The sequence below is a fragment of the Brevibacillus sp. FSL K6-2834 genome (assembly GCF_038592925.1).
Classification (GTDB): domain Bacteria; phylum Bacillota; class Bacilli; order Brevibacillales; family Brevibacillaceae; genus Brevibacillus; species Brevibacillus borstelensis.
Window position 1 is genome coordinate 530,172 of the sequence record NZ_CP151945.1, and the last position, 56,324, is coordinate 586,495.

The 56,324-nt window shown below is 52.5% G+C and carries 55 protein-coding genes and 1 riboswitch (1 of these 56 only partly in view); of the genes, 36 read left to right on the forward strand and 19 right to left on the reverse strand.

What is annotated here, in order from left to right; genetic code table 11:
• The 5 genes from NST96_RS02805 to NST96_RS02825 all read left to right on the forward strand — a co-directional run.
• A protein-coding gene (locus tag NST96_RS02805; protein ID WP_003389899.1) for a response regulator transcription factor crosses the window boundary here: on the forward strand, positions 1 to 265 show its 3' end. It extends 392 nt beyond the left edge of the window; the window shows 265 of its 657 coding nt (coding positions 393–657); its start codon lies beyond the left edge, outside the window; the stop codon is at positions 263 to 265.
• Positions 266 to 886: 621 nt separating this feature from the next.
• Positions 887 to 1,360: a hypothetical protein gene (locus tag NST96_RS02810; RefSeq protein WP_251237901.1), complete on the forward strand. Its 474-nt coding sequence runs from the start codon at positions 887 to 889 to the stop codon at positions 1,358 to 1,360.
• A 288-nt stretch (positions 1,361 to 1,648) separates the two neighbouring features.
• Positions 1,649 to 1,810, forward strand: a complete 162-nt coding sequence (locus NST96_RS02815) for a hypothetical protein (RefSeq protein ID WP_031932603.1) — start codon at positions 1,649 to 1,651, stop codon at positions 1,808 to 1,810.
• A 33-nt stretch (positions 1,811 to 1,843) separates the two neighbouring features.
• Positions 1,844 to 2,311: a cytochrome c oxidase subunit II gene (locus tag NST96_RS02820; protein WP_003389897.1), complete on the forward strand. Its 468-nt coding sequence runs from the start codon at positions 1,844 to 1,846 to the stop codon at positions 2,309 to 2,311.
• Between the two features lie 15 nt (positions 2,312 to 2,326).
• Entirely contained in the window at positions 2,327 to 3,985 is a 1,659-nt protein-coding gene (locus NST96_RS02825; RefSeq protein WP_342405536.1) for a b(o/a)3-type cytochrome-c oxidase subunit 1, read from the forward strand.
• Between the two features lie 280 nt (positions 3,986 to 4,265).
• Here NST96_RS02825 and NST96_RS02830 read toward each other — a convergent pair whose 3' ends face one another.
• Positions 4,266 to 5,012 (reverse strand): glucose 1-dehydrogenase, encoded by a 747-nt coding sequence (locus NST96_RS02830; RefSeq protein ID WP_122958074.1) that lies wholly within the window; start codon positions 5,010 to 5,012, stop codon positions 4,266 to 4,268.
• A gap of 190 nt (positions 5,013 to 5,202) precedes the next feature.
• On the opposite strand from NST96_RS02830, the gene NST96_RS02835 reads away from it, so the two are divergent.
• The gene (locus NST96_RS02835; RefSeq protein ID WP_024983324.1) at positions 5,203 to 5,835 is read left to right on the forward strand and encodes a nitroreductase family protein; all 633 of its coding nucleotides are present in this window, start codon (positions 5,203 to 5,205) and stop codon (positions 5,833 to 5,835) included.
• A gap of 81 nt (positions 5,836 to 5,916) precedes the next feature.
• Here the strand turns inward: NST96_RS02835 and NST96_RS02840 are convergent, their stop codons facing one another.
• From NST96_RS02840 to NST96_RS02850, 3 genes are read right to left on the reverse strand one after another with little or no spacing between them, the layout of a single operon-like run.
• Complete coding sequence (locus NST96_RS02840; RefSeq protein ID WP_024983325.1) at positions 5,917 to 7,332, reverse strand: HAMP domain-containing sensor histidine kinase; 1,416 nt, start codon at positions 7,330 to 7,332, stop codon at positions 5,917 to 5,919.
• Positions 7,319 to 8,029, reverse strand: coding sequence for a response regulator transcription factor (locus NST96_RS02845; protein ID WP_003389892.1), 711 nt, complete (start codon positions 8,027 to 8,029; stop codon positions 7,319 to 7,321). The genes NST96_RS02840 and NST96_RS02845 overlap by 14 nt, the downstream gene beginning before the upstream one ends.
• Before the next feature lie 35 nt (positions 8,030 to 8,064).
• Positions 8,065 to 9,432: a hypothetical protein gene (locus NST96_RS02850; protein ID WP_031932602.1), complete on the reverse strand. Its 1,368-nt coding sequence runs from the start codon at positions 9,430 to 9,432 to the stop codon at positions 8,065 to 8,067.
• A 327-nt stretch (positions 9,433 to 9,759) separates the two neighbouring features.
• On the opposite strand from NST96_RS02850, the gene NST96_RS02855 reads away from it, so the two are divergent.
• From NST96_RS02855 to rpmG, 3 genes are all read left to right on the forward strand, one after another.
• A complete protein-coding gene (locus NST96_RS02855) occupies positions 9,760 to 10,719 on the forward strand; it encodes a hypothetical protein (protein WP_024983327.1) in 960 nt (319 codons plus the stop codon).
• A gap of 285 nt (positions 10,720 to 11,004) precedes the next feature.
• Positions 11,005 to 12,213: a GTP-binding protein gene (locus NST96_RS02860; protein WP_172920759.1), complete on the forward strand. Its 1,209-nt coding sequence runs from the start codon at positions 11,005 to 11,007 to the stop codon at positions 12,211 to 12,213.
• A gap of 59 nt (positions 12,214 to 12,272) precedes the next feature.
• Positions 12,273 to 12,422 (forward strand): 50S ribosomal protein L33, encoded by a 150-nt coding sequence (gene rpmG / locus NST96_RS02865; RefSeq protein WP_024983329.1) that lies wholly within the window; start codon positions 12,273 to 12,275, stop codon positions 12,420 to 12,422.
• Positions 12,423 to 12,524: 102 nt separating this feature from the next.
• On the opposite strand, the gene NST96_RS02870 is transcribed toward rpmG, so the two are convergent.
• From NST96_RS02870 to NST96_RS02880, 3 genes are all read right to left on the reverse strand, one after another.
• Positions 12,525 to 13,691 (reverse strand): cation:proton antiporter, encoded by a 1,167-nt coding sequence (locus NST96_RS02870; RefSeq protein WP_003389886.1) that lies wholly within the window; start codon positions 13,689 to 13,691, stop codon positions 12,525 to 12,527.
• A gap of 287 nt (positions 13,692 to 13,978) precedes the next feature.
• Positions 13,979 to 14,107 (reverse strand): hypothetical protein, encoded by a 129-nt coding sequence (locus NST96_RS02875; protein WP_003389885.1) that lies wholly within the window; start codon positions 14,105 to 14,107, stop codon positions 13,979 to 13,981.
• A gap of 36 nt (positions 14,108 to 14,143) precedes the next feature.
• The gene (locus NST96_RS02880; RefSeq protein WP_003389884.1) at positions 14,144 to 14,425 is read right to left on the reverse strand and encodes a hypothetical protein; all 282 of its coding nucleotides are present in this window, start codon (positions 14,423 to 14,425) and stop codon (positions 14,144 to 14,146) included.
• Between the two features lie 224 nt (positions 14,426 to 14,649).
• Between NST96_RS02880 and NST96_RS02885 the strand changes: the two genes are divergently transcribed.
• From NST96_RS02885 to NST96_RS02900, 4 genes are read left to right on the forward strand one after another with little or no spacing between them, the layout of a single operon-like run.
• Complete coding sequence (locus NST96_RS02885; RefSeq protein ID WP_039070435.1) at positions 14,650 to 15,249, forward strand: helix-turn-helix domain-containing protein; 600 nt, start codon at positions 14,650 to 14,652, stop codon at positions 15,247 to 15,249.
• Entirely contained in the window at positions 15,246 to 15,500 is a 255-nt protein-coding gene (locus tag NST96_RS02890) for a hypothetical protein (RefSeq protein ID WP_243014792.1), read from the forward strand. Before NST96_RS02885 ends, NST96_RS02890 begins: the two co-directional genes overlap by 4 nt.
• A 48-nt stretch (positions 15,501 to 15,548) precedes the next feature.
• Positions 15,549 to 16,130 (forward strand): ATP-dependent Clp endopeptidase proteolytic subunit ClpP, encoded by a 582-nt coding sequence (gene clpP / locus NST96_RS02895; RefSeq protein ID WP_003389881.1) that lies wholly within the window; start codon positions 15,549 to 15,551, stop codon positions 16,128 to 16,130.
• A 19-nt stretch (positions 16,131 to 16,149) separates the two neighbouring features.
• On the forward strand, positions 16,150 to 17,172 hold the full coding sequence (locus NST96_RS02900; protein WP_243014791.1) for an NAD-dependent epimerase/dehydratase family protein: 1,023 nt from the start codon (positions 16,150 to 16,152) through the stop codon (positions 17,170 to 17,172).
• 140 nt (positions 17,173 to 17,312) lie between these two features.
• Here NST96_RS02900 and NST96_RS02905 read toward each other — a convergent pair whose 3' ends face one another.
• Positions 17,313 to 20,465 (reverse strand): S8 family serine peptidase, encoded by a 3,153-nt coding sequence (locus NST96_RS02905; protein ID WP_322630252.1) that lies wholly within the window; start codon positions 20,463 to 20,465, stop codon positions 17,313 to 17,315.
• Positions 20,466 to 20,656: 191 nt separating this feature from the next.
• Positions 20,657 to 22,309 (reverse strand): DUF6583 family protein, encoded by a 1,653-nt coding sequence (locus tag NST96_RS02910; protein WP_003389877.1) that lies wholly within the window; start codon positions 22,307 to 22,309, stop codon positions 20,657 to 20,659.
• Between the two features lie 494 nt (positions 22,310 to 22,803).
• On the opposite strand from NST96_RS02910, the gene NST96_RS02915 reads away from it, so the two are divergent.
• The 8 genes from NST96_RS02915 to NST96_RS02950 all read left to right on the forward strand — a co-directional run bounded on the left by NST96_RS02915 (position 22,804) and on the right by NST96_RS02950 (position 31,600).
• Positions 22,804 to 23,703, forward strand: a complete 900-nt coding sequence (locus NST96_RS02915) for a LysR family transcriptional regulator (protein WP_024983336.1) — start codon at positions 22,804 to 22,806, stop codon at positions 23,701 to 23,703.
• A 135-nt stretch (positions 23,704 to 23,838) separates the two neighbouring features.
• Positions 23,839 to 24,915 carry a DUF418 domain-containing protein gene (locus NST96_RS02920; RefSeq protein WP_003389873.1) on the forward strand — a complete coding sequence of 359 codons (1,077 nt, stop codon included), beginning with the start codon at positions 23,839 to 23,841 and terminating at the stop codon, positions 24,913 to 24,915.
• Between the two features lie 101 nt (positions 24,916 to 25,016).
• A complete protein-coding gene (locus tag NST96_RS02925) occupies positions 25,017 to 26,117 on the forward strand; it encodes a citrate synthase/methylcitrate synthase (protein WP_024983337.1) in 1,101 nt (366 codons plus the stop codon).
• 208 nt (positions 26,118 to 26,325) lie between these two features.
• Positions 26,326 to 26,988 carry a hypothetical protein gene (locus NST96_RS02930; protein WP_251255483.1) on the forward strand — a complete coding sequence of 221 codons (663 nt, stop codon included), beginning with the start codon at positions 26,326 to 26,328 and terminating at the stop codon, positions 26,986 to 26,988.
• A gap of 234 nt (positions 26,989 to 27,222) precedes the next feature.
• Positions 27,223 to 28,245 carry an NADH:flavin oxidoreductase/NADH oxidase gene (locus NST96_RS02935; RefSeq protein ID WP_003389870.1) on the forward strand — a complete coding sequence of 341 codons (1,023 nt, stop codon included), beginning with the start codon at positions 27,223 to 27,225 and terminating at the stop codon, positions 28,243 to 28,245.
• 502 nt (positions 28,246 to 28,747) lie between these two features.
• Positions 28,748 to 30,265: an IS1182 family transposase gene (locus NST96_RS02940; RefSeq protein WP_342405537.1), complete on the forward strand. Its 1,518-nt coding sequence runs from the start codon at positions 28,748 to 28,750 to the stop codon at positions 30,263 to 30,265.
• A gap of 609 nt (positions 30,266 to 30,874) precedes the next feature.
• A complete protein-coding gene (locus NST96_RS02945) occupies positions 30,875 to 31,246 on the forward strand; it encodes a DUF2325 domain-containing protein (protein WP_340700953.1) in 372 nt (123 codons plus the stop codon).
• Positions 31,247 to 31,387: 141 nt separating this feature from the next.
• A complete protein-coding gene (locus NST96_RS02950; RefSeq protein ID WP_024983341.1) occupies positions 31,388 to 31,600 on the forward strand; it encodes a YezD family protein in 213 nt (70 codons plus the stop codon).
• A 264-nt stretch (positions 31,601 to 31,864) separates the two neighbouring features.
• On the opposite strand, the gene NST96_RS02955 is transcribed toward NST96_RS02950, so the two are convergent.
• Complete coding sequence (locus NST96_RS02955) at positions 31,865 to 32,350, reverse strand: hypothetical protein (protein ID WP_122958070.1); 486 nt, start codon at positions 32,348 to 32,350, stop codon at positions 31,865 to 31,867.
• A gap of 76 nt (positions 32,351 to 32,426) precedes the next feature.
• On the opposite strand from NST96_RS02955, the gene NST96_RS02960 reads away from it, so the two are divergent.
• From NST96_RS02960 to NST96_RS02975, 4 genes are all read left to right on the forward strand, one after another.
• Positions 32,427 to 32,852, forward strand: a complete 426-nt coding sequence (locus NST96_RS02960; protein WP_141334161.1) for a hypothetical protein — start codon at positions 32,427 to 32,429, stop codon at positions 32,850 to 32,852.
• Positions 32,853 to 33,056: 204 nt separating this feature from the next.
• Positions 33,057 to 33,599 carry a TetR/AcrR family transcriptional regulator gene (locus tag NST96_RS02965; RefSeq protein WP_003389862.1) on the forward strand — a complete coding sequence of 181 codons (543 nt, stop codon included), beginning with the start codon at positions 33,057 to 33,059 and terminating at the stop codon, positions 33,597 to 33,599.
• 50 nt (positions 33,600 to 33,649) lie between these two features.
• Positions 33,650 to 33,964: an SMR family transporter gene (locus NST96_RS02970; protein ID WP_003389861.1), complete on the forward strand. Its 315-nt coding sequence runs from the start codon at positions 33,650 to 33,652 to the stop codon at positions 33,962 to 33,964.
• A 17-nt stretch (positions 33,965 to 33,981) separates the two neighbouring features.
• Complete coding sequence (locus NST96_RS02975) at positions 33,982 to 34,332, forward strand: multidrug efflux SMR transporter (protein WP_003389860.1); 351 nt, start codon at positions 33,982 to 33,984, stop codon at positions 34,330 to 34,332.
• A gap of 144 nt (positions 34,333 to 34,476) precedes the next feature.
• Here the strand turns inward: NST96_RS02975 and NST96_RS02980 are convergent, their stop codons facing one another.
• The 5 genes from NST96_RS02980 to NST96_RS03000 form a co-directional block, all read right to left on the reverse strand.
• Positions 34,477 to 35,802, reverse strand: a complete 1,326-nt coding sequence (locus NST96_RS02980; RefSeq protein ID WP_039070403.1) for a DUF4129 domain-containing protein — start codon at positions 35,800 to 35,802, stop codon at positions 34,477 to 34,479.
• Positions 35,799 to 36,992, reverse strand: a complete 1,194-nt coding sequence (locus NST96_RS02985) for a DUF58 domain-containing protein (protein ID WP_003389858.1) — start codon at positions 36,990 to 36,992, stop codon at positions 35,799 to 35,801. The genes NST96_RS02980 and NST96_RS02985 overlap by 4 nt, the downstream gene beginning before the upstream one ends.
• 3 nt (positions 36,993 to 36,995) lie before the next feature.
• A complete protein-coding gene (locus NST96_RS02990; protein ID WP_003389857.1) occupies positions 36,996 to 37,934 on the reverse strand; it encodes a MoxR family ATPase in 939 nt (312 codons plus the stop codon).
• 112 nt (positions 37,935 to 38,046) lie between these two features.
• Positions 38,047 to 39,276, reverse strand: coding sequence for an MFS transporter (locus tag NST96_RS02995; RefSeq protein ID WP_003389856.1), 1,230 nt, complete (start codon positions 39,274 to 39,276; stop codon positions 38,047 to 38,049).
• A complete protein-coding gene (locus NST96_RS03000) occupies positions 39,273 to 40,325 on the reverse strand; it encodes a metalloregulator ArsR/SmtB family transcription factor (protein ID WP_342405538.1) in 1,053 nt (350 codons plus the stop codon). Before NST96_RS03000 ends, NST96_RS02995 begins: the two co-directional genes overlap by 4 nt.
• A 257-nt stretch (positions 40,326 to 40,582) precedes the next feature.
• On the opposite strand from NST96_RS03000, the gene NST96_RS03005 reads away from it, so the two are divergent.
• From NST96_RS03005 to NST96_RS03045, 9 genes are all read left to right on the forward strand, one after another.
• Positions 40,583 to 42,142 (forward strand): sensor histidine kinase, encoded by a 1,560-nt coding sequence (locus NST96_RS03005; protein WP_039070406.1) that lies wholly within the window; start codon positions 40,583 to 40,585, stop codon positions 42,140 to 42,142.
• Positions 42,135 to 42,758 carry a response regulator transcription factor gene (locus tag NST96_RS03010; RefSeq protein ID WP_024983347.1) on the forward strand — a complete coding sequence of 208 codons (624 nt, stop codon included), beginning with the start codon at positions 42,135 to 42,137 and terminating at the stop codon, positions 42,756 to 42,758. Before NST96_RS03005 ends, NST96_RS03010 begins: the two co-directional genes overlap by 8 nt.
• Before the next feature lie 45 nt (positions 42,759 to 42,803).
• Positions 42,804 to 43,958: an HD domain-containing phosphohydrolase gene (locus tag NST96_RS03015; RefSeq protein WP_342405539.1), complete on the forward strand. Its 1,155-nt coding sequence runs from the start codon at positions 42,804 to 42,806 to the stop codon at positions 43,956 to 43,958.
• A gap of 468 nt (positions 43,959 to 44,426) precedes the next feature.
• On the forward strand, positions 44,427 to 44,972 hold the full coding sequence (locus tag NST96_RS03020) for a signal peptidase I (RefSeq protein WP_003389850.1): 546 nt from the start codon (positions 44,427 to 44,429) through the stop codon (positions 44,970 to 44,972).
• Entirely contained in the window at positions 44,969 to 46,240 is a 1,272-nt protein-coding gene (locus tag NST96_RS03025; protein ID WP_342405540.1) for a TasA family protein, read from the forward strand. Before NST96_RS03020 ends, NST96_RS03025 begins: the two co-directional genes overlap by 4 nt.
• Complete coding sequence (locus NST96_RS03030; protein ID WP_039070411.1) at positions 46,233 to 46,883, forward strand: hypothetical protein; 651 nt, start codon at positions 46,233 to 46,235, stop codon at positions 46,881 to 46,883. Before NST96_RS03025 ends, NST96_RS03030 begins: the two co-directional genes overlap by 8 nt.
• Positions 46,884 to 46,895: 12 nt before the next feature.
• Complete coding sequence (locus tag NST96_RS03035; protein WP_342405541.1) at positions 46,896 to 47,957, forward strand: hypothetical protein; 1,062 nt, start codon at positions 46,896 to 46,898, stop codon at positions 47,955 to 47,957.
• A gap of 312 nt (positions 47,958 to 48,269) precedes the next feature.
• On the forward strand, positions 48,270 to 48,809 hold the full coding sequence (locus tag NST96_RS03040) for a signal peptidase I (protein WP_003389846.1): 540 nt from the start codon (positions 48,270 to 48,272) through the stop codon (positions 48,807 to 48,809).
• Positions 48,810 to 48,909: 100 nt separating this feature from the next.
• The gene (locus NST96_RS03045) at positions 48,910 to 49,518 is read left to right on the forward strand and encodes a TasA family protein (protein WP_003389845.1); all 609 of its coding nucleotides are present in this window, start codon (positions 48,910 to 48,912) and stop codon (positions 49,516 to 49,518) included.
• A 62-nt stretch (positions 49,519 to 49,580) separates the two neighbouring features.
• Here NST96_RS03045 and NST96_RS03050 read toward each other — a convergent pair whose 3' ends face one another.
• Together NST96_RS03050 and NST96_RS03055 are read right to left on the reverse strand one after the other, a co-directional pair.
• The gene (locus NST96_RS03050) at positions 49,581 to 50,780 is read right to left on the reverse strand and encodes an MFS transporter (protein ID WP_024983352.1); all 1,200 of its coding nucleotides are present in this window, start codon (positions 50,778 to 50,780) and stop codon (positions 49,581 to 49,583) included.
• A gap of 69 nt (positions 50,781 to 50,849) precedes the next feature.
• Positions 50,850 to 51,335: a MarR family transcriptional regulator gene (locus NST96_RS03055; RefSeq protein ID WP_227277770.1), complete on the reverse strand. Its 486-nt coding sequence runs from the start codon at positions 51,333 to 51,335 to the stop codon at positions 50,850 to 50,852.
• Positions 51,336 to 51,561: 226 nt separating this feature from the next.
• On the opposite strand from NST96_RS03055, the gene NST96_RS03060 reads away from it, so the two are divergent.
• Positions 51,562 to 52,068, forward strand: a complete 507-nt coding sequence (locus tag NST96_RS03060; protein WP_003389842.1) for a GNAT family N-acetyltransferase — start codon at positions 51,562 to 51,564, stop codon at positions 52,066 to 52,068.
• Positions 52,069 to 52,201: 133 nt separating this feature from the next.
• Here the strand turns inward: NST96_RS03060 and NST96_RS03065 are convergent, their stop codons facing one another.
• The gene (locus NST96_RS03065) at positions 52,202 to 53,503 is read right to left on the reverse strand and encodes a homocysteine synthase (RefSeq protein WP_342405542.1); all 1,302 of its coding nucleotides are present in this window, start codon (positions 53,501 to 53,503) and stop codon (positions 52,202 to 52,204) included.
• Positions 53,504 to 53,584: 81 nt separating this feature from the next.
• Positions 53,585 to 53,689, reverse strand: a riboswitch (SAM riboswitch).
• 875 nt (positions 53,690 to 54,564) lie between these two features.
• Between NST96_RS03065 and NST96_RS03070 the strand changes: the two genes are divergently transcribed.
• Positions 54,565 to 55,530: a hypothetical protein gene (locus NST96_RS03070; protein ID WP_024983355.1), complete on the forward strand. Its 966-nt coding sequence runs from the start codon at positions 54,565 to 54,567 to the stop codon at positions 55,528 to 55,530.
• A gap of 27 nt (positions 55,531 to 55,557) precedes the next feature.
• On the opposite strand, the gene NST96_RS03075 is transcribed toward NST96_RS03070, so the two are convergent.
• Positions 55,558 to 56,109 (reverse strand): hypothetical protein, encoded by a 552-nt coding sequence (locus NST96_RS03075; protein WP_024983801.1) that lies wholly within the window; start codon positions 56,107 to 56,109, stop codon positions 55,558 to 55,560.
• Between the last annotated feature and the right edge of the window lie 215 nt (positions 56,110 to 56,324).

Sequence of the window (56,324 nt, forward strand, 5' to 3'; positions counted from 1 at the left end):
GACCAAATCGCTGATCGAGGAATTTTTGCAAATGGTGAAAAACGGCGAGGAGCAGGCAAAATACGAGATTTTGACGGAGCGGGAAAAGGAAGTCCTGATCCTGATCGCCAAGGGCTTCAGCAACAAGGAAATTGCCGAGCAATTGACGGTTTCTGTCAAGACCGTGGAATCTCACAAGGCTCATATTATGGAGAAGCTTCATTTGCGCACCCGGCCCGATCTGGTCCGGTATGCGATCAAAAAGGGATGGCTTGATTTTGAATAAAGTCGGGCCAGCGACCAACAACGGAAGCAAGCAACCGAAGGGACAGGATCCCAGGAGTCGAAGCTTGACAGAGGAGACAGGGTGTAGAAAAAGCACGCTGGTATAGACAGCCAAAAGGTAACTTCTGAATGGTACCAGAAGTTACCTTTTTTATTGACTATTGAAAACGTCAAGAGGTATAGAGAATGGTAGTTGAAAAAAGTTATGATCATCGACAAAAATAGACAACATTCTCATTTTAATATATTTATAATAATATTATAAAAAAAGGGAGGGGTGGAATTATTAGGAGGATCCTTTTGATTATCGTTCTTGGGCTTCTTGTTTTCAGTTTTTTTGATCTTGACATCAGCTTAGGCATAAGCAGGAAGGTCTCCGTTGGAATTACAGTCGCGTTGGTTTTTTGGCTTACTTACCTTGAATATAGGATTGGAGGAATTAAAAATGAGAAAAAATAAATTAGTTCATTCGTTCTTGTCCGTTGCAGTAACGACTGCTTTCCTTTTTACCGGATATTCCTAAGTATTAGTCCCAAGTGTTCATGCTGAACAACAAAAAAATGATTATGATTTAGAATTGCTCCTAGAAATTGCTAAATCCAATTTAGAAGAGCAGACTACGGTGCAAAACGGTGTAATTGTAAACGGCTTTAAAAACCATAAAGAAGCAGGTGTAAGCAAAGAAGCTTTTGAAAAATTTGAAGAGATTTTGAGTTTCGCAAATAACGAGATTAGAAAAGGAAATATTGCTATCGGAAAAAACATTTTAGATATAAAAGCGGATATAATAACAACGAATTCTGATTCAGCTTGCAAGAATAAAAATTCCTCTGCAAAAGTTCAACCAGCAGCCATTTTTGATGAATACTATGTAAGTGCAAGCAAAGCTTCTAAAATTGGTAAAGCGTTAGCTGCGGGTGCTGGAGCTGCTGCATTAGCATCTGAATTCGGTCTCCCGTTGGTTGTAGCAGCTGTATTAACTGCATTGTATGGAGCAAATGAATTATGCAATTGGAATAATGGTGGGTATACGATTTACTACAGAACGATTCCTGTTGGACCTGTTCCGGTAGTAGGGTATTGTGTTCCAGATTAATCACTCGGTTCAAGAAAATTAAAGAAGCATACTGATCAGTAGCAAACCCAATGATGGGCATGTCAGATGCCAGGCTGGAAGTTGGCGCCGGGATTTCAACCGGCGCCAGCTTTTTTGTTGCAACTTCGCCATTGTTGTACAAAATGTGTCAGGAATCGGGGAATATCGGGAGGTTCCCGGAGCATTTTAGGGGTTTTCCCTGAATTACACCGCAACTGGCCGGGGGGTAGAATGAAGGCGTAAAAAGGAATAACGCCGGTCACGGTTTCAGGAAAGGAGGAGCGAGCCGTGGAGACGAGAACAGATACGCAGCGTCAGATGGACAAGGCGAAGAAGCCGCAGCCTGAGTCGCAAAACCTGAAAGGGACATTTATCGCTGTATTGCTGGTAGGCGCAATCATACTCCTAAGCTGGTTTGGTGTGTTCGGACTATTCCTGGGTCGTGCATAGAAGAGCGAGTTCAAAGAGAAAGGAGAGGAAACGATGCATCTGCACCGTTATGAAAAAATCTGGCTGTCCCTGGGAGCAGGGGGCCTCGCGTTATTCATCGTGCTGCTGTGTGTGAATGCCTTCGCGATGGGAATGGCTCCTCCGAGCAACATGGAAATGATCGATCCGGCCAAAGTGACAGAAACGCCTCCGTTCGACAACCCTGGCCTGAAAAAGCTGAGTGACAACGAGTACGATGCGTACATGACGGCGTTTGCTTTCGGCTTTGCGCCCAATAAAATGGAAGTTCCGGTCGGTTCCAAGGTGAATTTTCACGTCACCAGTCCGGATGTCGTCCACGGATTTCAAATACCGGGAACCAACGTCAACTTCATGGTAATGCCGGGCCATATCAACTCTGCATCCTACACCTTTGACAAACCGGGAGAATACCTGATCTTGTGCAACGAATACTGCGGCGCCGGCCACCAGGTGATGGCGACCACCATTATTGTAAAATAGAGGCAGGTGAATAACATGAATCATACAACAATCGGGCAGGCGCAAGTCGACCGTCCTACGGCTCGTCTCAGTCTGGCTTTCGTTTGGGTCGCCTATGCGGCGTTTGGATTGGCTGCACTGGCCGGGATGCTCCAAGGGATGGTCCGGGGCGGACTGATCGAACTGCCCAGCTGGACGAATTACTATCAGATTTTGACCGCGCACGGAGTGTTAATGGCACTTATTTTTACGACGTATTTCATCATCGGATTCCTCTTGTCCGGGGTAGCCAAAACGACGGGAGGCTCTCTGCACGGAACTGCCCGCGGGCTCGGCTGGACAGGATGGGTGCTGATGACGGTCGGGACGGCAATGGCTGTCGTGACGATTGTTACGAACGACGCTTCCGTTCTCTACACCTTTTACGCGCCGCTGAAGGCGTCGCCGTACTTCTACATCGGCGCTGCGCTCCTGGTTGTCGGGAGCTGGTTTGGCGGGTTTGCGATTTTTAGCAGCTACCGCAAATGGAGACGGGAAAACAGAGGCAAGCTGTCTCCGCTGTTCGTCTACATGTCGGTCACGACTTTTGTTCTGTGGTTGATCGCAACCGTTCCGGTTGCTGTCGAAGTTCTGTTCCAGCTTATTCCCTGGTCTTTGGGCTGGACACCGAGCATTAACGTCATGCTCAGCCGTACCTTGTTCTGGTTCTTCGGCCATCCGCTGGTGTACTTCTGGCTGATGCCTGCGTATATCGCCTGGTACGTCTGCGTTCCGCGCGTCATCGGCGGCCATGTATTCAGCGATTCGCTCGCTCGGCTTGCTTTTATCTCGCTGCTTCTGTTCTCCATGCCGGTCGGATTCCACCATCAGCTGATGGAGCCGGGTATTTCCGCAGGCTGGAAAATGATACACGTCATTTTGACGCTGATCGTTGTCGTACCGTCGCTGATGACTGCCTTCTCCATGTTCGCCACCTTTGAAACAACGGGGCGGAAAAAGGGAGGAGTGGGACTGTTCGGCTGGTTTAAAAAGCTGCCGTGGTCCGATGTCCGTTTCTTCGCGCCATTCGTCGGCATGCTCTTCTTCATCCCGGCAGGTGCCGGCGGGATCATCAACGCCAGCAACCAGATGAACGCGGTCGTACACAATACGATCTTTGTCACCGGCCATTTCCACATTACAGTAGGTGCCGCTGTCGCTCTGACCTTCTTCGGTGTCAGCTACTGGCTTATCCCTGTGCTGACCGGGCGGACATTGACCCGTACAGCCAACCGCATGGGGATGGTGCAAACCGTATTCTGGTCGGTGGGAATGTTCCTGATGTCGTTTGCGATGCACTATTTGGGCCTGCAAGGAACGCCTCGCCGGACGGATTATACCACCTACATGGATCATCCGCTGGCGCTCGGCTGGATGGATTACCAACGCGTCATGGCGTTTGGCGGCGGGCTGCTGTTCGTAGCGGCTGTACTGCTGATCCTGATCCTGGGCTACCTGACCTTCTATGCCCCGAAAGGAAAGACCGAATACCCGATCGCGGAAACAGAGGCGGAGCAGCATACGCCCCGGATTCTGGAACGCTGGCCGGTATGGGTGGGCGTACTGCTCTTCCTGATCGTGATGGCATACGGCATTCCGATCGCCGATCAGCTGACCCACAATCCGCCTGGTTCGCCACCAATTCGCACCTGGTAAACGTTGGGACAAATGTAAAAAGCAAAGGCAGAAGCAAATGCAGAAGCAAATGCAGAAGCAAAAGCAGAAGCAAATGCAGAAGCAAAAGCAGAAGCAAATGCAGAAGCAAAAGCAGAAGCCACAACAAAAGCCACTCGGTTTTACGCCGAGTGGCTTTTCAATTTGAGTGAAGAAATTTTTGTCCATAGAATTTGTACATAGAAAGAAAAACCGCCTTCCTGCATATGAAGAAAGGCGGCTCAACGAAATAATCGAAAGCGAAGTTCGTTAGAGAGCGAAGTCAAGGCAGATAAATCATTTTCCGAGTCATGCCCCCGTCGAGGACGAGCTCGGTACCGGTGACAAAGTCGTTCTCGTCGTCGGTCAAAAACAGGCAGGCCCGGGCGACGTCTTCCGGACGTCCTACGCGGCCGGCGGGATGCTGCTCATGATCCTCCGGACGGAGCGCTTCTTCGTCGCCCGTTTCGATCCAGCCAGGGGAGATGGCGTTGACGCGAATACGGTCCGGACCGAGGGAAAGCGCCAGAGCGTGAGTCAGAGCAAGAATGCCGCCTTTGGAAGCGGCGTATGCCTCGGAGTGGGGCTCGGACATGTGGGCGCGCGTGGAGGAGAGGTTGACGATCGCGCCTCCGCCGGTTCTCCGCATCAACAGTGCGGCTTCCCGCGAGCAGAGAAAGACACTGCGGAGATTGGTATTGATCACTTGGTCCCATTCCTCTACGGACAGCTCATACGGAGACTTCCATGTGGATACCCCGGCGTTGTTAATCAGGATGTCCAAATGGCCCCAGCGCTCCGCGACTTCCTCCATCAGCCGAATAATATCGGCAGGAGAGCTAACATCCACTTGCTGAAAAAAGACGTTTCCTCCGGCATGGCTGATTTTTGCCGCAGCCCGTTCCCCCAATTCCCGGTTTTTTTCGGCAATGCAGACTCTTGCACCCCGGGCGGCATACATGGCGGCGACAGCATAGCCGATACCTTGTCCTGCACCGGTAACGACGACAACTTTTTCGGAAAACGGCATAACGGAACCCTCCTAATGAAGTAGATATAGCGGTGCATGAAATAGCAAGGATAGCTGAAAACTGAAAGCGAAGCGTACCTTCATACATACAACTGCAAGATATACAAAAATAGGCTGGAAATGCAGTATGTAACTATAGTAAAGTAAGTATTGACTTTGCTACTTGATGAAATAAAGGAGGATGTATATCATGCAAACAGACATGAAACTCACTGCTGAGCAAGCTATGGAAGCGCGTCACAGCGTCCGAAAGTACGATCCCAATGAAGCGATTCCGAGAGGAGTACTGAATGAAATCCTGCGGTTAGCAGCTACAGCTCCATCCTCCTGGAATCTGCAGCACTGGCGCTTTCTGGTAGTAACGGATCAGGCTCACAAGGAACGCCTGCTGCCGATCGCCCACGGTCAGGAACAAGTGGTGAAAGCTCATGCAGCGATTGTGATTTTGGCTGATCTGGAGGCCGACAAGTCGGCTCGCCCCGTTTACGATGGAGCTTTGGCTCAAGGCTACGTAAGCGAGCAGGTGCGCGACACGATGATCAGCCAAATCGAGAACGCATACCGAGACAACCCGCAGCTCGCCCGCGATGAAGCGATCCGCAACTCTTCCCTGGCAGCCATGCAGCTGATGCTGGCCGCCAAGGCAAAAGGCTACGACACTTGCCCGATGTGTGGATTCGACAGAGAGAAGCTGATCCAGGCTTTCAATATTCCTAGCCGCTACTTGCCTTCGATGATCATTACTTTGGGCAAGGCGAGCGCTCCTGCCCATCCTACGCAGCGATTCGGACTGGATGAATTGGTGATTGAAAACAGCTTTTAATACGGATGAAAGAAGGAAAACGCTCGCGTGGTCGGGCGTTTTTTGTTGGCTGAATTTGTTTGTTGGTTGGCCAAATATCGGCTATACGCTTTTCTCCTCAGGGGTGAGGCTTTGTGCCAGCGGCAGCTCGACCGTTACCGTCGTTCCTTTGCCCAAGGTGCTCGACACGGAAAATTGGCCGCCGTGCAGGTGAACGATGTCTTTGCAAATGGCAAGACCGAGACCGCTGCCTGATCGCTTGGATTGTCCCTTGAAAAACCTTTCCGTTATATGGGGCAAATCTTTCGGGGCGATGCCTTCCCCTGTGTCGCTGACCAGCACTTTTACATGCGTCTCATCCGTCTGACATGAAATCTGGATAGAGCCTCCGCGTAAAGTGAATTTGAAAGCATTGTCCAGCAGGTTTACGAAGATCTGCTTCATCCGATTGGGGTCCACCTGCACGGGAACAGGAGAGGGCGGGATATGGACGAAAAAGTCAATGCCCTCGTCCTGTGCCCGAAGGCCGAATTGAATCCGCACATCCTCTACAATATCGCGCAGATCGAGGCGCTCCGTCGATAATTTCAGTTCACCGGACTGAAACTTCGAGAAATCGAGCAGCTCTTCTACCAGACCAATCAACCGGTCCGTCTCCTTGGAGATGACCTGCAGCCCCAGCATCGTCTCTTCCTTGTCCTCCAGCCCTCCGGAAATCAACGTCTCGCCCCAGCCTTTGATCGAGGTAAGCGGCGTCCGCAGTTCATGGGAAACCGATGAGATAAAGTTGTTTTTCATCTGTTCATTCTTGCTTATCTCCGCTGCCATGTAGTTAAACGCCTCGGCTAAAGTACCGACTTCGTCATTAAATTGCTTTTTTGCCCGCGCGGAGAAATTTCCGGTCGCCATCTGTGTAGCCGCCCGGGTCAGCTCCTGAATCGGGCCGACGATGCGCTTGGCGATGATCAGGCTCAACGTGAAGGCGAATAACACCACGATCACCCCGACTCCCGCACCGTACATCGCAATCCGGTATACGGCAGCGTACAGCGGCTCGGCTGAAATCGAGTAGCGCAGGACACCTACCTGCTCTCCCATGTAGACAAGCGGATTGGATACCGCGACGACTCTCTCCCGCGTGTACGGAGACTTGCCGACATACAACCCCATGCCGGTTTGCAAGGCATTGAGCACATCTGGCGTTTCGATGACCTCTGCCGTCTGAAAGCCGTAAGAGTTGAGAATGACTTTTCCAGTCAGATCAAGGACTTCCACTTTGGCGGTTTCTTCTTTTGAGACGTTTTCCAATATATAGCGGGCTTTGTCTCTCAAGTGGTAGCTGTCCGCGTACTTGTTGATAAAGTTGGTGAAGGTCGTCGATCTCGTCACCAGAGTCTCTGTGGCCGTGCCGAAATAGTAGGTATGCACAGCCCAGTAGAACAGCCCCTCAAGGACGAGGACGATCAACAGCAGGATCAGGCCAAAATGAATGACGAGCCGCGCTCTAATTCCCCTCATCAGCGGTTTCCTTTCGCCATAAATAACCATAGCCCCAGACCGTCTCGACGTATGCGGGATGGGCCGGATCGTCTTCGATTTTTTGCCGGATTCGACGGATGTTCACGTCCACTACCTTTAGATCGCCGATATAGAACTGTCCCCACACTTCGGTCAAAATGTCGTCGCGGCTAATTGCTTTGTTGGCGTTCTCTGCAAGCAGCTTGATGATGGCAAATTCTTTCGGCGTCAAATCGATTTCCTGTTTGTGCTTGATCAGCTTCCGCTCGTCGAGAAGCAGTTGGAAAGGAGGAATGTCGATAATGCGGGAATCTTCCTCCTGCACCTCGAGCGCAGTAAGCCTGCGGTGCAGGGCTTTTACCCGGGCGAGCAGCTCTGCTGGGCTGAATGGTTTGACGACGTAGTCATCTGCGCCAAACTCCAGCCCCATCACTTTGTCCAGCTCCTGGCTCTTCGCCGTCAGCATAATGATTCCCATGCGGGGAAACTTGCGGCGGAGCTGTCCGCACACTTCAAATCCGTCGATTCCCGGCAGCATGACGTCCAGGATGGCGATCTCGATATTCGGTTGGCTGTCCGCAATGGTCAACGCCTCTTCGCCAGAGGCGGCCTCGATGACGTCGCATCCCTCGCGCTTGAGATTGATGCGGACAAAATCGCGGATTGATTTTTCATCTTCTAACAGCAGTACTTTCATGTTCTCGTCTCCTTAGAAAACCGAACCGGCCGAGCTTAGAGCTGCATTTTCAACGGTCGGAACAACTGTCTGATTTCGTCCGAGGTCAGCAGCATGGCGTTGTATTCGCGCAAAGCGGCACTGCTCAGATTGTCAGGCTTTTGCGGCTGGATCGCCACGAGCACTTGCTTGCCCTGTTCTGACAATACCAGATACGGCGTCTGCTTGCCCTCAGAGGATTTTTCCATTTTCGCCCACTCCTGCTGAGGGATCGATTGGAAGGTGAGGAGGGTCGCTTTCTGCTCGCCGTTCTGACCGTAGTAGACCATGTGGGCCACGGTCGAATTGGAATCGGGATTTCGCTCAACCGTAAACTTGTCCTTCCATTTATCCGGGATGCGAAAATCGATGCCAAGCCTGGTGCTTTGGAAATGATCCTCCATATGCTTTAGGCCGCTTTTGCCATCCCACTGATAGTAGGAAGAGATCCAGGGGATTTCCGCCATGGCCATTTCGTCCGTGCCTGGCGGCTGTGTATGAATTCCTATTTCTATAATCCCGTCATCGTTAATATCTTCACTATATAGGCTGTATGGTTTAAAAGTCAGTTCCATTTCTTCCCGGGTGCCAGCCAATGGACGGAGCAATTGGCCATTTTCCAGGATCAACAGCTCGGTCATAGCGGAATGGGCTCCGAGGCCGGCTTCGATGAAAATGCCATTTTTTGTCGGGGACGCCTTGCCGATGACTGCCTGCTCGTAGCCGTTTACATTGCCGTCCAGTTGGATCTCCGTCCATTTGGACAGTTTCCCGTCCGTTGGGCCGTACACCTCTGCTTTGGATACCAGATTGTTGTTGTCGTGAACGACGAGGGCCAGCTCTTGCTCCTGATTTCCGGCAAGATCTCCTACCGCCATGACCGAATAAGGCTGCTTCAGCAGTTCCACGGGCTGATTTTCTTTTAGGGAATAGACGGAAAGCTCCTTGTTCAGGCCGTCTCCGCCGCCCCATCCGATCAGCATCTCGGGAATTCCGTCGCCGGTCATGTCAACGTAATCGACATAGTCCAATTCCCGGCCGATCCCGGTGAAAGAGGCAGTCTTTTTCCAGTTTCCGCCACTCTGTGACAAGACCAGGACGCCGATCTCGTAGTCGGTTTTTTCCGTCTTGTAAAAGGCGATCACCTCAGGCGAGCCGTTGCCTGTCAAGTCGTGAAGGGCGACAGCACTAGACTCTGCCGGGTTCAACGGCACGGTCAGCTGTGAGCCGGGGGGGAGAAACTGCATGACCGCCTGATTGATCGACTGCTGGTTGACGTCGGCCGCAGGCGCACGCATCAGTTCGTTGGGAGTATCGGTAAAGCCGCAGCCGCCGCCGGTCAGCGCGACAGACAAGACAGCCAAATACAGCCAGATTTTTTTCATCTGTCTTTTCGTTCCTTTCTGTTGGTGCTCAAATAGACGCATGATTTCATTCCCACTCTATTGTAGCTTGCCCGAGAGGTGAATTTGTTGCAAACCGGTAAAAAAAACAGACCCGCTTAAAAAAAGAATGGGCATGGAGAAACCTGCCTGCAACAATTTAGAAGGTTATACCGTTTATGATTACAGAGAAATGAAACCCATCCATTGCGAAATATGGCGGATAAGTGGATGGGACATACATGAAAAGAGGCATGACTCTGGACCTGTGCTAATGATAACAGGAGAAAAAGAGCAGGAAAGCCTGGGTACTAAGGGAGGAAGAAAGAAATGAAAGCATGGCAACGAGCGTTATGTACAGTTGTTTTGGGGGGAGCAGTCACATTGACCTCTACGTGGACGGGAGCACCCGTTCAGGCACAAGCAAGTCAGCAGACAGCAGTTCAGATCGTACGGATTGCGCCGGAGGAGTCGATCTTGTTCACGATCCAGTTCATTGACGGATTCCGCGCCAAAGTCGTGGACAACAAGACGAGAGCGACGACCTATATCGATATCAAGGAAAACAAAGACGAGTACCTGCGCAGAGGGATTTATAACAAGCAGGGGAAAGTGACGCAGCCGACTAACGGATTTTCCGACAAGCTGGCTGAGCTGGTTCCCTATGTGACCGAGAACGGGTCGATTCAATACGTGGGGCGTCAAAGAATGTGGGGACTGCACGGAAACGACCAGATCGCTCACGCTACAAGCATTTGGAAGCTGGAAAACCAGAAGCCGAAGCTTGTCGGCCTGACTGTAAGCCCGGGGGAATCAGACAACTTTCCGTCTCCTGATGTGTTCCTCAATACGGGAATCTCTCTGGATAAAGACATCACATTTGTACTCGACACCAAGTATGCCGATGTGAACGGTGACGGCATCAAAGACCATGTCATGCTGGTCGGACACAAAGAGGGAGCTGCGTTTGGCCTGCCGGTCGATGATCTGCGCATCGTCGTTCGCGAAGGAAGAAGGGGCCAGCATTTCTTTGCTTCCGTAGGCAAGCTGGATGCCGGATACCTGCCGAAGCTGAACATCGGCTATATCAACTCGGACAAAGTAAAAGACATCCTTGTGACCATTCCGACCAAAAATGGCCGCGTATACAGCGCCCTGACGTGGAAGTATACCAAGTTTGTACCTTTGATCGATCAAGCAGCGCTCAATAACCCGAAACAGTACAAGGTAACATTAGATGGCCAAGGAGTCGGGACTTCGGTTCAGAGCGTTCGGTCCGCAAAAAAATAAACATGTGAGCTTGCAAGAAAGCCGAAGATAGGAAACAGCTCCTGTCGAGCACTTTTTCATTGAATACTGACGGTTAAGGGCTGTCCCTTGTCTATCGCAGACGGGGACAGCTTTTTTGTTTCCAGCAGAGGAGGAGCAAATAGATTCAGGCAGTTGTTAAATCGTAATGAATACGATTTATCTTGACAACTTTTGTTTGCGGGGTGTAGGATGATTGTTAAATCGTAATTGTTACGATTTATTTGTTGCGCATCACAATCCACAAACAGGGAGTTGTACATAGGCATGAGTGACAATCGGATTCCGGTAACAGTACTGAGCGGGTATTTGGGAGCAGGCAAAACAACATTGCTCAACCACGTGTTGAACAATCGGGAAGGGATGCGAGTCGCGGTCATCGTGAATGATTTGAGCGAAGTGAATATTGACGGGGAGCTGATTGCCCAGGGAGGCGGGCTGTCCCGGGTCGAGGAAAAGGTAGTGGAGATGTCCAATGGCTGCATCTGCTGCACATTGCGGGAGGATTTGCTGACAGAGGTGGAGCGTTTGGCCACTGAAGGGAAGTATGACTACATTCTGATCGAATCGACCGGGATTGGCGAACCGGTGCCAGTTGCCCAAACCTTCACGTATGTCGACGAGGAAATGGGCATCGACCTGTCCCGCGTTTGCCGGCTGGACACGATGGTGACGGTCGTAGACGCCAACCGTTTTTGGCACGACTTTTCCTCCGGAGAAAGCCTGCTGGAGCGCGGTCAGGCTGCTGCAGAGGAAGATCGCCGCGATGTCGTGGATCTTTTGATCAGCCAGATCGAGTTTTGTGATGTGCTGATCCTAAACAAGTGCGACCTGGTGGAGCCGGAACAACTGGATGAACTGGAAGCGGTCCTGCGCAAATTGCAGCCGGATGCCAAGCTGATCCGGACCAGCCGGGGGCATATACACCCGAGGGATATCCTGAATACCGGCTTGTTTGACTTTGAAAAAGCAAGCCGTTCTGCCGGCTGGATCAAAGAGCTGGAGCAGGGAGAGCATACGCCGGAAACGGATGAGTACGGCATCTCTTCCTTTGTCTACCGACGCAAAAGACCGTTTCACCCGGAGCGCTTTGCGAGCTGGCTGGAGGACTGGCCGGAAGAGGTGGTGCGGGCCAAGGGCTTTTTCTGGATCGCGACGCGCAATGACCTGGCCATGACGCTGAGCCAGGCAGGAACTTCGATTGAAATCGGCGCCGCCGGGTACTGGGCCGCAGCTCTGCCTGAAGCGGAGCGGGAGGCCATCCTGGCAGAAGATCCGGAGTGGGCGAAAACATGGGATGCCGACCATGGAGATCGCCAAACCGAGCTGGTGTTTATCGGCATGGAGATGAACAGGGAAGAGATTGAGCAGAAGCTGGATCGGTGCTTGCTGACTGAGGATGAGTACCGCGGAGATTGGAGCGCGATTGCCGATCCGCTCCCGACAGCAGATACTGTCGTGGAAACAGCGCTGTGAGAAACAGCCGAATCATCAATGGGCTTTCAAGGGATGCAGCCCAAAAAGGAGGAGCGTAGATGCGCGTACAGGTAACGCTGCAATGCACAGAGTCAGGAGACCGGAACTACATCACGACGAAGAACAAGCGGAATCACCCCGAGCGGCTTGAATTAAAAAAATACTCTCCCCGCTTAAAAAAGCACACTTTGCACTGCGAAACTAAGTAAAGCTGCGGCATCCATGAAAAAACTCTCTGCCGGTTCGTCCCGGGCAGAGAGTTTCTTTGTATGCTGAAGCCAGTTGGTTCTTGGCAGATGCATTGCATGCAGCTACGCTTCTTTTCTCAGGGCAATTTGCTCTTTCCCTGTCTCTTTTTCAGAGAAGAAGATCTTCATCATCGGCGGGGTCACGATCGTGGTCACAAGGACGACGACGATCAATACAGCAAACATGCTGTCAGCCAAAAGCCCCGCCTCAAGTCCAATCGATGCAATGATCAAGGCGACCTCACCGCGAGACACCATCGCGGACCCGATGCCCCACGAGCTGCGCCAGCCGAATCCGGACACCTTTGCGCCGAGTGCTCCGCCGATAAACTTCGTCAGGACGGCCAAAATGCTAAGGCCGACAATCAGCCAGAGATGATCGACAATGCCGTTGAATTGGGCCGACACCCCGATTGAGGTGAAGAAGACCGGTACGAAGATGGAATAACTGATCGTTTCCACTTTTTCCGTTACTTCATGGCGATAATTGGTCAGGCTGATGGCGATGCCGGCGATGTACGCGCCGATAATGGCGGCCACTCCGGTGTATTCCGCCAGGTAGGCGAACAGGAAACAGATAATGAGGGCGGCCGTTACGACCGCTTCCGTCACTTTCAACGGAGCAAATTTCCGCAAGACCCACGGAACGACTTTCCAGGAGAGCAGGATGACGACCGCGAAGAAGGCCACTTTCTTGAGTACGACCATTCCCAGATTGACATCACCGCCCGCAAAGCTCATGACAAATGCGAGTGCGATGATGACCAGCACGTCGTCAATGACGGCTGCCCCCAGGATGGTTGCGCCTTCTTTTGATTTCAGCTTGCCGAGCTCCTTCAAAGCCTGGACGGAGATGCTCACACTGGTGGCAGAAAGCAGCAGACCCAGGAATACAGACTCCAGTGTGGGCAGTCCCATGGCCATTCCGGCAGCGTATCCGAGAGCGAGCGGAACGACGATGCCGACGACGCCGACATTCATGGAGGATTTTCCGCTTCGTTTAAATTCGTCTATATCGGTCTCCAACCCGGCAATAAACATCAGGAGGATGACACCGATTTGGCTGATCTCTTTCAGAATCTCCGTATTTGAGATCAGGCCGAGCACAGAAGGGCCCAGGATAATCCCAATCAGCAATTTCCCGAGGACGGAAGGCTGTCCGAGCTTGGAGCTCACTTCTCCGGCAATTTTGGAGGCGAGCAGGATCACAGCCAGTTGGAAGATTAGCATACAGTATCCCCACCTTTTTCTAAATTGTTTGCAAATGGAAAACAAGCAAAAAGAGCCTGCCACCACTGGCTCTTTTGCGAAAAAAGGCAAAAGAAAGCCACTGGTGACAGGCTCCTCCTAAAAGTTCGTGCTTTTTAAATTATATAATCATTATATCCGAATGCCGAGGTAAAGTAAAGACGTATTCCTCATTTTGCGAATGGGAAAACGTGGGATTTGGACGAGAAGAAAAACCAGCCTGACCGTAATGCTGCGGCCAGGCTGGTTGCCTATTTCCAATAATATGTTCATTTAAAGTAATCGGTCATCTGAGCAAACACATCAGCGAGAGCGTGCAAGCTTTCTGCTGTCTGGTAAGCAAACAGCGGGAGTGCAATTACAGCCAACAAAGCTTCTCCGATATACTTGGCGATCATACTGATCAACCTCCTTATTTACGACAGATTTTCTGATCATGCCGGAAACAGGAGTGCCGAGCCGTCGTTGTCGCTGTCTGCATACCGCAAGCGTCGCAGAATCAGTCTGCGCTGCGGCTGCCTTGCCGCCGTCGGATACGTCTCGACCAAGCAACGATTGATAGAAGGTTCGTAAGTATCGCTAGAACGCCAGCCATTAGGCAATCTCTGCGGACGACACCAGTTCTGTATGTAGGAAACAGAGGTGTAGCAGCCCGCGAACAAGGCGAGCAAGGCGAAGAAATCATCCAGCGAAAACAGAAGAATCAGATCTTCCATCGGTGATTTCCCCCCTTTTGATTGGCGCTGGCAAGAACCTCGGTTCTTGGTACCCCATATTGTAACTCCGTTCCGGGAGTGGGTGCAACCCACAAAATCTGGAGCAGCTTTATCACTGGCTGATACATGGATTGCAAAAAAAGGCCTTTCCACCATTTGACAAAAGGGAGATTCACGTAATAAAATATTTTTACGTGAACAATAAGTTTTCCGAGGTGTATATAATGGATCAACAAGTATTGGAAACGTATGTCGTCGAGTCGCCGAATCAGGCCATGGCTCTGCTCAATCCGCTGCGGGCGGAAATCCTCGGCCGATTGACCGAACCTGCCTCCGCGGCCGAACTGGCCCGCGGGATCAACGAAATCCCCCAACGGGTCAATTACCATCTCAAGGCGCTGGAAAAGGTCGGTTTGGTACGCCGGGTCGGTACGCGGCAGGTGAGAAATCTGGTAGAGGTGCTGTACCAGGCTATCGCCCGGACCTACATTTTGTCGGAGACGCTTAACTGGCCGAAAGAGACCGTCGACCGGATCAAGGATCAAGGGTCGCTGTCCCATCTGATCACGGCCGCCGAACGGATCAAACGGGATGCCCTTACACTCCTGGAGAGATCGGATCAGCAGGAGGAGGTCCCGAGTGCGACGGTCGATACCAGTATCCGGCTGGCAACAAAGGAGCAGCGCAGCGCTTTTGTGCAGGAGTACGTGCAGTTGGTAAGCCAGCTTGTCGAGAAATACCAAGCACATGACGAGACAGAGGAAGCGTATCAAGTCGTGCTGGCTGTTTATCCCCAAATCGCCCAGGGAGGAGAAGAGAAATGATGCCGGTAATGAAAAAGCAAGCAGTGGTCATTTGGGAAAGTGAAGTCAGGCAGCAGGATCGTTCGGTCATTCCCTTTCCTACGCGTGAGAGCGGCCGTGGAACAGTGGAGCAGGAAGCGACGGTAACCAGTTGGACAGTCGGGCCCAAAGAGAATCCCGCTACTGTCACCATCGTGTCGTCCGGATTTGAAGCGGCTGAGCGCAAACAGGCAGCCCCTCAGGCTATGCTGGGCAGGAGAGCTGCCGCGTAACTCTTCGTTGTGTGGAAATGAGTAAACAAGAAGACAGGAGGCATGAACATGAATCTGATACCGGTTGTAGTGGAGCAAACCAGCTATGGAGAGCGTTCTTACGATATTTACTCCCGTCTGTTAAAAGACCGGATCATCTTTTTGGGCAGCGCCATCGACGATCAAGTAGCCAATGCGGTAGTCGCCCAAATGCTGTTTCTGACAGCGGAGGACCCGGAAAAGGATATTCATCTGTACATCAATTCCCCGGGGGGCTCTATCACGGCAGGAATGGCCATTTACGATACGATGCAATTCATTAAGCCTGCGGTTTCTACGATATGCATCGGGTCTGCCGCCTCGATGGGCTCTTTCCTGCTGCTGGCAGGAGCTCCGGGTAAACGCTACGCCCTGCCCAATGCAGAGATCATGATTCATCAGCCGTGGGGCGGGAGCCAGGGACAGGCAAGCGACATCAAAATCCAGGCAGATCGAATTCTGAACCATCGCCGCTTGCTGTTTGAGATTATCGCAAAGCGGACCGGGCAGCCGGTTGAAAAAGTGGAACGGGATGCTGACCGCGATTATTTCATGACCGCAGAGGAAGCAAGAGCGTACGGAATTGTCGACAAGGTGATCGAAAAACTGTAGCGCGGGGGAGAGATGGGAGATGAAAGTCCTGGTGTTGGGAGGGACTCGTTTTATCGGCCCGCATGTGGTCAGACAGCTTGTCTCGGCCGGTCACGAAGTAGCGGTGTTCAACCGCGGCGTGTTGAGAGCAGATGGTGGATTTCCTGATGAGGTCAGACGAATCATCGGGGACCGAGTGCAGCTGCAAAGCTATCGCCAGCAGTTTGCCGAGTATCAGGCAGATGTCGTGATTGACATGTTTCCTTATACCGAGTCCGATGCGACGAGTATAATGACTGTTTTCGACGGAATTGCCGATCGTGTCGTAGCGATCAGCAGCTGTGATGTATACAGGGCGTTTCAGATCCTGAACCGGATCGAGGACGGCCCTGTCGAGCGCGGGCTGCTGACGGAGGAGTCGCCGCTGGGCGAGAAGCGGTATCCGTTCCGCGGCATGAGAGAAGACAGACAGGATTACGACAAGGTGCTCGTAGAAAGGGTCGTCATGAGCAGCCCCAGCCTGCCGGGAACAGTACTCCGCCTGCCGATGGTATACGGCCCCGGAGACTATCAAAACCGCATGTATCCGTATCTGAAGCCGATGCTGGACGGCAGACGGTACATCCTGCTGGAGGAGGGGCTGGACAATTGGCGCTGGACCCGCGGATACGTGGAGGATGTGGCGGCAGCCATCGTTTTGGCAGCGGAGGACGATCGGGCAAAGGGGGAAATCTTCAACCTCGGGGAGTCGGACAGCTACTCGCTGCGTGACTGGATCATGGGCATCGCGGCACAAGTTGGCTGGCAGGGGAGTATCGTAACGGCAGCTCCCGACATGCTGCCCCCCTCCATGCAACTGGGGATAGAGACCAGCCAACACATCGAGATCGATACGGGGAAGATTCGCCGTCTGCTCGGTTTTTCCGAAAAAGTTTCACGCGCAGAAGCTTTTGCCCGGACGATCGCCTGGGAATCCTCCCATCCTCCCGCAGCAGGGGGACCAGACTCACGTTTATATGCGATTGAAGATGAGATTCTCACTGCTTTGGGGAAACTTGCGTAGAGGGAAATGATGGCGATTATCGTGGAGGGTGAAGATCTCCAACCCTCCATGGGCAGCAGGGAATAAACGGATGAAACAATAGAGAAGGGCTTCCCCGTCCAGTAGGTTCCTACTTTTCGGGGACAGCCCTTCTTGCGGTGTTATCGCGATTCTTCTCCAGCTTCCAGCTTCACTTTTACTTTCACTTTTTCAGTTTGATCCGGGTTGTCTTTGGATGCAATCGTAACCCAGAGTGTGACGGTTTCATTGCCTTCTTCCGGCAATGCAAGCAGTACGCCCGCATTGTCGATCAGCTCGGGATGGGAGCTTTCGGTGACGGCATAGGTCACTGCATCAGAGTCTTCCGGCAGTTCCAGAACAGCCTCGCCTACTTTGTCAGTATTGACGACATTGCCTTCAAATTCCTCAGCCGCTTGCTTCAGGCTATCGTCGTTCTTCTCCGTTGTCCGCTTGCCTTTTTCCGTTTCGTTGATTTCCAGCTTGAACGACTTCCAGATCTCATACGTTTCGACGACCTGTTCGCCTCTCGGCAGATCAGGGTCGACTACTTGTGCCACCAGGCGCAGCTTGTAGACGCCTGGATCCAGCTTCTTCGGTATGAGAGAACCGTTCACGTACGTGCCGTCGATGTTGGAGAAGGTGATCGGGCCGGGAGCAAATGGTTTGTAATCGTTAAACAGAGCAGCCATCGTACCGATGTACGTGTCATCCATGCTCCAGGCTTCCAGCTCGATCACATTGACGCCTTCAGCCTGGAGCAATGCTTCTACAGTGATCGTATCGTTTTCGCCGTCACCGTCCGGAGACAGGATGGCGCTGGACAGCTTCATATTGTCGAGGCCAAAGTGGGTATCCTCCGGCTTGTCGCCCACGTGGATGACGAACGGAAGATGGAGCTTGGGAATGCTGCGATCGGAGCTGCGCAGGACAACTTCACCTTCGTACACGCCTTCCTCCGCATCCTCCTGCGGCTCTACAGTCAGGGTAAAGGTTTCGATCTCGCCGCCGTCTACGGTGATATTCTTGGTCGACAGCTTGACATCGATGTTGTTCGGGTCCGGTGTATCCTTTGGACGATAAGGATCGGTGGTTACCGAGCTGTGCATGTTGACCTCGGCTCTGTAGCTCACTTCTTTATCGGACGTGTTCTTGACTTGCAGCGTTTGCGAAACAGGCTTGCTGCCTGCTTTCAGCAGACCGAAGCTGTAGTTGGAGCCGTTGTATTCGATCGTCTCCGCTTCAAAATCTTCGTTTAAGATGGTGAGCTGCTCTACTGTCTGCAGCAGGGCAGGAGTTTTCATCGCCGCAAATCCATCGACGCGGCCTGCTCCCTGGGAGTAGACATCGTAGAGAACACCCTCTTCCTCATACAGCGGCTTTGCTGTATTGGACAGAGCGGCTTTTACGTCAAAGGGAGTCCATTCCGGATGGGCCTCCTTCAACAGGAGAGCAAGGCCGGCAACGTGCGGGGTCGCCATGCTGGTTCCGTTGGAGCGAGCGTATGCCTTCTCGTAGCTGGCACCGTCGATCAGCTTGGACCATGCCGGATAAGCGGACAGAATGGAAACCCCTGGGGCGCCTACATCCGGCTTGATCGAGTAATTGTCGCCAAGCACGGGACCGCGGGAGCTGAAGCTGGCTACCTTGTCTCCATTGTCACTGGTGGTCGGATAGTCGCTGGAGAAGGTAAGGGTGACAGGACTGGACGGATTGTTCAGGAGCTGCAAGGCGAGAGCCCGTCCTTCCGTTCCCTTCATGTCAAAGGTAGGGATAGCATCCATCTGGTCGCCCAGTATGGTGTCCACATAACCGCCGCGATCTTCCGGCGGGAGATTGAGGTCTGCCTGTCCATCGCCGTCTTTGTCGTTTCCATTAAAGACGATTACCGCTACAGCGCCAGCCTTTTTCGCGTTGATGATTTTGTCAGTGAAGGCGAGGGTGCCGCGGGACACGAGAGCGACCTTGCCAGCTACGTCTACCTTCTCAAAATCTTGAACCGAGCCCAGGTTGGCGTACACGACAGGGAGCGGATTTGTGCCGATCAGCTCGCTGAAATTGTCTTCCCTGATCTGCCAGGCCATGACGTGGAATTGGTAGTCTTGGCCGAGAGATGAGCTGGCGGAAGCGTCGTACAGAATGCTTGGAGAATTCACTGCCGCGACAGAGATCGGCAGCTTCGCTCCTGCCGGGGAGCCGGCCGTGTAGTAAAATCTGCCCGGCTCGTCGGAGGCGGCATTGCCGTTGGCTACTACAGTGATGACGCCTGCGCGCATCGCGTTGTTGACCGCAATCGAGTCGGGGGAGTCGGCATTCTTTTCGATGTCTGCCCCGAGTGACAGGTTGATTACGTCCATGCCGTCTCTCACCGCTTTTTCGATACCGTCGATCACCTGTGCGGAGCTGCCGCCTTTTCGTCCGAGTACCCGGTACACGTAGAGATCGGCCTCATAGGCGATCCCCTTTACCTGCACATCGGACGTTTTGTTCTTGGCGCGGCCCACAATCGTCCCGGAGACGTGCGTACCGTGCGAGGAGCCCTCGTAGCCGCCTTCGCCTTTTGCATCGTCATCGGGCGAGATGGGCGCCTCTTCATACGGGTCCTTGTCATTGTCGTAGGAGTCGTAGCCGCCTTTGTAGGCATCCTTCAGGTCAGGATGCAGATAGTCGACACCTGTATCGATGACACCGACCTTCAACCCTTTTCCGGTGAGACCTGCATCCCACATATCCAGGACGCCAATCTGCTTGAGGGGAGCGATATCGTACTTGAATTCGCGGCCATTCATCGCGTCAAGCTCGACATCGGGGATGGTGTAGATCGTGTTTTCATAAACTGCTTTTACCTGCGGCAGGCTGGCCAGACTCTCGATTTCGTTGGCAGGCAGCGTCATTTCCATCCCGTTGAAGACATGTGAAAAAGTGCGTTCTACATGTAGATCGATATTTTTCTTGCGCGCTTCCTTCAAGAAGGAGGTTTGTTCGCGGGAGACACGCGATTCAGCCGAGCGCGTGGCAGAAGAGCGCGAACCGCGTTTGTAGGACGCTTCGCTCGCGGCAGGTTCTCCTTGCAGCTGCACGATGACGCTTACCTCTTTCCGCGATGTTGTGTTCAGGCGGGGAGAGATTTTGGCTGTTGCTGCTCCCTGCTCCACTACTGCATTGGTGACGCTGTTCAGCTTTGACAGCTCCCGTTTGCTCAGATCCTCGGAAGCGTAGACACCGCCGGGAGCAACGCTGAACAATAAGGCTGCGGAGAGGGATAAGGGAATGAACGATTTCGCTTGTTTTTTCACACATTCTCCTCCTGTCATTTGATAGAATTCTAAATATTGGTAATTATTCGTCTGGAGAAACTGTATTCCTTCAAAGGAAAAGTAATTTTTTATATTCATTGCAAGGTTTTGCCATTTTTTTATCGACAAAAAAACCTCTTTCTTCAAAAGAAAGAGGTTTTTTGTCGAATCATCCGAACGAAAGCCCGGGTTTATTGCATAGGAGGCATGAACTCTTGGAACAGCTCCATGTTTTTCATCATAAACTGTTGGGCAGCAGTGCCTACTTCCTGCTGAATCTGCATCATTTCTTCTTCTGTCACAGTCGCGACGTTGACCGCATTGTCAGCGCTCAAGCTCGGCATGGTAATTGCCTTGCCGAATTCTTCCTTGAACTTGAGGTTCATGCTCAAGCTCTTTGGCATGTCAGGAGTGGATTGTTCAAAGTTCACCTTGAACGTGCCGTCAGTATCGCGTCCGTTTTCTGTTTTGGTTACGGCTGATGTCACTTGGCCGGTCAGGGAGATCGTCTCTGGATCAGAATCGGACTTGGCTTTCAGCGTGAAGTCGTACGTGCCGTTTTCCTTGTCGGCTTGCTTCGTTGTCTCGAATTTGGTTGTCAAGTCGAGCAATACGTCCGGCTGGGCGTCAAACAGGAAAGCTACCGTTCCTGTTGTTTTGTCGCCTTGTTTGTTTGCTTTGTAGCTGAGGGTCATTTCGCCTTTTTCGCCGCCATCCTCAACGAACAGGGAGTAGCGTTGGTACGTATCTGCTCCGTTTTTGAAGCCTACGCTGGACCAGATGTTTTGTTCTTTTTGGTTCTCTTCGACAAATACCAGCTTGCGGGAAAGAATCTGATGGTCTCCATCTACGAGAACGATCATTTTCAGCTGTTCTTTGGAGTTTTTTGTATCTTTCAGATCCTTCAGTGCATCGTCGAAAGCTTTTTCGTATTCCTTCTTGAACTCATCCTTGGAAAGCTCCTGTACGTCAGGGTATCCGCTGTCGATGAGCAGTGTTGATACGTTGTGGTAGCGGTTGTAGATCAGGTCGAACAGCTTTTCATCCGCTTTTGCCTTTTCGGCCATTTTCGTAAACAGCGCTTTCGCTTCCTCGGCGTTGAAGGTGACAGTGATTTCGCGTGCGTCTGTCTTGTAGCCTTCCTCGGAGAAAGAGGCGTTTTTGTTCATCGCGATCTGGGAGTCTTTCAAGCTTTCAGCGTACATCAGCGCATACGGAGCGAAAATGCTGGATACCTCTTCGCGGCTGAATTTGATCGCTTCATACATATCTTTGTTGGTAACCAGGCGCTTCGGCAGCTCTTCGCCGAGCTTTTCCTTGATCACATCGCGGTCTTTCAAATCAACATAGCCGTACTTGGGGTAGAAGTCAGGGAAACGGAAGCCCATCTTCGTATCGTCGACAAAATACTCCATGTTGATCAGCTTGTTGTCTTTGAGATGGATTTCAAAGTTGCCGGACTGCTGCCGCTTTTGTTCATCCGCATTCGCTTCAACGACAAGCTTGGCGCTCTTCAACAGGTCCAAAACCTTTTGAGCCTGCGGGTCCGGAATATCTGCGTCAATGTTGAATTGGCTCAGTTCCATCGTGGAGTGAACAGGCTTCTCCAGGTAAGGCTTGATATATTTTTCGTATTCTCCAAAGGACTGGGAGGCATCGTCTGCCAGTTGCTTGACATTGTTGGCCTCTGCCTCTAAATAAATCGTTTTGGCACTTTTGAACAGGTCCAGCTTGGCGTACGCAGTACCCAATCCGCCTAGAATCGCAACCCCGACTGCACCGGCGATCAGCAGCGCCTTTTTCGAGCTTTTGCGAGGCGGGGTCACGTTTGTGGTGGTCTCCATTTTCTTCCTCCTCAAATATTTTCTCTCTGTAGGGGCAAAAAAAGACGTTTCTCGCCCCGATTTCGTATTGTACCACATAAAGAGGGCAAAGATGTCGAAAATTGGTAATATGTTTAAAAAAGAGGAAGATGGAACCAGGAGAAAAGGGGGGGTATCCTGTCCGTTGGCTGGATTTCCTGTCGTGTTTCGTGATAATGGTAGACAAGAGAACGGCTGACAAGACGGCAAAAGTCCCGGATATTTCCGGTCGGTGGACACTGCCTGTGACAAATGTGGCGATGGCTTGCGCAAAAAAAGGAGTCTTCCCTTCCTGTACGCCTGTCTGCATGGCAAAATAAGAAGTGCCGAGCCTAAAGCAAGTAGCAGGTGCTTCGCAATATTGGCAGCAGCATGGGGACGTTTTTCTTTGCGATATAGAATAGAATGGTGAGAACCCGGTACGACCCGATCATATATACAAGGGTCAAGCCTGCAAGGATAAAGGAGGGGGACCTTTGGATTTTCGCGTTTTGCAGACGTTTGTGATGGCTGCAACCACAGAGAATTTCCATCAGACCGCGGAGGCGTTGTTTATCGCGCAGCCAACAGTCAGCCAACATATTCGCATTCTCGAGACCGAACTGGGGTTGAAGCTGTTTGAACGCGTCGGAAAGCGGGTCCGCTTGACGCCCGCAGGCAAGCGCTACCTGCCGCACGCAAGAGGACTATTGGAGCAGTGGCATCACGGATTGGAAGATCTGATGGCGTGGCGGCAGGGCTACCGCGAGAAGCTTCAATTGGCTGTCTCGCCGATCATTGCCCGAACCCGGTTGTCCCATTTGATTCATCGCTACACCAAGCTTTATCCGGATGTGGACTTGTCGATCAAGCTGGCTGATTCCGTCGAGATTGGGCCATTCGTTCAGAGTGGACAGGCTGATATCGGATTGACGCGAATGATTCCGGGTGAGCTGCAGCTTTCCGCCTACAAACTGTACGAAGACCCGGTCGTATTTGCCGTGCCGCATTACGGTGGAGACATGGAGGCACCGCTGCCTGACTGGGAGCAGGAGCTGCAAACGAAGCGGCTGTTGACCCACAATCACCCCGGCTACTGGGACGATCTGCTTTTGCTGCTCAGACAGCGGGGCTTGTCGCTTCGGACCATGGCCGTTTCCCAGGTCGATATTACCAAATGGTTTATTGAAGAAGGTCTCGGGGTTTCCTTTTTGCCACGGTCAGCGATCAGCCGGGAGCTGTTTGAGAACCGCTTTATCGAGCTGCCCACTCCCGGGCTGACTGTTCCCAGTGCGGCTTCCTACCTGCTCGTTCCGAAAACAGGCTTGAGCGAGGCCGCACAGCACTTTGTCGATATTTTGGAAGCCTTGTACTCACCGATGGAGACTGTGCATTAGCGTGCCCCGGTAGAGAAAAACGAACAGAGATTACAAAGCTGTAAGCAAACTGTAAGGAATATCGCTGGAACAGCTTTCTTTTCTTTTAGTATACTCCTTTTTGTTTAGTGTGATTAAACAAAGGAGTTGAAACCAATGGGGGCGGAACCCATCGCTAAAAGAGATCGGATCTTTTCCATCGACATCGTCAGGGGGATTGCTCTGTTTGGCATTTTGATCGTAAATATGCCCTCTTTTCTTATTTATACGGAAGAGATGCCGATGCCGGAAGAGACGGGGATTAATGCGCTTTTGAGACTGCTGTACGATGTAATGATTCAGACCAAGTTCTATAGTATTTTTTCATTCCTGTTCGGCCTGGGATTTTTTATTTTCATGTCTCGTGCTGAGCAGCGGAGGGACAAAGTGTATTGGCGCTTTACCCGGAGGCTGCTGGCCCTGCTTTTGATTGGTATTGTGCATATGGTGATTTGGTTTGGGGACATTCTGACCGTTTATGCTGTCATCGGATTTTTGTTGATACCGTTTTATCGGAGAAAGACATCAACCATCCTGGCTTGGGCGGGAGGCACAGGGCTTCTGTACACGGTGGCAAAGGCGATCGTGCTTTGGCAAACGCTGTCGGGCGTGGAAATAAACACCTGGGCAAGCGCTATTGGCAGCGACATTCTCGCCATTTTCACGATGTTCCTGCTGGGCTTGTATGCAGGGAAACGAGGCCTGATCAGTGCTGTGGCTACGCACGTTAAGCTTTTGAAAAGCGTCTGTCTGACCGCACTGGTGCTAAGCATTCCAGTAGAATGCGCCATGATTTGGACTTATGTACATCCGGGAGAAACGATGGACGCTGCCCGTGAAATTATGGTCAATCTGGGAACCCTGCCGACTGCCTTGTTTTTTATTGCGGGCCTGTTTGTTCTGTTGACGAAAGAAAGGATCCAGCGCGTGCTGCGACCTTTTGGATACGCAGGTCAAATGGCGTTGAGCAACTATCTCGGGCAGACATTTCTCGTGATGACGATCATTCATTTCTTCCACATCCAGCCGATGCCGCTTGTTCAGTGGCTGTACCTGGCTATCGGCATCTATGTCTTTCAGTTGGTCGCAAGCACGATCTGGATGAGATATTTCGAACGAGGTCCGATGGAAACCGTCTGGCGCTTCATGACGTATGGGCGTCGAAGGACAAAGCCGGCGACGCCTGCCAATTGATTGCAGAAAGTGATCAAAACCCCTGATTTCTTCTATTTCCCTTTGTGTTTTTTAATCGATATACTTAAGGGAAAGATACGGAGAAAAAAGGAGTGGTGATCATGACAACACATACGTTAGCAATCGGTTTAGACGGGATTGCCGTAGCCGAAACGGATTTAAGTCTGGTGGATGGCCAAAACGGACTCCTGGTTTACCGCGGCCACTGGGCGCGGGATCTGGCGATTCATCACACCTTTGAGGAAGTCGCTCACCTGCTCTGGTACGGGCACCTGCCGAGCGCACAGGAGCTTGCCGAGCTGCAAGACAAAATGAAGGCCAACCGGGAACTGCCTGCACATGTAAAAGGCATTCTCGATCTGATACCTGCGGATGTCGATATGATGAGTGTGCTGAGGACCGGCGTCTCTGCGCTGGCTGCTCCCGATCACGCATGGCCGCCAAGCCTCGATCAGGTGATTTCTCTGACCGCGAAAATGCCGACAATCGTCGCTCACCGCTTTGCCCGCCTGGCTGGACGCGAACCGCTCAATCCCCGCCAGGACCTGAATCATACAGCCAACTACCTGTATATGCTGAAAGGTCAGGAGCCGAGTCCGGCGCATGTCCGGGCCCTGGATGCCTACCTGATCCTCACCCAGGAGCATGGCATGAACGCATCGACATTCTCCGGACGAGTCGTCGCCTCGACTCAATCGGACCTGATCTCTTCGATCACAGCGGCAATCGGCGCATTGAAAGGACCGCTGCATGGCGGCGCTCCTTCTGAAGTAACGGAAATGATCGAAGCCATCGGCACGAAGGAAAACGCAGAGCCTTGGCTCCGCGCCAAGCTGGAAAACGGCGAGCGTTTGATGGGCTTTGGCCATCGCGTTTACAAGACAATCGATCCACGGGCGACAGCGCTTCGCGTGGTAGCTTCCCAGCTCTCTGCCGACGATCCGTGGTTTGACCTGGCGACCCACGTGGAACAAGTCGGCTTGAAGCTTTTGGACGAATATAAACCGGGCCGCAAGCTGCATACCAACGTAGAGTTTTTTGCCGCAGCAGTGATGCGTGCCGTGGGCCTGGATGACTTCCTGTTCACGCCGACCTTCGCCGTGAGCCGTGTGGTAGGCTGGAGCGCTCACGTCCTGGAGCAGGCGAGCAACAACCGGATTATCCGCCCGCAGTCCAACTATATCGGTTCCATACCGGAATAAAGGAAATAGGAAAAGTTTTTGACGACCCCCGAAAGGCGGCCATACAGGTTGCCCAAGGGGGTTTTTTCGCTTCCTGTAACGAAGAATCTGCTTCTTCGAAGAGCTTCAATGGAAGCTTTTTTTATGTTTGTCTATGATATTTATTTACAGAAAATAGTGAATTCAGCTCGGATGGCGTATAATGAAGGGGAGGCGGAAGGGGGTTGTCATGAAACAGATTGCATACCTAATAGTGGCTATCGCAATTCTAGCGGGCTGTACCACAGAGAAGACGCAGCCTCAGGATGTGTTTGATCAAAGGACCGCATCCGTCCAGGGACAGCAGGAAGCAAAGGAAACACCCGTACCGGATACTGCTAAGCCGGGTGCCAATCCAGAGCAGGGCACGGGGGCTGCCGCAGCCGGCAGCGAACCTGGTCAAATTGAAAATGCAGCAACGGGACTATTTGATATTACATTAATTGCGGGCAAGACGGAAGAAGAGGTTTCCGCAGTACTGGGGACACCGATTCAATCCGAGAATGGCGAAAGGATACTGACGTCCACAGAAAAGCAGATGCCGTACAGACAAAATGATTATACGGTTGGAATCGGGACGATCAGCGTCATATTTATGGACGGGAAAGCCGTGCGGATTAAGCTGTCGATAGAGAAGGGAGCGCCTTACAAATATCCGGATGATATCATGAAGGTGATGGGAGCGTTGGGGCTGACGGTCAATTCGGCAGGCGTGCCGGCAAAAAAGGACGCCGTCTCCGCTTCCTTTACATATGTGGACGGCTTTTATCTGCTTGAGATGAAAAGCGACTCTCCTGACAATCCAGGCCACCTCGGCGAGGTTGTTCTCATTACAGAAGATCTGTATGAATGAGGAGCACTGGACTGCCCGCAAGTCGGAACGCTTCGGCTTGTGGGCTTTTGTTTTTCTTGATTGAGGAAAATGGCGGGCCATCAGAGAATGGCGGAAGGCCGCACCAGTTGTATCGGGTGTCTCTTCCTGTCAAAACTGCAACGAAAGTGTCAAGAAGCTTTGCCAATCGGGGGCGCTTTTGAGATGATAAACGTACCGAAAGAAAAGGAAGGAGCTGGAGCTAACAGTATGGCTATGATCAAGCTGGATTCCCCATTTCAGTACAAAGGGTTGTCGCTCAAAAACCGTATCGTCATGCCCCCGATGTGCCAGTATTCCGTAGAGGCCAAGGACGGCGCGCCGAACGATTGGCATTTCGTCCACTACGTATCCCGGGCTGTCGGCGGTACCGGACTGATCATCATGGAAATGACCGATGTGGACCCGGACGGACGGATTACCGATTACGATCTCGGCCTGTGGTCTGACGAGCAAGTTCCCGCCTTCGCAAGAATCATCTCCGAAGTGCAGAAATACGGAACGAAGATCGGCATCCAGATCGCTCATGCTGGACGCAAGGCGCAGGATGCGGAAGTGCCTGTCGCACCGTCGCCTATCGCATTCAGCGATCAGTTCAAGACGCCGCGTGCCCTCACCACGGACGAGGTGAAGGAAATGGTCGGGCTGTTCCGCGATGCAGCGCGGCGGGCTGTCGAAGCTGGCGTAGACACCATCGAGCTGCACGGGGCGCACGGCTATTTGATCCACCAGTTCCACTCCCCGGCTACCAACAAGCGGAGCGACGAGTACGGCCAGGACCCCGCGCTGTTCGGCATCGAAGTCATTCAGGCTGTCAAAAGCGTGCTGCCGCCGGAAATGCCGCTGATCATGCGGATATCGGCAGTCGAGTATATCGACGGCGGCTACGGATTGGAATACAGCACCGAGCTTTGCCGGCGTTACCGGGAGGCGGGCGTGGACATCTTCCACATCACCAGCGGCGGAGAAGGCCCGATTGGTTCGGGTGGCCGCCCCGGCATCCATCCCGGCTACCAGGTCCCGATGGCCCGTGCGATCAAGGAAGCGCTTGACGTCCCGGTCATCGCCGTAGGCATCCTCGACGACCCCCATCTTGCCGCAGCGACGCTGGGCAACGGTGACGCCGATCTGGTCGCCGTCGGCCGCGCTATGCTCCGCGACCCGTACTGGGCGCTGCACGCGATCAAGCAGCTAAACGGCGAACTCGTGCCTCCAAAGCAATACGGACGGGCTTTTTAAGGAATGCTGTTTTGTCTCAGTTAGATAAACAAAGCAAAAACGATTGGCGTGACCGACCCGTTGCGATATCGGAACGAAGCTTTGTTTCCACAAGCAGATGAATAAAAGTCTAAAGAAACAAGAAGCAAGGAAAGGCCTTCCCAATAAGAGAGTCCTGCAAAAGTCCACCTAATATCTGTAAACCGTAACCCTAGTGCCCTTAGGTACTGGGGTTTTAAGTATCGAGAATGTAGCTGTAGTGGGGAGAAGCATGTTTCCGATCTGCGCTCCGGTCTACGTCCTGCAAGGATGTGAAACTGTCCGCTCCACAGCGATCCCGGGGGAAGCGCAAAACGGCGCGCAGCTCCGAAGGTTACTCATGGATTGCGCTTCTGTCTCCCCGGGCTTCGCTGTTCCGCTCGGCTGGACTCCGCTAGTCGCTCCGCCTGGAAACATGCTTCTCCTCCGAAACAGTAGGTTTTCAACAGGCTGAAACCCAGTGCCGCTTCGACACCGGGTTTTGATGTACAATAAAAAGAAAACGAAAGAGTTGGAACCATTGCTACAGCCCTCTAAACAAATCACGGCATCCTTCCATGCCGAATTATATAAACTAATTCCCGCGGATCACCCTTTACGTAAAATCAATGAAATCGTAGATTTCACATTCATTCATGAGTTGGTTCGTTCCTCTTATTGTGAGCATTACGGAAGACCTGCTAACGAACCCGAACTCCTGTTTCGTCTATTGTTTTTACAAGTTCTCTACAATCTTTCGGATGAACGCATCATTCAGGAAACGCAGGTAAACCTCGCTTATAAGTGGTTTTTAGGTTTAAATCCAGAAGATCCCCTTCCTGACCCCTCTCAATTATCCCGCTTTCGTAATCATCGGTTAGGGGCCGGAGCCGTGGATGAGGTGCTTAAATCAGTTGTACGTCAGTGCATCGAAAAAGGACTTGTGAAGTCAAAGACGATCATCATGGATTCCACCCATACACTGGCAGCTTCACAAAAACAAAAGCCGCTTGAAGTACTGCGGGATGCGGCGAAGCGCTTATTCCGTGTTGTGGTGAAAAAGCATCCAAAACTCGAAAAGAAACTCCCACGGTTACCGGAGTTGAAGAAAGATCAAGAGGATGCTGAGAAGATCATGCTTCACTACTTGGCGGAACTTGGAGAGACTGTCGAGACTTTGTTACCCGATCATGAGGGTTCCATCTCGGAGAAGGTCAAGATCGCCAAGGCCATCGTGGAAGACGAACGTCTCCTCGCCAATAAAGGTATTATGTCGGCCATTGATCCAGATGCACGCTTTGGATGGAAGAGTAATACGAAATCCTTTTTTGGCTACAAAGAGCATATTGCCATGACCGAAGAAGAAATCATTACGGCTGTGGAGGTCACCGGAGGAAGTACGGATGACGGAAAACAATTCAAACAACTTTTGAACCAATCGCTTGACGTAGGAATAGAAGTACAAGAAGTGATTGCTGACACCGCATATTCGGGTAAAGATAACTTGGACGAGATGAAAGCCAAGAAGATTCAACCCGTCGTCCCACTAAACCCAATCGTACATAACGGAGGGCTAAGGCAAGAAGGTTTTGAGTACAACAAGGATGCAGACTTTGTTATTTGTCCGGCAGGACAACATAGTATCCGAAAGGCTGTCCAAGGAAGCAAGAGTGGCAAAAGTCGTTCTCTCGTTTTCTACTTCGATACGGAGAAATGTAAGACATGCCCACTTAGGGAAGGCTGTTTCAAACCAGGAGCGAAGAGCAAGACCTACTCCATCCGGATCGTGGCGGAAACCTACAAGGCGCAAATCGAGTTTGAAAACAGCGATACGTTCAAAGAACGTATTCGTCGCAGATCGATTATTGAGCACAAAAATGCTGAATTAAAAAGGTATCATGGGATGACCAAGGCCAAGTACCGTGGTCTCTTTCGTATGCGAATACAGGCAATACTTACGACTTTCGTCGTAAATGTAAAACGGATGATAAAATTGGCAGAAAAAATGCAGCCCGCCTCTTAAAGGAGAATGGGCTGCATTTTTCGTTAAAGTCCTTTTTTGTAAAAAATAGTGTGGGTTACCCGATCCGCAAACCTCAAAAGAGGTATTTTGCAGGCCTCTCCCAATAAGAAGGTCTTTCTTTTTTGCGTCTTCCTTGATTCTCCTTCTAAAAATACCGGTAAAAACGAAAAGCTGTAGAGATGAAACAGGGAGAAAACAGCGAAGGTCTTTGGGACACCGCCCAGGCTCCATTCCAAAAGCGGAAGCTGCCCTTAGCGTCCAACTCTGAATCGCATCTTTGAAAATACTGCTTTTGGACGCGGCTTCCGCTTTTGAAATGGGGCCGGCCAGTACAGCCCCCCAGCAAGTGTCCCACCGAACCTGAAGTGTTTTCTCCCTGTTTCATCTCCTCCACTATCGCGCGAACACCCACCATTTTTAAAAGCACGAAACAACGATGAATTGCAATTAATTACCAGCGGAAACAGTTCACACCACAAACAGCCGTTGACAGGCAACAACGAACTTTTTATAATGATGTAAAAACCTATAAAAATACTTGGAATTACGCGCGAACACTGCGAAACCGACTGGACAACTGGAGGTTTCCCCGCAACCAAGGGGCTCTGCTTGTCTTTTGACGATCAGGAATACACGAGAACAGCAAGCGAACAGAAATCACGAACGGATTGTACGGTATTGAAAAAAGGAAAAGGTCTGGAGGGAGAAGCGATGTCAGCAGTTTTGGTCATTGGCGGAGACCGCTTGGGCAATATCACCGATGTGCTCCACGGACGCGGTTACCGGCAAATTTATCACGTCACGGGACGCAAACATTCCCAGTACAAAGTGAACATCCCCGCTGATACGAAAATGATCGTAGTGTTTACGGATTTCGTCAATCACAATCTGTCTTGTCACGTAAAGAGCCAGGCGAAAGCCAAAAAGCTTCCGATTGTCTTTTGCAGACGCTCGTGTACGATGATGGAAAAGGTGTTGTAGTACTTTTTTGGCCTTTAAATCCGACTTATATGATATGAATAATGCAGATTATTCATTTCTTTAATCGCGCCAGGTCCGGATAACCCGCGACCATGCAATCGAGAAAGCAAATCAAATCGGGCATAAACAGGAGTGGAACGTATGTCGAACAAAGGACATGGAAAATCCGTTGACACCCGTCTGGAGATGATTTTGCAAGCTCTTGAGGGGCTGGAGTACGGGACGCTGAACATCATCGTGCACGAATCGCAGATCACCCAGATCGAGCGGACCGAGAAAAAGCGGTTTCCGCTGGAAAAAACGGCCACGCCCAAGGAGAGGCTGCCGGTCGGACGCACACGGCAAGGCGGGTGATTCGCACAATCGAAAGAAAGCTTCCTTACATACAAAAACATAGGCAGGATAGCTCTGCTTCTTGGCTAAGAAATGAGCTATCTTTTTTTGTTCTCGTCCGCAGTGGTAATATGTGGCAACCTGTGTCAGGAAGGAGCCATACCGTGATCATCGCCAAACAAGTATCTTACGTAAATGGGCTGCATTATACGATTCGATCCGCCGTCCATTCCCGTGGAAAACCGCCCAGTCTCTACAGCCACCACCGTGTCTGAGAAATAAGCTTCACATCAGATTTCTCATCGGCGCCCAGCGCTTCCGCTTCACGCATTCGGTCGACCACATCCCCGCAGCCGGGAACGATGGCAATGCACTGAATCTTCTCTCGCTGTTTCCCTCAAAGTCAACGCAGGAGATGGCGAAAATCGATGTTAAACGATCGATTAAACACGGGGTATCCGTCTCTTTTACCCGGCAAATCATGCCGACATGCCCGTTTCCTTCCCGCCAGAAAGGCTGCATAGTTTGGGCTTCCAACGCTTCCATGATCGCACCGCCAGTACTGATGGGCCGGCTGGTGTCCATGGGCAAGTGACAGGTAAAGACCGAGAGCTGCTTCTTGCGGATTGCCTGCAAGAGCTCGGGGCGGATCGGGAGAAAGCTTCTTCCCCACACCCCGCGAGGATCGCCGCATTCCATCAGGAGCGCATGGGATTTTAGATAGAAAAAGGGAACGGCGAGGTGGATGGCGTGCCCGTATTTGTGAGCCATGACGGCAAGGGACAGGATCGCGTTTTGTTTCGGAAGGAATTCCGGTAGCTGCTATGCCAGAAAAAAGCCCGAGCAAATGAAAGAAAACAAAGCAAACAGCCACCGACTCTGGTGGCTGTTTTGTCTGAAAAAAACGGAGGGCAAAGTAAAGGCAAAGGCAAGGCTATACGGCTCATTTGCGGCCTTTTCATCGCAGCTTGAAACCACGGCTGCTTTCGCGCACCCGGCCGATACGGGAGGTGTGGTGGTCGGGATTGGCGAGGACGTGCAGGCTGAGAAAAAGCGCTTTTGCGGGAAGGTAAGAGATTGTCACCCGCTTGCCAAGCCACTGCTGCAAGCCCTGCATGATTTCCTCTCCTCTTCCATTAACCATTTGGTTCATTCATTTTTAAAAATGGCAAAAGCGAAGACAGACATTATTCACGGGAAGGGGGGCTGTCAACGGAAGCCTTGCGAAGCTGCGGCGGGAGATGAGCAGCATGCGAACGAGCCCAGGGCATGAACAACACTTGAGCGAGCCCAGGCCCTGAGCAACACGGGAACAAGTCCGGGACATAAGCAACACGTGAGCGAGTCCTCGACCTCGAACAACACTTGAGCCAGTCAGTCTTGATAGGGTGATAGGTGGAATAGATAAAAAAACGTTGAAAACTAAACCGTCCAGACGGTACACTAATGATGTGGACAAAACAGGGGGGCATGACATATGCGTTCATCTAAACGCGTTGACATAATCGAGGCCGCGACTCGCGTCATTCTTTCCGAAGGAGCAGCCCAGCTCACTTTGGATGCCGTTGCCAAGGAGGCCCAGGTAAGCAAGGGAGGCCTTTTGTATCACTTCTCAACCAAAGAAGCCTTGATCGAAGCCATCGTCATCTATGCCAAGGAACAAGTCGAAAAGCAATTCCAAGCCATTTACGATGAAGACGATGACCCTCGCGGAAGATGGACTCGGACGTACTTGAAGCTGACGGGCGACGACAAGTCAAAAAATAATGAGCTGTATTCGGCATTGTTCAGTGGAGTGATGGAGAACCGAGAGCTGCTCCGTCCTTTGGAGGACTGTTTTTTGCAGTTCTACGCCAAGACCGGAGAAGACCAGATCGACCCTGTGTTAGCCAATATCATCTACCTCGTCGCGGATGGACTGTGGTATAACGACATGTTCCAGTTCAATCCTGTAAATGACGAGATGAAAGCGAAAGTCATCGCGAGATTAATCCAGCTCACCAAGGGAGAATCGGATTGAGCGGAGCTGGCCTGGAATTGCACGTACACAAATGAGAGGGGAAAAGAATCATGGCCTATGTATTTCTGGGGGCAGCGATTGTCCTGGAGGTATTCGCTTCTACCATGTTAAAGCTGTCCAACGGTTTTTCGCGCTTTTTGCCGAGTGTCGGCGTGGTGATCGGTTACGGAGCGGCTTTCTATGCATTGTCCCTGGCGCTGAAAGCACTTCCGCTGGGGCTTTCGTATGCGACCTGGAGCGGCGTCGGGACGATTCTGACCGTGCTTGTGGGCGTGTACCTGTTTAGAGAAAAAGTAAACAAGCAAGCGATCGCAGGCATTGCCATCCTGATCATTGGCATTGTCCTGCTGAATCTTGCGAAATAAGTGGGAGGTTATCGGTTGTGACAGGTGTGATCTATTTAAGCTTGGCGATAGCGCTGGAGACGTTCGGCTCTACGATGCTGAAAATATCGGAAGGCTTTACGGTTCTCTGGCCCTCCATCGGTGTGGCCATCGGTTTTTTGGCCTCGTTTACGTGTCTGAGCTTTGCCCTCAAGACGATTCCGCTCTCCACGGCCTATGCAACCTGGTCAGGAGTAGGAACGGCTTTGACTGCTTTGATCGGGGTGTTCGCTTTTCAGGAAAGCCTGAGCCTGATCAAGGTTGTTGCGCTCGTCCTTGTTATCGTGGGAATTGTCATTTTGAACAAAGCGAAGGAAAAATCGGATGGAGAGGCAGAAGAAGCCGCCTAGATGTCACTTCCGGTTTGGCGGGGAAAAGGAAAACCCCGCGTGAGGAAGAGAGGCGTATTCCTTGCTTCATTTGGCGATTAGTCCGGTATACTACGGTGCGAAGACGCATGAAAGAGAGGGTGTCCCAGTCGGGCACCCTCTTTCCTATTCCATAGTCTTTTGTATCGTTTCCACACAATCCCGCAGGTCGGCCAATTCCTCCGAAGACAGCGGCTTTTCCAAATACCGGTACTGCTCATAGTACCGCGTGATGCGTCCAGCCAATTCGAGCGCGTCCGGATGAGGCCACTCTCGGCGCAGGCGTCGCAAATACTCCTGGCTTGTCTCGAAGGGCTCGATTCGCAAGCCGGCATCTGCCATGTGCAGCAAAAAGCGGTAGTAGCTGTAGCGAACCGGGTCTTCCTCGGGGCCTGCCGTCTTTTTCCGCAGCTCGTCCAAATTCCAGATCGGCCGTCCTTCATTGGCTCCTTCATCGGTCAGTTCCTGCAAGGCGGTTTCAGCCTGGACGGGGATGTCAGCAGCGCTCAGACTTGCAGTCCGCCGTCTCCGCTTCCAAATCGCCCAGCCCACCGAGGCCGCCACAACGACAACAATACCCCCGATGAGATACGGCTCCCAAAGCGAAAATAATGGCTCTCCGGCAAACTCCATCTCGTCCAGCGGGAGTTCATCCGTTGCTTCCGTAGACTCGTTCATCAGGTCATTCACTCTTTGGTTGTTCCCCAGAGCGCCTGCTAGCTGTTCTATCAAATTTCCGGCCGCTCGCAAAGCAGGCCCGAACAACCAGTAGAGCGCGTCGCCGAGCGGCTTTTTGGCAACCCCCCAAAGGAAGCTCAAGACAAGCAGCAAAAGACCTGTCACCGCCGTATAGCCAAGGGCCAGCAGCAGGCGCGATCCGAGCAATTGCCCGCCCAGAGATGCAGCATACGCTGACGGCGGAAAAGCTCCCTTCGTGTCCTGCCGCGTCAAATACTCACCTATACTGGAGAGCAAATAGCCGCCGAGTATCAGCACCAAAACGGGGGACAGCTGCTTTGCGTCGTAGACCGCGTCTTTCATCATCGACCCGAACAAGGCGAGAATCGCCAAATGGAAGAGCGAGATGCAGAGCGCGATCACGAACAGCCGCTGCAGTGTGGCCCGGGTATATGTGAGCGTCGAGAGGGCATGGACCCGCCAGAAAAATAGCGCTGCAGCAAGAGCGGCAAGCAGCAGGGAGCCAAACAAATAGTACACGAGAACACCAGCCGCAATCACCAGCGGATAGAGCAAAAAGTGAAGCATGATATGACGTCCGCCGCCCTCGTACAGCCAGAGGCCCAGAGCGAGAAGAGCAGTGGCGCCGCAGGCAAAGCCGGCTACGCTACCCGGCAGGGAGGGAAGCCAGCCGATCAGCATCAACAGCACAGCGGCCAGGACGGATTCCTGCCAGAAGAGAAAAGACTGGCGGATCAGAAAGGATCGGCTCATCGGCAGCTCACCCTCCTTTGATTGGCAGCAGCAAGTCCGTAACGGCGAATGACAGGCTGGTCCTGCGACACGTCCAGCACCGTGATGTGATGGCCGCGCCGAGTCAGCCGCTCGATCATTTCCAATGCCGGTTCATCCAGCCGGGGGGTCACGATGACGATTCGCGCTTCTGCGGCGCTTTGCTGCTCAAGCCGGTGCAGGACAGCGGCGAGGGATGTCGGCGCGTACTGGTGGAGCTTGGCCAGATGGGTCATGATCTGGATGTGATGCGCCTTGCCGCTTCCGGCAGTCTGGTGGTAATGCTCCCGGCCGCGCTGCCGGACCGTCAGCAACAGCTCGTAGGACAGCGATTGTCGGCGGCAAAGGACGGACAGCGCTGCCAGGCCGGAGATAGTCCGTTCGTTGACGGCATCGTTGTGTTTCTGCAGAACCGGCTCGTAGGAGGGCAGGATGTGACCGATCACGATCCACTTCGGATTTGCCGTCGGCTCGAACAGCCTTGTTTGCAAGAGTCCGGTTTTGGCGCTCGCCTTCCAGTGAATATGCTTCAGGCGATCGCCGGGGGAATACGCTCTGACGCCCCGCAAAAAGGTAACGTCCTCTATCGGGTGGCTTCGCGTGACACGGCTGCCCTCCGGCTCGCTTGTCCCCGTATCCAATGGGGGAATGGGCAGCGGCAGCGGATACACGAGCACCGAAAAGGAGAAGGGGAGCACAAGAGCCTCCGCTTCTTCGCCAAACAGCGGAATGGTTTCAAACTGGGCTTCGCCAAGCCAGAGCACGCCTCGTTTGTGCGGAGTGATCACGAATGTCCGCTCCGCGGTTTTCCGCATCGGCAGATGAAAGCGAAAGCGTATCCAGGTTCGCGCATTTCGCTCCACCACCTCGTCTGCCTGCTCTGGGACAACATGGTCGGGCAGGGAAAATTGGACCAGCGTACCCGGAAGCGGCAGCCAGGAACGGTTGTGAAGCCGCAGCCGGACGGTGATCGGCGTGCCGGGCATGACCCGGCTTTGATCAGCAGACCATTCCACCTGCACCCACCGGGTCAGGTTTCTAGCCCACCAGCTAGCGAGCCCGGACATAAAAAAGAAGAACCCGCCGAACAGCCAAAGAAACCAATTGCCTGAAAACAGGGCAAAGATCAGAAGTATAAAGCCCAAACCGTGGTACGTCTGCCGCGTGCTCATGCTTTAGACGCCCTCTTCGACCGGCGCGTGGACTTCCCGGAGGATTTCCTGGATGATTTCCTGTTCGGTGACGTGCAGCTCCGCTTCCATCGACAGACGGATGCGATGGACCGCCAGGGGAGGAAATACTTGTTTGACGTCATCTGGAAGGACATAGCTGCGGCCGTCGAGCAGGGCAGCGGCCTGGGCGGAGCGCAGGAGCGCGAGCATGGCGCGCGGACTGAGTCCCACTTCCACTGAGCGGTGATTCCGGGTCGCTTCCGTCAGGTCGATGACGTATTCTTCGACAGCGGGACTGACGTGGATGGCCGTCGTCTCCCGCTGCAAGGCCGCGATCTCGTCGGGGCTGACGACAGCATGCACCTGTTCCAGCGGAGACTGGCCGCGAAAACGCCGCAGAATTTCACGCGCATCCTCTCTGCTTCCGTATCCGAGCGCCAGACGGAACAAAAAGCGGTCCAGCTGCGCCTCCGGAAGCGGATATGTACCCTCGGATTCAATCGGGTTTTGGGTCGCGATCACCAGCAGCGAGGACGGCAGCGGCAGGGTCACGCCCTCGATAGTCACTTGACGCTCTTCCATGCATTCCAACAGACCGGATTGTGTACGGGGCGTCGCCCGGTTGATTTCGTCCGCCAAAAGCACATCGGCAAAAACGGGTCCGCGGCGCAGCTCAAATTCATTGGTGCGGGGGTTGAACACATGCAGACCGACGACGTCCGAAGGCAAAAGGTCTGCGGTAAACTGCACGCGGTTGTAGGTGCCGCCAATCGCTTGGGCCAACGTTTTGGCCAGAACAGTCTTGCCCATCCCGGGCAGGTCCTCCAGCAGGACATGGCCGCGTGCGAGCATAGCCGTCAAAAGGAGTCGAACCTGATCCTCCTTGCCTACGATCACTCTGTTTATTGTATCCAGCAAAGATTCCAGCTTTGGATGTGTCATTCTCAGAAAAACCCCTTTTTTATCCGATGTTTTTGCAAAAAAACAACTCGTCATCCATTATACAATAAAGTATCCTGATATCGCCAAATTTTCATAAAATTTTATAGATTGATCAAGGGGTGTTGACTGTTCTCTCGCATTGTCCGGCTTCGAGCAGGCGGGCCCGGAGAGGCAGCAGCACAGTGGCGATCACGATCAAAAGTCCCATACCTGCATAGACGAAGCGAATCCCCGCCTGTTCCCCCAGCAGTCCGCCCAGCCAGACGCCGAGCGGCATCGTGACGCGAATAATCAGCAGGCGGACAGAGAGCACACGTCCCAGCAGTTGCCGGGGAACCCTTGTCTGGTACAGGCTGGTGTTGTGCACATGGAAAAAGGGAGCTGTGATGCCGGCGATGATTTCGATGCATACGGCGAGCCAGATCGAGTGGACCAGTGCCAGCGCGACAAAGCTTGTGCCGCCCAGGAGCAGGGAGAGCATCATGATGACAGAACGCGGCCACCGTTTGGACAAGGTTGGAACCAGCATCGAACCAAAGGCGTAGCCCAGCGGGAAGCCAGCCAATAACAGACCGGCGTGGGAAGCTGTTCCATGCAGCTCGTCCACCACATAAGGCAAGGTCAGCACCATCTGGACCCCCACGGCGAACTGGACAAATGACAGCAGCACTCCGAGACGCAAAAGCAGCGGCTCTTTGCCAAAAAAACGAAGACCCTCGGCAAACATCGAGATCCAGGCCTCCCGCTTCGCCCGTTCACTGACAGACCTGCTCTGGCAAAAAGCCAAAAGAGTGCCGCTTGCGGCAAAGGCGGCCGCAGTCAGAGCGAGTGCTGCCGTACCGCCGAAAATGCCGATCAAAAGCCCGCCGAGCGACGGGCCGCCGACCATCGCCAGACGCAAGGTGCCGTCAAGCGTGGCATTGGCCCGGGTCAACGCCTCCGGCTTTACGACAGAGGGCAGGAGCGACAGGCTGGCAGGGACGTACAACGGTTGAACCAGGCCGTTTACCAAAGACGTGAGGTAGACAGGCCAGACTCCGCCCAAGCCCGTCAGCGCAGCCGCAAAGCTGCACGCAAACGCTGCGCTTCTCGCCAATTGGGAAACTATCATGACTCGCTTCGGGTCCCAGCGGTCCAGATACGGTCCGATAAACAACTGTACGGCGAGCGAGGGGAGAAAGTACAAAAGCCACATGCTGCCCACTGCTGCGGGAGAACCGGTCGCCTCCAGCAGAAGCCAGCTGTTTGCCAGCGTTCCCAGGCTCGCCCCCATTTCGGAGACGGCTTGTCCCGAGACAATCAGCCAAAATGAAGGGTTCGCCCCCAGCTTCCAAGACCTCATCGGCTGCAGTCCTTGTCCAGATATTCCGACAGGAAAAGCGAGAACTGGTCGACATGAGTCCGCCGAAGCTGGTATTTGGAGGCGTCCATTTCGATCAAGCGGGCCGAGCGGAGCATGGAGAGATGGTGGTGGAGCGTCGACTTCGCCATGTCCATCCGTACCGCCAGCTCCTGCAGGCTGTGAGCGCGCTCTGCCAGATGCTTGACGATGCGCAGGCGATGTTCATCGCCCAATGCCTTGCAGGCCTGAACGAGCAGATGCGGCGGCTGGTACGGATCGACCTGCTCTGCCATGTTTTCGTCTGCGACCGGGTAATAAAACACCTTGGTGTCGGGAGCGTCAGCCTGGATCGTCCACGGACGGTACAGCGTATGGGGAACCAGCAGGACGCGAGCGACGGAAGGCTCGGGCTCGTATTTTCCCCCTGTCGCCCATTCGACGAGCGCTTCCGGAGAGAGCTTTTGCTGCATGGCGCGCTTCTGATCGCAGTCGCGCTGCAAGAGACTGTCCAGCTCCGTTTCTTGCGGGCGTACGTGGATGCTGTACCAGCCACGGAAAAGCGTTATCAAATGGCGTCGCAATTCATTTGCATCCACCTCGGAGACATGGGAGATGTACGCGGGGAAAAACTTGTGGCCCGCACAAGCCTGCAGGAGTTCTGCCACTGCTAGGCGGTTTCCTGTTGACGCAAGATAGCGCGCATCCTCGCGTTCTCTCCCGAGGTAGGGCAATGCTTCCAGACGAAGCTGCTGCCCGGGCAATCCTTCCAGATAGGAAAGGAATGCAGCGAGATCGGGAAAGGGGCGAGCATGCAGCAGCTGCAAAAGCGTTTTCCATGTATGATGCTGCTGCGCGTAATACAGCTCTGTTTGAACGTCAGGCGGGAGAGCGTCGATCATCGCCAGCCAATGCTCCCTCGGCTTTTCCAGAGTAGGATGGATTTCATCATAAGTAGCAGCCGCGATCCCCAAGGCTGCTTCGAACAGAGGAGAAGAATGCAGTGTCACCTGATAGCTGCTGCGGCCATAGCTCATATCCAAAAGCTTCATCGAATGGACATCCTTTCCGAATCGTAGTTGTTTATATTCTATATTTACCGAATGAATTGTTCAATAAAAACCGAATACCGAAATTTGGCCGGATCTTTTTCGTCGAATCTGTAAGGTTCCGTCGAAAAGACTGGAAATATCAGCAGATGTTCGACATTTTACACTTGTTGTAAATGACTGGAAACTGGGATACGATTAGGTCGTCTGCATCATATCAGTCGATATTTACTCTGACGAAGCTTTTGAGGGTAATCGGAATGAACCAATTGTTAAAAGAAATTCGTCTGATGCTGTATCTTTTGCAGTGGGTCTTGTTTCTCTCCTTTTTTTCCTTCTACATGCAGTCGTCAGCCAATCACGACACGTTTTATTTTCTCCTTTTGGGGCTGGTTGTCGTCTATGCAGGGGTGCTCTGGTACGCGCTCCCCCGGAAGTCGTGGTTCTTTCTGGGATTGGTCGATCTGGGAGTGGCGCTGCTGTTTATCGTCCTGACAGGAAAGTCGAACAGTCCGTTCATGCTGTATGCCTATACAACGCTGCTTTGGCTGACGGCTGTTTTGCGATTGGAACAGTTTCTCCTGGTCGCCGCCCTTTTTCTCCTCGCTTACTTCGTTCTTCAAGCATGGATACCTCACGATTTGCTGCTGCCGCAACCCTATCTCGATCACCTTCGCTTGCTGCTTGACATATTGCTTTGGATCAGCCTGTCTTATTGGGTCTTTACGATGATCAAACAACTGAAAGGGGCCTATTCCAAATGTTTGCAAATATATCTGTTTATGAGACGGATGTCGGAGAAGGAGCAGAATATCTATCTTACTAATGAGGCGGAAAAGACGGTCAAACGGATGTTTCGCGCGGAAAACGCCTATTTATGTCTGTTTGAGGAGCGGGAAGGAGATGGGAACTGGCGGAGAGACTACTTTGTTCAGCGCTTGCTCGATCTGGGAGCGGAAGGGCTGGAGCATTTGACCCTTTTGCCTTTGCATGACTTTACAGGCAGAGAAGACACGTATGCTTGCATGCCGCTTAGGCAGGACGGCCGTTCCGTGGGATGCCTGTTGTTTTCGGTTTCGCCCAAACGGCAAGTGAGCCGCTATGAATGCCTTCTGCTGCGGATGATGGCTGTCGTCATTTGCCAGCACGTGAAGCAAAATCGCGTCCGCTATGAAATGGCGCGTTCCCTCCATCGGGAAATGCGGCGAAAGCTGGCCCAGGATATGCATGACGGGCTGGCGCAACAACTGTTTTTCCTGTCTGCCCAATTGTTTCAAATCAAGCAGACGCTGCCTCCGGAGGCGAGGGAGAGCTCTCTGGAAAGGCTGCAGCAGATGGAGGAGCGAATCCAGTGGTGTCATAGCGAGGTCCGCGAGTACATTACACACCTGCGGGATGCCCGGCCGACGCAAAGGATAACCGAGGCTGTCCAGCAATTGCTGAAAAGAATTACGGTGGGGACCGGGCTTGACGTGGATTTTGTGACGCGCGGCAGGCTGGGAGAGGAACCTCTGCCGATCCTCGATGCGATTTACCGACTGGTGGAGGAGGCTTCGGCCAATGTAGTGAAACACGCCGCCGCGTCCCGTCTGGAGGTGACCGTCGAGGCGTCCTCCCTGCAAATCACAGTGCGCATCAAGGACGACGGGATCGGTTTTTTGCCGGAAGAAAAGGCCGACCTGAAGAACAGCTACGGGCTTCTGGGGATGAGAGAGCGGATTGCTGAAGTGGGTGGGACCTTGCACATTCAATCCAGACCGAATGAAGGAACCGAAATTGTGGCGATTGTACCGAAAAAGGGAGTGGAAATGTATGGATAAGGTAAGATTGCTGCTGGCGGACGACCACCGGATCGTCCGGGAGGGCCTGAAAATGATCCTGGAGAGTTCGCCCCGATATACAGTGGTTGAGGAAGCCAATAACGGAGACGAACTCGTGGCAAAGGCGATGAGCAGCAAGCCGGACTTGATCATATCCGATCTGAAAATGCCGGGCATCTCCGTAATCGACAGCTGCAAATCGATGAAGGAGAAGCTGCCTGAGCTGAAAGTGATGATTTTGACTGCCTATGATGAAAGCGAGGACGTTTTTCGGGCATTGGACTCCCATGTAGACGGGTACGTCATGAAGGACACGGGACCAGAGCAAATCCTTCACACCATGGACATGGTCATGATGGGCTATTCCTGCTTTCAATCCAAGCTCCAGCGGAGACGCAAGGAAGAAGCCGATGTCGTATTTACAGAGCGGGAGCAAGAGATTTTTGAATTGATTGTCGAAAATCTCAGCAATCAGGAAATCGCTCACCGGCTATACATATCAGAGGCGACCGTCAAAACCCACGTCAGCAGCATTCTCAGAAAGACGGGCCAGCCCAATCGATCGCAAGCAGTGCTGTACGGTTTGAAAAAAGGCATGGTCAGGGTGCCGCGGTAGATAAGCAAATAAAGCCGATTGTAAAAACGGTAAAGAGGGTCTTACATGGAACTGCGAAAGAGGAAAGGAAATCATACCGAATTTCTGGCGGACAGGATGTTTTATTGGCTGGCTGTGCTGGTCACGGTCGATGCGCTGATTGCAGTGCTTCTGGCAGTAACCAATGCCATCTCTTCTCCATGGGTACATGTTATGGGCTTGGTCATCGGTGGAGCGGTATCCTGGACCGTCTACCTGCTGCACAAGCGCTATGTGCTGCCGGACGCCAGATCACCGCACGTGTCCGCTTTTCTCGTCATCGCCTTGCTGTTGTTTCTTTGTCTGTCCAACCGGCAGTATGATGCGGGATTGTGGAACATTTTTCTGATTTATCCGCTGTATCTCACATTCTTTCACAACCGGATGTTGCTGCTTATATGGGGAACCGTGAGCTGTTTGATCTACGCTTTTTCACTCGGTGTAAAACTGGAGCAAGCTTCTGCGATGGATGTGTTTGCCCACCTTTCGCTCGCGGCTGGAAGCGGCATCTGCGCTTGGCTCGGGTACTACTCCCTGAACAGATGGGTCGGCGGTGCCAGGCGGGCGGCAGACGAGAGGAAACGCGAATACGCGATGACCCTGCTAAACGAGCTTGTGCCCACGGTCGAGCGAAAAACGCGGATCAGCTCCCGGGAGATCGAGCAGATGGGCAGGCTGATCAAGCGGATGCTCCGCGAGTTTCCGGAGGAGAAGGTGAGCGATTGGGAGGTGAATTTGCTGTCCCTCCTGCATTACGTCAGCCGGATCAAGTGGCCTGATTATGTATTTGAAAAGGAAGGCAAGCTGACCACTTACGAATATCAGGTCATTCAGGAGCACTGCTTCATCGGGACGGAGCTGTTCAAGGACGATCCGGCCTGTCAGCGCGTGGTTGCTGCGCTGCATTCGCATCATGAGCGCTACGATGGCACCGGTTACCCCACTCAATTGAAGGCGAATGAAATTCCAGTGCTCGCACAGGCTTTAGGGATTGTGGAATGCTATCTGGCCATGACCACCTTCCGGTCCTATCGCGAGCCGCTAACGGTGGAGGAAGCCTGCGAGCAAATCCGCCTGATGGCAGGAACGGTATACGATGAGCGTGTGGTTTGCGCTTTTTCGCGCTCGATACAGATGCCCCTTCCCGTCACCGTTTCCAATGTCCCGCCGATGGTTGGCTAAATCTCCGCCTGAAGGATAGGAGAAAACAGCCTGAAGCCTGATGCAGATGGTGTAAATAAATGGTAATCATAACGTATGAACTGTCGGTCAGGAGGGAAGGCAAGTGTGGCAGAAGAAATGCGGGAAATGCCAAAAGCGATCGTATAGCAGCGCAGAACGGTACGAATGGATCTGCCCCTATTGCGGCAAAGACCTTTCCCGTATCCGTGCCGCTCCGGCCACCCTCTCGTATGTTCCCATTCGTCCTGTGCAGCCGCCCCGAAAAATAGAAGAAATTGAACTGACAGCTTGCCGAACACTCCCCGAGAGGTGAGATCTGCAAGCTTTTTTGTTTCCCTCATCCTTCAGTCTGAGATCGTCTCATCCCGGCGAATAAAAATCTTCCTCCCAATGTGTATGCGCAGTCCTTCCGGCGATGGAAGATGGGCCCCTGACTTCCGCGTAAAATGAAAAAAAGAGGTGATCGGCGTGGCAGCTCGCTGGGGAAAGAGAAGCGGTATTTTTATCCTGATCGTCTTTGTCATCCTCAATCTTTTTTTGTTCGCAACCAGCCGCTTAAACGATGACCGCATGCCGGGGATCGGCAGCTGGCGGGTGCTTTCTGTGCTTACGGGAAGCATGTCCCCCGCGATAAATGCCGGCGATATGGTCATCGTTCGCAGGTACGGGGAAGAGCAGCCGCGCGTGGGCGATATCATTACGTACTGGCAAGAGCAAAATGGCCTTTCCCTTACGACTCACCGCATCGTGCATCGAATGGAAAACGGTTATCTGCAAACGAAAGGAGACGCCAATCAAGGTGAGGATGGAGGGTGGACCGATCCGGACCGCGTTGTCGGCAAAGTGGTCGTCACCATTCCGTACGCGGCTGCAGTCCAGGAGGGACTTCGGAAGCCGCCTGTCTTGCTCGCCGCATTGGCTGCCTTTATCGTGGCTTTGGCGTATTCGCATCGGAAGGGCCAGAGTCGGTCGAAGCGTACGCAAACTGAGACAATTGAGGGGGAACTTTCATGAAGTGGGAACAGGTCAAAAATTGGCCGTGGAAGCGAATCGCGATGGGGACGGCTGTTCTGACTTCCATCGTAGCCAGTACCAGCTTTGGCACGTACGCCTACTTTACGAGCCAAGTGGAAGATTCCAGTACATTTGCGGCAGGAAAGCTGGAAATTTCCCTCGGAGAGACGAAAGCCAGGTTTCAAGCCGCCGACGATCAGCCGTTTTTGCCCGGAGTCCGGTTTGAAAAGACGCTGACGGTCCACAATCAGAGTGATGTCCCGGTGAAATACGCGCTTTTGGCTGAGAAGGAAGGCGGAGACGACATCGTGTACGATCGGCTGGTCGTGGAAGTGCGAAGGGAAAATGAAGGCGGCGAGCTGCTTTACCACGGGCGGGTCAGCCAGCTTACTTTGGCCAATGTGATCATTCCGGAGCTGCCCAAGGATGAAAGCGACGATCTGCATTTTTCCGTATACCTTCCGGAGAGCACCGGAAATGAAGTGCAGCAGAAGTCGGCCGATGTGACCTTTGGTTTCCTGGCTACCCAGCAGGATAATGGCCATTACTTTGCTCAGGGCGGTCCTGTCATGACGTTCACACCGCAGGATTTGAACGGCACCAAGCTGGTGGAAACGCTGCGGATGGCCAGCAAGGAAGCGGAAAAGGACAGCGTGACGGGATTGACCTTTATCCTCGAAGAAGGAAGCTACGATCTTTCCGACATGAAGCTGCCGGAAAAGGTGACGTGGAAAGCGGCTCCCGGCAAGGAAGGCAAGGTCGTCGTCCGGGCAGATGAGCTGCAGGTGAGCAACGCCGCTTTTGAAGGCATTCGCTTTGAAGGCAGCGGGACAGGCTTGTACGTCGGCTCCAACGTCAGCTTCAGCGGCTGCACGTTTGACGGCCGGTTCGACGCGGCAATCCGGACGATGCCCGATCTGAGCGGAGAGAAGACGCTGGAGGGGCTGACGGTAAAAGACAGCACATTTGCCGGAGCCGAGGCAGCGATCTTGCTGGATCAGACGATCAAAGGGGCATTCATCGCAAACAATTCGTTTTCGGGCGTTCAACACGCTGTGGTCGTAGCAAACGACCGGGAGACCGAAGTGCAGATCGTCGGCAATGACTTTGCCAACGTAAATAAATACGCAGTGGACAGCGGCGGCGTTCAAGTGGGCGATGGCATTGAAGGATTCAAGGAGACAAGCGAGGAGAACGGGGATGCGAAGAAACTTGCCCTCCATCTGTTCAAGGCAGACCTCTACCTGGAAGACAACAAATATGATTGAGCGGCGAAGCGGACAAAGACCCAAAAAGGAACGCCTGCGGCTTGCCGAACAGTGGGCAGGCGGTATTTTTCTGCTGGGGCTTACCGCCTCGCTTTGGGTACAGCCAGCCGGCACCTATAGCTGGATGTGGAAGGGGGTCAAAGATACAGGCAACCAATTTGCCATCGGGCTTTTGGACATTACAAGCAGCGTGTTTGGCGAAAAGTGGCGGGTGATTGAAGGGGGCAACCAGGCAGTCGACTTGTCCCGGATGATCCCGGGAGACGCCCGCCAGCTGGAGGCGACCCTTTCCAGCGGAGAGAGCGATCTGGAATTTATCTACAAGATTGTGGCTGAGGTGAAGGAAGCGGGCAAGCCGGAAGACGTGCAGAAGCTGGAGGAAGTTCTGCGCATCCGGATTGAAAGCGGCGGCAGCGTCATTTATGACGGGCTGGTCCGGGGGCTGCATCAGGAGCAGCCCGGGCTGAAGCATGTGAACGGAACGGAAGAGCATTTCTCTCCCCATCAGCGAAGCAAGACGTTTGCGATCACCGTCTATTTGCCAAAGGAAGGCGTAGATCACAGCTTTCAAGCGCTGAAGGGGAACCTGGAAATACGCTTCCTGGCCAAACAGGCCACGCTGGATGCCATTTTTGCGGAATAGGGGGGACGAATGGTGAAAAAGCTGGTGTCGGGCCTCATGGCTTTCGCATTGATCTTCGCGCTCCTCCCCCTCGAAGGTACAGTTGCCTTTTTGACCAGTGAGAAAAAGCAGACAGTCCCTGTCAGTCTGGGAACCAATGAAGACGTCTTTACAACGGAAACGGAAGCGATTCGCCTCGTGACAGAGGTGGAGAAGCACGTAACGATTACCAGAGTAAAGACGGAAGCAGGAAAAAGCACGGAGGAACGCGATGTAGACATTAGCATCGACGAGGGCACCTTTACGCTCGTATTCAAGCCGCAGCGTCCGCATCTCGATCTGGACGTGGAAAATCTGAAAGTGACGGGTGAGCCGGAGGGGCGCCTCGAGATCAGCCGGGAAGGCGGCGGGAACGGCATCGAGTTTCGCATCGGCCATATACGGGATCAAGTCAAGCGCGAACATGAAACACTGGAAGGGGAACTGCACATAACAGCCTTGGGCGGTTTTTACCGGCACGTGATTCCGTTGACGGTCGTTACGGAATACAAGGAAAGCTCGAGTGTCGTGGAGGTGAGCCCGCCACCTCCGCCCGCCAAACCTGGACCGGGGACTGGCACGCCGGGCTCTCCGCCGCCGGGGACGGAAACCCCTGTACCGCCTCCGCCGGGTGCAGGGGGAGAAGCACCGAAGCCGCCGGGAGCAGGAGGAGATATTCCGCAACCGCCGGGAGCAGGGGGAGAAGCACCGAAGCCGCCGGGAGCAGGAGGAGATATTCCGCAACCGCCAGGGGCGGGTGGAGAAGCACCGAAGCCGCCGGGAGCAGGAGGAGAAATTCCGCAGCCACCGGGAGCAGGGGGAGAAGCACCGCAACCGCCGGGAGCAGGGGGAGAAGCACCGAAGCCGCCGGGAGCAGGAGGAGAAATTCCGCAGCCACCGGACACAGGAGAAGAACCTCAGTCTCCGAGCACAGGGGAAAAGACGCCGCAGCCTCCAGGCGGAGAAGGCGAGGATCAGCCGCCTCCGAGCCCGGGAGAAGACAATACTCCGCCGTCGAACCAAGACGGCGAGAGTCTGCCAGCCTCGACAGGCTGAGTGCTTTAGCAGCGTGCATTCAAACAAAGTGTAAACGGATCAAACAGAAACGGATCAAACAAGACCGGCGGGTCACCACTCGCTGGTTTTTTCATGCCAAAAGTCGTTTCCGTCGTTCCACTGCACCATGAAAAGCTGAGATAAGGTCATCCCTCGGTATGAAAATGCAGCCATACTTTCCGGTGCTTCGGATCATCCCGGACAGTCAGGAAGTTCACCCTGACGCAGGAAGATGGGAAAACGGAAAATCCGTAAGATGAGAACTGTGAACGGCATACAGCCGAACGCCAAGGAAAGCGGGGAGATCATCCAGTGGTCCTGTTGAAAAAGTGCATATCCATTCTGACGAGTCTGTTTTTAATCGCGGTCATCGCCATCACGGGTCTTCTCTTCGTCAGCAAGATAAACGGAGGGAAAACGGTTCTGTTCGGCAACCAGATCATGGTCGTGCTCAGCGGATCGATGGCTCCCGCCTTCAACACGGGAAGCATCGTCGCGGTAAAGCCGGTCGACTTCAAGGAGGTCAAAGAAAAGGACATCATTACCTTCAAGGACCCGGAAGGCCTCACGATTACGCACCGCGTCATCGAGAAACGCGATGGCCAGTTGATTACCAAGGGCGACGCCAACGACGGAAAGGACACAGCCCCGGTCACGCCAGACCGGTTTATCGGCAAAGTGCAGTACTCCGTTCCGCTCATCGGTTACTTTATCGAGTTTGCCAGATCGGGACTCGGCATGCTGCTGATGCTGGGCTTGCCCGGACTCTACCTGATCGTCAGCCAGGTCTGGAAGCTCTTGCGAATGATCAAGGAAGAGGAAGCGAAAACGGCGGCAAAGCCGCAGCCGTAAATCACCCTCGCGGTGATACCTTGGGGGCTGATAGCAGTTCTTTCTGGTATCAGGCTTCAAGTCATCATAAATATCATGAATGCGTGGGAGGAAGAAAAACATGAGCTTGAAAAAGCAATTTGCGGTAACCTTGGCATCCGTAGGACTTGGCGCGGCACTGATCGGCGGAGGCACCTTCGCATGGTTCAATGCCACAAGCGAAATCAAGGACAATACGTTTGCCGCCGGTAAAATGGAAATCGGCGCAACACCAGCCGAGTCCGTCTTCCAAGTGGAAAACATGAAGCCCGGTGATTGGTTTGAAAGAACATTTGACATCACCAACACAGGGACTATCGACATCAATAAACTGCTGATGAGCGTAGATTACACGGTAGCCGACAAAAACGGCGACAACGGCTCTGATGATCTCGACAATCACCTGAAGGTTTACTGGCTGTCCAGCGCAGATCCGAGCATCCCGATCTCCGAGCGGGTCATCGTCCATCCGCTGAACGGCAAATCGCTGAAGGAACTGAAAGACAGCGGTCAAGTGGATATCAGCAGCTGGGCTACCAAGCTCCTCACGCTGCCGCCTGACACGACAGACCGCATTTACATGGGTATTGAATTCGCAGATGACGGCAATGATCAAAACCGCTTCCAGGAAGACAGCGTAAACCTGACGCTGAAGCTGGAAGGCAAGCAAACAGCCGGCGAGCCGAAATAATTGGTTGGCTGCCGCAAAAAGAAATCCTCACTCAAAGACGAGTGGGGATTTTTTGGCAAGTACTACTGACCGGGACGGACGACATTTGAAGCGGTGTGGAAACGAATCCAGCCAACCCATGCAGAGACGGCGATAAACAGCCCGGCAAAGCCAAATTCCAGCCAGCTGTCCCCCAGCTTGAACAGGAAGGCACCGATTACGGGGCCCGCCGCCATCCCTATGTAGCGGACAAAATTGTAGCAGCCGATGGCTGTAGCCCGTTCATTGAGGAAAGCCTCGGACAAAAGCGTCGTATGCAAAGGCATGCCGATCCCCAGCGTCAAAACGTACGCCATGCTGCCGAAAATCAGGGCGGTCAGCGATATGTTGGCCAGCAGCATGAAGAGAACGGTGGCAGCGGCATTCGCGATGGCGGTCATCAACAAAGCGCGCTCAAGCCTGAAGCGCTTCAACAGAAGACGGCTCATTTTGCTGCTTGCAATGAATACGAGCGAAATGCACAGAAACAATACGCCGATCTCATTCGGATCCAGTCCAAAGGAGTGAGTGGCCTGCACAGGCAGGAACACGAGGAAACTGTAATAGGTGAACATTTGCGCAAAAGCGATAAAAATGATCGCTCCTCCCACTGGATGGGTCAAAATAGAGGCAAACGGTCGCCCCTCTTTTTTCGTCGCCAACAAGCCGGACGGCCTGGTTTCCGGGAGCAGCCAGGCGTTGGCGCCAAAAAGAATCAGCGAGCTGACAGCGAGAAACAGAAAAATGACCGGATGTCCGCCAAGTCCCCCCAGCCAGCCGCCCAGCAGCGGCCCAAGCGCCGGGCCCAATCCCAGCATCATTTGATAGGTGCCCATCGCTTCTGCTCTTTTTGCCCCCTCAAACAGGTCCCCGATGACCGTCGCAGCTGCGATCGGAATCGCGGCAAAGCCGATACCCTGGAGCGCCCGGAAGAACAGTAAATAGGCAAGAGAAGGGGCATAAGCGCAGCCGATGGAGGCGGCCACAAACAGGAGCAGGGCAGGAAGCAGGACTCTCCGGCGGCCGAGGCGGTCAACCAGAGGGCCGTACACGAGCTGCATCACGGCAAGCATCAGCGTAAAAACGGAAACGGTCAGATTGATCGCAAAAGCGGAAGCATGGAAGGTTTGCTGCATATCGGTCAAAATCGGCAAGAATAGATTTTGGGCAAAGGTACCGATTAAAATCGTAATCCCCAGCAGGTATAAAATAGTAGACGAGCCAACCGTTTGTTTTTGTATCATGGTTGTTTTCCTCCTTTTTTGTTTCCGAGGAAACAATATGTTCAAAAGTAATGCGACGAAGATCGAATGTCATTCATCGCGTTGTTTTTGATCAGCCAGTTCCAGTGCATCCTGCAGCAAGCGGTGCAAAAAGGCGAGTTCCTCTGCGGTGTACCGCCCCAGAAACGCCTTCCACTCGCTGCTGATGTTTTGATGCTGCTGCTCATGGATGGAGAAAACCGCTTCTCCCTGTCGTGAAAGCCGAAAATAGACTTCCTTTTGATTGCCGTGAAGCTGGTAGCGCGTGATGAGTCCTTTTGTGAGCAGCTTTGCCGTGATTTTGGAAACAGCGCTTTTCGTCACCCCGATTTTTTGAGAGATCGCCGTCACGTTTGCATCGCCGCCGAGACCGATGCATTGAATCACGTGCAGCTCGGTGAGGCTCAAATTTTTGCATGGCGCACAGTCGGGAGCAAGTCGGTTGATTTCATCGAGCAATCGGTCGTGTCTCTGTTTTCTTCGCTCCTCCTGCTTATGAGACAGAACGAGAATTTGCTGGAAGATGCTTTCCTTCACATCCAATGTCGAGCAGCCTCCTCCTCAGTATTGTTTCCAAGGAAACAATACCAATGTACCACAAGCTTCGGTAGCATTGCAAGCAAGCCGACGAAATTGTCGTTCTGACAGAGTCTGTTAACATACGTCGTCTGTTAAAAGTACATCGCTTGTTGTAAGAAAGATTACCCACAGCGTATAGTAGAAAGAATAGATTGGCCAAAACCAGCAGTTGGGGGTGTCTGCTATGTTTCGTGAAGTAGAGGTTGAAGAATGCAATCGCATTGCCGAGCATGTTGAGAGGCTTTCGGAGATTTTGGTAAAGGTTGTCGAGGATGGTGCGTCTGTCGGTTTTCTCCCGCCGATGGAGCAGGCAGAGGCAAGGCGGTACTGGGAGAACGTATTGCAGCCCGGGGTCATTCTGCTTGTGGCCAAAATCAACAATGAGATTGTCGGAAGCGTCCAGTTGCATGCATCCACGAAGCAAAACGGCAGACACAGGGCGGAAATCGCCAAACTGATGGCCCATCCGGATTATCGCCGCAAGGGAATCGGCCGCAGATTGATGCAAGCAGCGGAGGCGAGGGCGAAGCAGGCGGGGCGGACGCTCCTTGTTCTCGACACGAGAGAAGGAGATCCTTCCAACCTGCTCTATGCCTCACTCGGATATAAGGAAGCGGGCCGCATCCCTGACTACGCCAGATCGGCGGATGGGGAATTGCATGCAACTGTTTTTTACTATAAATCTATTTGAGCTCACCTTGGCCCCTCTGCCAAGGAAAAGGAAAAAGGGAAGACCATCGTCCGCGTCATTCGCGACAGAGGGTCGTCCCTTTTGCTATGGCGGGTTCAGGAAAAAGGCTGTTCCCGGCTCGTTAAATGTTCAGCTACACCTTGCTGACCGCTACCGCCGCATGGAGTGCCTGCTCCAGATCAGCGATGATGTCGTCGATGGCTTCCGTACCGACGGAAATGCGGATCATGCCAGGGGTCACACCGGCAGCAAGCTGCTCGGATTCGTTCATTTGCTGATGAGTGGTGCTAGCCGGGTGGATGATGAGCGACTTGGAATCGCCGACGTTTGCCAAATGGGAGAACAGCTTCACCGACTCGATCAGCTTTTTGCCCTCGGCAACACCGCCGCGAATGCCAAAGGTGAGGATTGCTCCCGCTCCTTTCGGCAGGTACTTTTTCGCGAGTTCGTGGTAAGGACTGTCCTCCAGGCCAGGGTAGTTGACCCACTCGACCGCGGGATGCTGCTGAAGATAGCGGGCTACCGCCAATGCGTTTTGGCTGTGGCGTTCAATCCGCAGGTGAAGCGTCTCCAGCCCTTGCAGGAACAAAAAGGAATTGAAAGGAGCCACGGCCGCGCCGATATCGCGCTGGAGCTGCACGCGCGCTTTGATAATGTAGGCAAGCGGTCCGACAGCCTCCGTGTAGACGACGCCGTGGTAGCTCGGGTCCGGTGTGGTCAACCCGGGGAACTTTCCGTTGTTCCAGTCAAACTTGCCGGAATCGACGACGATTCCTCCGATCGCGGTGCCGTGTCCGCCAATAAACTTGGTCGTGGAGTGAACGACAATATCGGCACCGTAGTCAAACGGTCGGCAAAGCAGCGGCGTGGCAAACGTATTGTCTACGATCAGCGGAACTCCGTTTTCGTGGGCGATGGCCGCAATCGCTTCGATATCGGCGACGTCAATTCGCGGATTTCCGATTGTTTCGGTGAAAAGAGCTTTCGTATTTTCGTTGATCTTGGCCCGGAAATTCTCCGGATCGGACGGATCGACGAAATGAATCTTGATCCCCAGTCTGCCCAGTGTATGGGCAAACAGATTGTAGGTGCCGCCGTACAGGTTGCTGGAGGAGACGATCTCGTCACCCGCCTGGGCGATGTTCAGGATGGCGAATGTAATCGCAGCCTGGCCGGACGAAGTGGCAAGTGCCCCGACCCCGCCCTCCAAAAGGGCAACGCGCTGTTCAAATACATCCTGCGTCGGATTCATGATCCGCGTGTAAATGTTGCCTGGCTCCTTGAGGCCAAACAGGTTGGCCGCATGCTCCGTATCGCGGAACACATAGGACGTCGTCTGGTAGATCGGCACTGCTCGCGATCCTGTCACAGGATCGACGGATTGGCCGCCGTGCAGGGCAAGGGTTTCCGGTTTCCACTGTTGCTGGTCTGACATGGGCATCTCTTCCTCTCGTCAAAAGATATAAAGAAAACGAAGCCTTCTCCTGAGAGGGGAAGGCTTCGGACATGCCGGGCGGTTTCATCTCTCAGAATCAGCGATTCTGCAGGATTTGGCACCATGCGTCCTTGCGCAGGTTGCCGGGTTTCATCGGGCCTGTCCCTCCACCACTCTTGATGAAATGTTTGCAATTTTCTTATAGCGCTTATTTGGTATTATAAGGGGACAATTTCGGAAGGTCAATCAAATTTCCGACTAAATTGGTGGTTTTTCTGTGATTTCGAGAACGCTGCTATCGTATGGTCTTTTCTCTGCATCTGGAGGGTGGGGAGGAGCTGTTTCGGGTGGTGTACGCTCTTGGGCTTTTTGTTTTTCCTCACAGCAACAATAAGGAGGAAAGGAAAGAGCCATGGAAAATGAGTTTGCAGTAGGCTGGGAAACCTTGTCCTTGATCAATGCGGGACTGGCGCAAGGAAAAAATCGGAGCGGAAGCACAGGCCTCCGGCTTTTTTTATTGCTTTGAATATATTCAGTTGATTTTGGCGAATCCGTTACTGCAAGGTTCCTGTTCGAAGTGGGCGCCCTAGTGATGGATGCTTTTCCTTGCGCATTTTTGCACCGGTCGATGGCTGCGTACGGGCCATAACGAGAGGCAGGTATAGGTATACATATGCACAATATCCTGTGTTGAGGCTAGGGAGTAGCTCCCCTGGCCTATTGGTGTTGTTCTCGTGAAGATGGCCTGCATAGCTCTTGTCTTTTCATGATATCTTCAACCCTAACACGAAGGTCCCTGATAAATTTGTCGTTTTCTTCCTTCTCTTTTTCCAGTTCCTCAGAATAATGCGGTAGCTGAGTTTTGGAGGGGAACATGACTAATTCACCTTTATTCCTCACTTTTTTCCCCTCACGTCGATCAATTATTCCACGCCAATCCCTTACCTGTTCAAAAAAAAGAGTGAGCAAATTTCCTTGTATTTTACCTAGTAAGTGAAAGCGACAAGATGACCGGTCAAAAAGTCGTTTATCTCTTACAAAAACAAGGAGGACTTTGCATTATGATAGCACTGAACCGCATTCGAGGATTACACATTTATACAGGCGACGGTTATAACGTAACTACAAGTATGCTTAACGCACTCGACGGTCGAAGGCTTAACGTGTATATTATTCACCTCGGACATCCGGATGATGCAAGCACGAGGTTTGACCGTCTGAAATCTAAATCACATCGAGCGCAAGTCATTTCGAAATCCATTAGCTATTTGGAGGATTTTCTAAGAGTGTGGAAGCGATCAGACATTGCTGGAGAGGAAATGTACATTTCCCTCCCTATGCTTCACAACAATTCATCTACTATCGAGAAGGCGGACGAATTCTATTCTGACTATGTAGATTATATGAAACAAGTGAAAAGTACAATCGTTGATCGGTTGGGACAAACATATTGGGATAAGGATTTTGCAGGTTTTTACTTCAGTACAGAAGCCATTTATCCGATTCAGGAGAAACTTGACAGTTCCAGACCAACCTCAAATCCGATGGTGAAACTGTTGAATGATCTGTCTTATCGTATTCGCAACACTTATGAAAGATACTTTATGTGGTGCCCATACTATGGCTATGGTGCAAACAGGGAAAATATTGCTCACAATATAGGAGTTATCGCTAATCGCACCAATATTTTTGATGTTATTTGTATTCAACCAGCAACATATTATCACTCGGCTCCTGATAAGAATGTGAACTTGGTTTATAGGAGTGCCCGTAATGATGAAGTCGTGGACGTATATGGAGATCCAGTTGCTGGTGGTAAACGCTCATCCGCTACGGCCTTCATCGGTGTGAACATGGAAGGCGATAGCGATTTCAACAAGAGCAAGAGGGCAATCTTTAATGATTACATTGACACTTTTAGCCCGCTTATCAATGATGTGCCAATCGTGTTTTACGGAAATACGCTTGAAGTTGTGACGGGAACTCCGGGGCTGCTAGATGCAATTGAAGATTTCTACCGATCGTAATAAAAAAGGCGCGAGAAATCGCGCTTTTTACTTTTCCTCTATAAACCTGTCACCTATTTCATGAACATAATCAAAAAAGTATAGATAGACCGCCATAACTTCGTTATTGCTGTTATAGTCCTCTACTTTTATTGGCATACCAGTAGATTTGTCGATATAGGCCATATGGTAAGCAGGGTTACCCTTTGCATTATTATTCGCCTTTAACACTTCCACTTGTTTTCCGTTCAACTCTACAGCCTCGACGGATGTCCAACGCTTATCTTTATAATTGTTAGCTGTTCTTTGAAACAAAGAAGATTCCTCGTTACTGAATCTGGTATCTTTCTTAATATCCCTAGTATCCTCATAGAAGTAAAGATAGTCGTTTCGTTGCGATCCGTTCTTTGGATTAAACCAAGTATCATATACGGCAATGGTAACTCCATCAACTCGTACTACTTTCATATGCTCAATAGTGCCTTGTTTTTGTGCAGCTTGTGCTGGAGCAACCGTTTCAGCAAAAACGGGGGAAATTGATCCTGACCATCCAAGTGTAACGGATAAAGCAACAGGAAGAACGAACGCTAGTTTTTTCAAATGAAACACCCTCCATATCCTTTTTTGTAGCCTCACCTTTTTAGACGCAGGAAAAGGTAAAAAGTTACAAATGAAAAGAATTGTTTTATGTGACAATTCGAATTGTTTACAAACCAATATTCCCCAAAAATATTCTACTAGTGACAGGAAAAAGGTCTCGGTTAATCACATAAAATTTGGTAAAATAGAACGTGTGTTCCTGCTTTTATAAAAAT

What these genes read in the sequence shown, in the direction of transcription:
- rpmG (WP_024983329.1), top strand. Translation starts at nt 12,273, where the DNA reads ATGCGCGTACAGGTAACGCTGCAATGCACAGAGTCAGGAGACCGGAAC.
- NST96_RS03015 (WP_342405539.1), top strand. Translation starts at nt 42,804, where the DNA reads ATGGAACTGCGAAAGAGGAAAGGAAATCATACCGAATTTCTGGCGGAC.
- clpP (WP_003389881.1), top strand. Translation starts at nt 15,549, where the DNA reads ATGAATCTGATACCGGTTGTAGTGGAGCAAACCAGCTATGGAGAGCGT.
- NST96_RS02890 (WP_243014792.1), top strand. Translation starts at nt 15,246, where the DNA reads ATGATGCCGGTAATGAAAAAGCAAGCAGTGGTCATTTGGGAAAGTGAA.
- NST96_RS02920 (WP_003389873.1), top strand. Translation starts at nt 23,839, where the DNA reads ATGGGGGCGGAACCCATCGCTAAAAGAGATCGGATCTTTTCCATCGAC.
- NST96_RS02870 (WP_003389886.1), bottom strand. Translation starts at nt 13,691, where the DNA reads ATGCTAATCTTCCAACTGGCTGTGATCCTGCTCGCCTCCAAAATTGCC.
- NST96_RS02855 (WP_024983327.1), top strand. Translation starts at nt 9,760, where the DNA reads ATGAAAGCATGGCAACGAGCGTTATGTACAGTTGTTTTGGGGGGAGCA.
- NST96_RS03025 (WP_342405540.1), top strand. Translation starts at nt 44,969, where the DNA reads ATGAAGTGGGAACAGGTCAAAAATTGGCCGTGGAAGCGAATCGCGATG.
- NST96_RS02840 (WP_024983325.1), bottom strand. Translation starts at nt 7,332, where the DNA reads ATGAGGGGAATTAGAGCGCGGCTCGTCATTCATTTTGGCCTGATCCTG.
- NST96_RS03065 (WP_342405542.1), bottom strand. Translation starts at nt 53,503, where the DNA reads ATGTCAGACCAGCAACAGTGGAAACCGGAAACCCTTGCCCTGCACGGC.
- NST96_RS02950 (WP_024983341.1), top strand. Translation starts at nt 31,388, where the DNA reads ATGTCGAACAAAGGACATGGAAAATCCGTTGACACCCGTCTGGAGATG.
- NST96_RS02995 (WP_003389856.1), bottom strand. Translation starts at nt 39,276, where the DNA reads ATGAGGTCTTGGAAGCTGGGGGCGAACCCTTCATTTTGGCTGATTGTC.
- NST96_RS02930 (WP_251255483.1), top strand. Translation starts at nt 26,326, where the DNA reads ATGAAACAGATTGCATACCTAATAGTGGCTATCGCAATTCTAGCGGGC.
- NST96_RS02960 (WP_141334161.1), top strand. Translation starts at nt 32,427, where the DNA reads ATGAAAGAAAACAAAGCAAACAGCCACCGACTCTGGTGGCTGTTTTGT.
- NST96_RS03060 (WP_003389842.1), top strand. Translation starts at nt 51,562, where the DNA reads ATGTTTCGTGAAGTAGAGGTTGAAGAATGCAATCGCATTGCCGAGCAT.
- NST96_RS02910 (WP_003389877.1), bottom strand. Translation starts at nt 22,309, where the DNA reads ATGGAGACCACCACAAACGTGACCCCGCCTCGCAAAAGCTCGAAAAAG.
- NST96_RS03005 (WP_039070406.1), top strand. Translation starts at nt 40,583, where the DNA reads ATGAACCAATTGTTAAAAGAAATTCGTCTGATGCTGTATCTTTTGCAG.
- NST96_RS02985 (WP_003389858.1), bottom strand. Translation starts at nt 36,992, where the DNA reads ATGAGCACGCGGCAGACGTACCACGGTTTGGGCTTTATACTTCTGATC.
- NST96_RS03045 (WP_003389845.1), top strand. Translation starts at nt 48,910, where the DNA reads ATGAGCTTGAAAAAGCAATTTGCGGTAACCTTGGCATCCGTAGGACTT.
- NST96_RS02880 (WP_003389884.1), bottom strand. Translation starts at nt 14,425, where the DNA reads ATGGAAGATCTGATTCTTCTGTTTTCGCTGGATGATTTCTTCGCCTTG.
- NST96_RS02820 (WP_003389897.1), top strand. Translation starts at nt 1,844, where the DNA reads ATGCATCTGCACCGTTATGAAAAAATCTGGCTGTCCCTGGGAGCAGGG.
- NST96_RS02830 (WP_122958074.1), bottom strand. Translation starts at nt 5,012, where the DNA reads ATGCCGTTTTCCGAAAAAGTTGTCGTCGTTACCGGTGCAGGACAAGGT.
- NST96_RS02935 (WP_003389870.1), top strand. Translation starts at nt 27,223, where the DNA reads ATGATCAAGCTGGATTCCCCATTTCAGTACAAAGGGTTGTCGCTCAAA.
- NST96_RS02835 (WP_024983324.1), top strand. Translation starts at nt 5,203, where the DNA reads ATGCAAACAGACATGAAACTCACTGCTGAGCAAGCTATGGAAGCGCGT.
- NST96_RS03070 (WP_024983355.1), top strand. Translation starts at nt 54,565, where the DNA reads ATGATAGCACTGAACCGCATTCGAGGATTACACATTTATACAGGCGAC.
- NST96_RS03000 (WP_342405538.1), bottom strand. Translation starts at nt 40,325, where the DNA reads ATGAAGCTTTTGGATATGAGCTATGGCCGCAGCAGCTATCAGGTGACA.
- NST96_RS03030 (WP_039070411.1), top strand. Translation starts at nt 46,233, where the DNA reads ATGATTGAGCGGCGAAGCGGACAAAGACCCAAAAAGGAACGCCTGCGG.
- NST96_RS02980 (WP_039070403.1), bottom strand. Translation starts at nt 35,802, where the DNA reads ATGAGCCGATCCTTTCTGATCCGCCAGTCTTTTCTCTTCTGGCAGGAA.
- NST96_RS02850 (WP_031932602.1), bottom strand. Translation starts at nt 9,432, where the DNA reads ATGAAAAAAATCTGGCTGTATTTGGCTGTCTTGTCTGTCGCGCTGACC.
- NST96_RS02900 (WP_243014791.1), top strand. Translation starts at nt 16,150, where the DNA reads ATGAAAGTCCTGGTGTTGGGAGGGACTCGTTTTATCGGCCCGCATGTG.
- NST96_RS02925 (WP_024983337.1), top strand. Translation starts at nt 25,017, where the DNA reads ATGACAACACATACGTTAGCAATCGGTTTAGACGGGATTGCCGTAGCC.
- NST96_RS02860 (WP_172920759.1), top strand. Translation starts at nt 11,005, where the DNA reads ATGAGTGACAATCGGATTCCGGTAACAGTACTGAGCGGGTATTTGGGA.
- NST96_RS02940 (WP_342405537.1), top strand. Translation starts at nt 28,748, where the DNA reads ATGTACAATAAAAAGAAAACGAAAGAGTTGGAACCATTGCTACAGCCC.
- NST96_RS02970 (WP_003389861.1), top strand. Translation starts at nt 33,650, where the DNA reads ATGGCCTATGTATTTCTGGGGGCAGCGATTGTCCTGGAGGTATTCGCT.
- NST96_RS02885 (WP_039070435.1), top strand. Translation starts at nt 14,650, where the DNA reads ATGGATCAACAAGTATTGGAAACGTATGTCGTCGAGTCGCCGAATCAG.
- NST96_RS02955 (WP_122958070.1), bottom strand. Translation starts at nt 32,350, where the DNA reads ATGGCTCACAAATACGGGCACGCCATCCACCTCGCCGTTCCCTTTTTC.
- NST96_RS02845 (WP_003389892.1), bottom strand. Translation starts at nt 8,029, where the DNA reads ATGAAAGTACTGCTGTTAGAAGATGAAAAATCAATCCGCGATTTTGTC.
- NST96_RS02825 (WP_342405536.1), top strand. Translation starts at nt 2,327, where the DNA reads ATGAATCATACAACAATCGGGCAGGCGCAAGTCGACCGTCCTACGGCT.
- NST96_RS02965 (WP_003389862.1), top strand. Translation starts at nt 33,057, where the DNA reads ATGCGTTCATCTAAACGCGTTGACATAATCGAGGCCGCGACTCGCGTC.
- NST96_RS03010 (WP_024983347.1), top strand. Translation starts at nt 42,135, where the DNA reads ATGGATAAGGTAAGATTGCTGCTGGCGGACGACCACCGGATCGTCCGG.
- NST96_RS02990 (WP_003389857.1), bottom strand. Translation starts at nt 37,934, where the DNA reads ATGACACATCCAAAGCTGGAATCTTTGCTGGATACAATAAACAGAGTG.
- NST96_RS03050 (WP_024983352.1), bottom strand. Translation starts at nt 50,780, where the DNA reads ATGATACAAAAACAAACGGTTGGCTCGTCTACTATTTTATACCTGCTG.
- NST96_RS02875 (WP_003389885.1), bottom strand. Translation starts at nt 14,107, where the DNA reads ATGATCGCCAAGTATATCGGAGAAGCTTTGTTGGCTGTAATTGCACTC.